Raw genomic sequence first — 55,103 nt, forward strand, 5'->3', positions numbered from 1 at the left:
GCGGGCTCCAGGGCAGTACGCCGACGCCCTGGTCCGCGCAGAGCGGCAGCATCTCGCGCTCCTCCTCGCGGTAGAGGAGGTTGTAGTGGTTCTGCATGGAGACGAAGCGGGTCCAGCCGTTCGCCCGCGCCGTGTACTGGGCCTTGGAGAACTGCCAGGCGTACATCGAACTCGCTCCGATGTAGCGGGCCTTGCCCGCCTTGACCACGTCGTGCAGCGCCTCCATGGTCTCCTCGACGGGCGTGTGCGGGTCCCAGCGGTGGATCTGGTAGAGGTCGACGTAGTCGGTGCCGAGACGGCGCAGACTGTCGTCGATCTCGGTCATGATCGCCTTGCGGGACAGGCCGGCGCCGTTGGGCCCCGGCCGCATCCGGCCGTGCACCTTGGTGGCGAGCACGATGTCCTCACGGCGGGCGAAGTCGCGCAGCGCGCGGCCGACGATCTCCTCGCTGGTGCCGTCGGAGTACACGTTGGCCGTGTCGAAGAAGGTGATCCCGGCCTCCAGTGCCTGCCGGATCAGAGGCCGCGACGCCTCCTCGTCGAGGGTCCACTCGTGCGCGCCGCGGTCGGGCTCGCCGTACGTCATGCAGCCCAGACAGATCCGCGACACGTCCAGGCCCGTCGAACCGAGCTTCACGTACTGCATCGTTGCTGCTCCTGTCTTCGGGTGGTTCCGTAGGAGAGCCTAGGCCGTGGCCGATCATGGTGACGGGCCGTGCCGCATGCCGGACCCGGGTCCCGGCCGCCTGCCGTCCGGGAGCGTCCCGAGCGGGCCCGGCGCCGCCCGCGGGCCGGAGCCCGGCCGCGCCCTCGGGACCGTCCCCGGTCCGCGGCCGGTCCGGTGTGGCGGGAGGCTCAGGCGGCGGGCCGGGCCAGCTCCGTCATCCTCTCCTCGGCCGCGGCCAGGGAGGCCGCCGCCAGGTGCTCCAGGCCGGCCAGCCGGGGCAGGACGTCGACGCGGGTCAGTTCGGCGGCGACCAGGTGGAGGTGGTCGGGGGCGACGCCGAGGTTGCCGAAGTAGGCCCTCAGGTACGGCGTCTGGAAGTCGAATGCCTCGCGCGGGGTGCCGGGGCCGTAACCGCCCCCGCGGGCCATGACCGCCACCACCCGGGTCCCGCGCAGCAGACTCTCCCCCGTGTCCGGGTCGGTGAACGCGCCGGGGAAGGTCACCCGGTCGATCCACGCCTTCAGGGACGCGGGCACGGAGAAGTTGTACATCGGAACGCCGAGCAGCACCGTGCGCGCGCAGCGCAGCTCGTCGACGAGGGGCAGGGTCAGGTCCCACTCCCGCTGTTCGGCCGGGCCGTCGATCAGCGCGGGCACCTTGGCCGGGGGCACGAAACCCTCGCGCTCCACCCGGCGGCCGAGGGCGGTGTAGGCCGGGGTCAGCGGTGGCACCGGGGCGGTGGCCAGGTCACGGTGGCGGTACCGGGCCGCGCCGTGCCGTTCGCGCCAGGCGCCGGCGAAGCGGGCGGTCAGCCGGCGGCTCACCGAGTCGGCGGTCGCGTCGGCGCTGGAGTCGATGTGCAGCAGCATCTCGATCATCGGAGAGGTCACCTCGGTCGTGTCGGACACGTCAGCGGGGTGACGAAGCACGACACGGAAAGGTGACCCATGGGCCTGATGACGGGCGACGAGGAACTGGCCCGGCGGTTCGAGCGGCGGCGCGGGCATCTGCGGGCGGTCGCGTACCGGATGCTGGGCTCGCTCAGCGAGGCGGAGGACGCCGTGCAGGAGACCTGGCTGCGGCTCGGCCGCACCGGCGCGGACGGCATCGACAACCTCTCGGGCTGGCTGACCACGGTGGTCTCCCGGGTCTGCCTGGACATGCTGCGCTCGCGAACGGCACGGCGGGAGGAGCCCTACGGACACCACGCGCCGGAAGCGGCGGGCGCGGGCGGGCCCGAGGAGGAGGCGCTGCTCGCCGACTCGGTGGGCGTGGCCCTGCTGGTCGTCCTCGGCACGCTCAGTCCGCCGGAGCGGGTCGCGTTCGTGCTGCACGACCTGTTCGCGGTTCCCTTCGACCGGATCGCCGCCGTCGTGGACCGTTCGCAGCCGGCCGCGAAGAAGCTCGCCAGCCGGGCCAGGGGCAAGGTGCGCGGCGCGCCCTCGGTGTCCGGAGCCGAGCTGGAACGGCACCGCTCGGTGGTCGAGGCGTTCCTGGCCGCCGCGCGGGGCGGCGACCTGACGGCACTGCTGGACGTGCTCGCCCCGGACGTCGTGCGCCGGGCCGACCCCGCCGCCCTGCCCGCGGGGGTGCCCGCGGAACTGCGGGGAGCGCGGGCGGTGGCCAGGGGCACGGTGGCCCTGCGGGACCGCGCCCGGTCCGCCGCCGTCGCCCTGGTCGGCGGCCGCGTCGGCGCGGTGGTCGCGCCACGCGGCCGACTCCTGTTCGTCCTGGACATCACCGTCCGGGACGGCCGGATCGCGGCCTACGACGTGATCACCGCCGCCGCGCTGCCGCGTGAACTGCCGCTGGCCGTGCTCGACGCCCCGGCAGCCGCGGGAACCAGCACGAGGGCCGGTGCGGGAGGCGCCCCGGACGAGTGACCGCGGGCCGGGGCACGGAGCCCCGGCGCCGGGCCCCGCGGCCGGGCCCCGCGGCCGTGCCGCGCGCTCACCCGGGCGGGTCGGTCACCGTGATCGCGCCGACGGGGCAGGCCCGGGCGGCCTCCCGGGCCATCGGGTCGTCGGCGCCGTCCTCCCGGCCGGGCAGCAGGGTGCTGAAGCCGTCGTCGTCCTGGGTGAACACGGCCGGTGCGGCCAGGGCGCACTGGCCGGCGCCGATGCATTTGTCCTTGTCGATGTCGATACGCATGGCGACAGCCTCTTACCAGCTCACGGGGAGTTCCAGCATCCCCTGGATCGTGTCGCCGGGCTTGAAGGGGATCTCCTCCGGCGGGGCGGCCAGCCGGAGGCCGGGCAGCCGCCGGATGAGGGCGCCCAGGGCGATCTCCAGCTCGGTGCGGGCGAGGTTCTGGCCCAGGCACTGGTGGGTGCCGAAGCCGAAGGCGACGTGGTGGCGCGTCGGACGGTGCAGGTCGAGGGAGTCCGGCGCCGCGTAGACGTCCTGGTCCCGGTTGATGACGGAGGTCGCGAAGAGCACCCCGTCGCCGGCCCGGATCGTCGTCCCCGCCACCTCGATGTCCTCGGTCGCCTGCCGCACCAGCCCGTCCGCGATGGACAGCAGCCGCATCAGTTCCTCGACCGCCTGGGGCAGCAGCGCGGGATCCCCGCGCAGCTCCGCCAGCCGGTCGGGGTGCTGGAGCAGCGTGAAGGTTCCCAGCGAGATCATGTTGGCGGTCGTCTCGTGGCCGGCGACGAGCAGGATGACCGCCAGCGCGACCAGCTCGGCGCGGTCCGGTTCGTCGCCGGCCGTGCGCTGCCGGACCAGTTCGTCCAGCAGCCCGTCCCCGGGTTCCTTCCGCTTGCGGTCGATCAGGTCGCCCAGGTACTCCTCCAGCAGGTCCCGCGCGGCCATCGTGTCGGCGACGGTCGGGCCGCGCAGCAGCCGCCGTGACTGCTCCTCGAAGAACTCGTGGTCGGCGTAGGGGACGCCGAGCAGCTCACAGATCACCATGGAGGGCACCGGCAGCGCGAAGGCGCTCACCAGCTCCGCGGGCGGCCCCTGGGCGACCATCGCGTCCAGCAGTTCGTCGACGATCTGCTGGATCCGCGGGCGCAGCGCGGTGGCGCGCTTGACGGTGAAGCTGGGGATCATCTTGCGCCGCTGGGTGCGGTGATCGGGGTCGTCGACGCCCAGGAGCGCGGTCTTGCGGTCGCGGAACGCCGCCACGCGCGGGGTGACGGCGGGGAAGCCGTCGCGGGTCCGGTCGCTGGACAGGCGCGGGTCGGCCAGCAGGTCGCGGGCGGCGGCGTGCCCGGTCACGAGCCAGGCCGCACGGCCGTCGTAGAGGGTGACACGCGCCAGCGGCCGTGCGGCGCGCAGGGGGTCGTAGCCGGCGGGCGGGTGATAGGGACAGGTGCGGCTCTGGGGGAACGCGACGGCTTCGGACGACTGGGGGGTGGTCGGGTCCGGCATGGAAGACCTCGCAGACGAAGGGTGCGTCTTGCCGATCATCATTAGATGCCCCAGGCATCTAAGTGGCGACGCGAAGTTCGGCCAGATGGACGATCCCGGGTATCTGGCCGACAAGCGCCTCTTCCGCTTCGTCGTCCGGTCGCCGTCACGGGTCCGGACCCGCCGGATCCGGCCAGGCCCTCGGCTTCTCATTCGGATCACGCCGGCTCGCGCTGTGCGGTGCGTGATCCGGCCCGATCCCGACGGAGGACCCTCCGGGCCGCCGCGGTCGAGCCGACCGGCCGTGCCGGACCGAGGGGCGCGGTGGTCCTGTCCCGATGCGGTCGTCCGGTGGGCGTGGCCACCCGCCGGATCGCGCCAAGCACCACGGTACCCCCGCGGGTGGGACGGAGCCCCTCGTGCCCGGTGGCCGCCCGCCCGGGGGCGCCGGGCGGCCGGGCGGCCGGGGCTGTGACGTGCCCGGCGACGTCGGCGCGGGTGTGCCGGCCGCCGTCGGGGTGTCGTCCATCGTCCGGCTCATCGTCGTGGCGGTCCCGGCCGGCCGTTCGTCAGCCGCTCGCCATGACCGCCTCGCCGGCGTTCGTCGCGGCGGTGCCGGACGCCCGGTCCTCAGCCGTTCGCCATGGCCACACCGCCGAGGTTCGTCGCGGAGCGCCGGCCGGCCGTGCACCAGGCGCTCGCCATGACCACGTCGCCGTAGCTCGTCGCTGCGGTGCCGGCCGACCGCCTTCGCGGGGTGCCGGCCGACTTCGCGACGAGGGCCGGTTGCCGGGAAAGGGGCCGGGCCGGGGGCATGAAGTGCCCCCGGCCCGGGCATCCGTCCGTCAGGCCCCGCCGCGCTCCCCCGTCGCGGCGGGGCTCTGCCGTGCCTCCTCCGCCGGACGGTCGGTGACGTCGAGGAAGATCTGGTCGGCCTCGGGAACGGTGTGGGCGATCGAGCGCTTGATGCGCACCGAGACCTCCTCGACCCGCTCGCTGTCCAGACCGGGGGCCAGGTCGATCCGGGCCGCCACCAGCATCGAGTCGAGGCCCATCTTCATGGTGAACAGCGCCTCGACGCTGTCGATCTCCGGCTGGGCCCGCAGCAGATTGCCGATCCGGGCGCTGAGTTCGGGGTCCGCCGCCTCACCGATCAACTGGTCGCGCGCGTCGCGGCCCAGCCGGTAGGCGACGTAGACGAGCAGCGCGCCGATCGCGAGCGAGGCGGACGCCTCCCACACCACCTGCCCGGTGATCATGTGCAGTGCCATGCCGAGCATGGCCAGGGTGACGCCGAGCACCGCCGTGCCGTCCTCGGCGACGACCGTGCGCAGCGCCGGGTCGCGCAGAGCGCTCAGGCCGCCGCCCTGCTTGCGCACCTGCTGGAGCGCCCGCAGCAGGGAGGCGCCTTCGGCCAGGAGGGCGACGCCGAGCACGATCAGGCCCACCACGTAGCCGAGGAAGTCCTCGTTCTCACCGCTGCGCAGGGCCTCGACGCCCTGGAAGACGGAGAAGCAGCCGCCCATGACGAAGATGCCGACGGCCGCCAGCAGCGACCAGAAGAACCGCTCCTTGCCGTAACCGAAGGGGTGCCGCCGGTCGGCGGGGCGGCGGCTGCGGTGCAGCGCGGCCAGCAGGAAGATCTCGTTGAAGCTGTCGGCGACGGAGTGCGCGGCCTCCGACAGCAGCGCCGGCGAGTGCGCGACGACCCCGCCGACGGCCTTGGCGACGGCGATGACCAGGTTCGCCGCGAGCGCCACCAGAACGGTGACCCGGGTCTTGCTGTCGGAGGACGGCCCGCTGTCCGGTTCCGCGCCCTGACCGCTCTCCCGTTCGGACCCGCCGTCGGAGTCCGCGCCTCGGCCGCTCTCCTGTCCCGGCCCGCCGTCGGAGCCCGTGCCCCGGCCGCTCCCCCGTCCGGGTTCGCGCGCCCTGCCCCGCTCCGGACCGCCCTCCCTCCCCCGCACCCGTCGCTGCTCCTTCGTCCTGTCCGCCGAGTGTTCCGTCGGCTCATGTCTGGGTGTCCCGCTCACGTTCGCCGACTGCCCCGGGTCCGTGGCGCTCACACCGTGCCGTCGGCTGATTTCGGGGAACGTGTCCACCAGGACACACACCCGTACGGCAGGAGGACGCGCCATGAGCGACGACGCCGGGGGCGACGGCAACAGCGCCTACGGACACAAGGCCTTCAAGCGGTCCAGGAGCCATTTCGCCGACCGGATCACCGCCGACGGCCGGGACGGCTGGCCGGTGGCGGCCGGGCGTTACCGGCTGGTGGCCAGCAGGGCCTGCCCGTGGGCGAGCCGCGCGCTGGTCTCCCGAAGGCTGCTCGGCCTGGAGGACGCCCTCTCGCTGGCCGTCGTCGACCCGATCCAGGACGACCGGAGCTGGCGCTTCACGCTCGACGCCGACGGTCGCGATCCGGTCCTCGGGATCCACTTGCTGAGCGAGGCCTACGACCGGCGGGAGACCGGCTATCCCGGCGGGGTCAGCGTGCCCGCGATCGTGGACGTGCCGAGTGGCGCGCTCGTCACCAACGACTACCAGCAGATCACCCTCGACCTCGCCACCGAGTGGAGCGCACTGCACCGGCCCGGGGCTCCGGATCTGTACCCGCGGGCGCTGCGCGACGAGATCGACACGGTGATGGCCCAGGTGTACGAGGACGTCAACAACGGTGTGTACCGGGCGGGCTTCGCGACGAACCAGGAGGAGTACGAGGCCGCGTGCACGGCCGTGTTCCGGCGGCTGGAACTGCTGACGGACCGCCTGGCCCGGCGGCGCTACCTCGTCGGCGACACGATCACCGAGGCGGACATCCGGCTGTTCACCACTCTGGTCCGTTTCGACCCGGTGTATCACGGACACTTCAAGTGCAACCGCTGGAAGCTGGCGGAGAACCCGGTGCTGTGGGCGTACGCCCGCGATCTGTACCAGACGCCCGGGTTCGGCGACACGGTCGACTTCGACCACATCAAGCGGCACTACTACCAGGTGCACACGGGCATCAACCCGACCGGCATCGTGCCCCTCGGGCCCGAGCTGTCCGGCTGGCTGACGCCGCATCACCGCGCGGAACTCGGCGGCCGGCCCTTCGGCGAGGGAACACCGCCGGGGCCGGTGCCGCACGGTGAGGAGATCCCGCCGCGGGGCAGGCCGGGGCGGCCCTGACTCTCGGTCCGCACCGCCGACCCACGTACCCGAAGCAAGGAGACACAAGTGGCCAAGAAGAAGAAGCTCCCGCTCGCCTACCAGCCCGTCGGATTCGTGCTGGGCTGGGCGGGCGGTGCGCTGGCCGGGAAGGCGTTCCGCGCCACCTGGAAGGCCATCCGGCATGAGGACGACGCACCCGACGCGCTCGACGCGGACCGTCGTTGGGGCGAGATACTGCTGGCCGCGGCGGTCCAGGGCGCCATCTTCGCCGTGGTGCGCAGCGCCGTGGACCGCGCGGGCGCCACGGCCATCCAGCGCACGACCGGGGTGTGGCCCGCGCAGGACAAGGGCGGCCGGGACTGAGCACGCCCCGGGACTGAGCACGCCCGGCCTGAGCCCCGCCCCGGGGCTCGGTCCGCCCCGGCCCGGGCCCGGTGACGGGTGCCGCTCCGGGGCGCCGCCGACTCCAGCCGCGCTCAGCCCTGCTTCGGGGCCTTCTGCCGGACCCGGCGGAGGGTGAACGTGTGGCCGGACGGGTCGGAGCAGCCCCGCTCCTCGTACGGGCCGGGGCCGTCCTTGGCCTCCAGCGGGCGGCCACCGAGTTCCACGACCCGGCGCTCCACCGCGTCCAGGTCCTCCACCAGGAAGTCCAGGTGGACCTGGAGGGAGTTCTCGGGGCGCGGCCAGCTCGGCGGGGTGGCGTTGGCGTCGCGCCGGAAGGCCAGCCGCAGTCCGTCAGCGGCCTTTACCTCCACCAGGTTGGCGCTCGCTTCCGTCTCCTCGGCCCCGAGCAACTCCTTGTAGAAAACGGCGAGTTTCTCGGGCTCGGCGCAGTCGAGCACCACGACGCCCGCGGTCACCTGTGACATGTCCCCTCCGAAGGTCCCGGCGGCGGTACCGGGTGTCCTGCCGCCCTTCCCTCACGGATATCCCCACCCCGCCGAATCAGTCGGCGGCCGGCTCCCGCCCCTGTCCTCGGCTCGTTTCCGCCCGCCCCGGGAGTCCCGTTCCGGCCCGGGCGTACCGGTCCGATGGACGGAACTCGGCCAAAGAGTCCGGCGGCCCGGCCCAACTCGGCCGCAATTCGATGACATATGTCAACCGAACATGCTGGAATTCACTCCATCGAGGGTAACTTGCAGAGCGGGGAGGGCGGTTGCGCCACCTGATCCGCGAACCCCGTCGCTACGTGAGGCCGGTTGGAGGCGATGTCGTCGTGGCGAACGAATCCGCGCTGCTCACCCGGCACCTGCACGTGCGCCGTGAACACGGCCACACCGTGCTGGAGTTCCACGGCGAGATCGACATCGCCGCGGCGGCGCAGATCACCCCGCACCTGGACCGGGTCACGGACCGGCCCGAGGCCCGGGTGGTGATCGACCTGAGCGGAGTGGACTTCTTCGACTGCTCCGGACTGCGGCTGCTCTACCGGGCCCGGAGCCGGGTCCTGGGGCGGGGCGGGGAACTGCGCCTGGTGTGCGCGCACCCGCTGACCCTGCGCGTGATGAGGGTCACCGGTCTGGCCCGCCTGCTGCCGCCGCGTCCGACCCTGGAGGCGGCCCTGGACCGGCCCGAGGCCACGTCCGGCCCGTTCTGACCACGCCCGCCCGGCGGCGGGTCAGCCGCGCGGCGCGTCGAACAGCGCGCTGACGGACTCCCCGTTGTGAATGCGGCGCACGGCCTCGGCGAGCGCCGGGGCGATGGACAGGACCCGCAGCTTGTCCCCGTACCGCCGGTGCTCCTCGCTGTCCTCCACCGGCACCGGCACGGTGTTGGTGCACACGATCTCCAGCACGTCCGGCTGGTCGGTGAGCCGCTTGAGCGCCCCCGCCGCGAACAGGCCGTGCGTGCAGGCGACGCGGATGGACCGCGCTCCCGACTCGCGCAGCCGCTCCAGCAGTTCCAGGACCGTGCTGCCCTTGGCGATCTCGTCGTCCAGCACGATCACGTCCCGCCCGGCCACGTCCCCGATGACCGAGCCGATGCTCACCCGGTCGTCCGCGTAGCGCTGCTTGGCGCCGGCCGCGACCTGAGCGCCGATCAGCCGGGCGAACGCGGCGGCCTCCTTGGCGTTGCCCAGGTCCGGCGAGACCACGGTGGTGCGGGACAGGTCGTACCGCGCGAAGTGCGCGGCCAGCTCGCGCAGCGCGTGCAGGTGGTCGACGGGCACCGAGAAGAAGCCGTGCACCTGCGGGGCGTGCAGCGTCATGGCGAGGACCCGGCCCGCGCCGGCCGCGACCAGCAGGTCGGCCACCAGCCGGCCGCCGAGCGAGATGCGCGGGGCGTCCTTCTTGTCCGAGCGGGCGTAGGAGTAGTGCGGCATGACGACCGTGATGCGCCCGGCGGAGGCGCCGCGGGCCGCGTCGCACATCAGCAGCAGCTCCACCAGGTGCTCCTGCACCGGTCTGACCAGTGGCTGGACCAGGAAGACGTCCCGCTCCCGGCAGTTGGCACGCAACTGCACCTCGAGACAGTCGTTGGCGAACCTGCTGACCCGGGTCGGGCTGAGCGGTACCCCCAGATGGGCGCAGACCTCCGCGGCCAGCTCGGGATGGGCACTGCCGCTGAACACCGCGATGTCTCGCACGATCCGCTCCTCGCATGATCATGGTTGGTGATCATTCGTGCACATTCGGACTGCCGGGCTCATGCTACTGACCGCGCCCGCCCGTCGCCGCTCATGCGCCACGCGGCCCCGCGCCCCGCCCCTCCGCCCGGCGCTCCCCCGCCGGACGGCGCCGGGCCCGCCCTGCCGCCGCTCCCCCAACTCGACTGCCTGACAGAGGATTCGGCGGGCATCCGCTGGAGGAGGAAGGAGGAGCGTCGCATGACGACTTCCATCGAACGACCGCCCCGGCGCGTGCCCGGGTGGGCGAAGGCGGTGGGCGCGCTGGTGCTGGTGCTCGCGGTGCTGTTCGCCGGGATCCGGCTGGCCGTGCTGCCGGGGATCAAGGACCTGTTCGGCACCGAGTCGCACGACCGCTCGGGCCCCGCGCTCCTGAGGGCCGTCCAGGACATGAGCCGGTACGACGCCGCCTCCGGCAGCTTCCAGGTCGTGGTGGACCTGGAGAAGGACGCCAAGTACCTGCCGGACGCGATCCGCGGCACCCGCACCCTGTACGTCGGGGCCGGCACCGTGGACGCCTACGTCGACCTCGGGCAGGTCGGCGACGAGGACGTGACGGTCGACGGCGACCGCACGTCGGCCACGCTGCGGCTGCCGCACGCGCGGCTGGGCGGCCCGGCCCTGGACACGGACCACTCCTACGCCGTCTCCAAGCAGCGCGGGCTGCTGGACCGGCTCGGGGACCTGTTCTCGGACAATCCCAACAGCGAGCAGGCCGTGCAGCGGCTCGCCGTGAAGCACATCGGCGAGGCGGCCCGGGGCAGCGGGCTGACCGCGCGGGCCGAGACCAACACCACGCGCATGCTCCAGGGGCTGCTCAAGTCCCTCGGCTTCACGCAGGTGCGCGTCACGTACGGGAGCTGATCAGCCCGTGACGCCCGGCAGGGCCAGCGCCCCGAGGAGCGTGGCGCCCACCAGCAGCCAGGCCACGTAGTCGCCGACGTGGCCCGACTGCAGCCGCCGGAGCGACAGCGCCCAGCCGGGCGCGGCCAAAAGCTGGGGGCGGGCGACGGCCACACCGGCCAACGCCACCGCCAGCACGCTCGACAACAGGTCCAGCAGCACCCCGGTCACGGTCCAGTGAACGGAGGTGAACACTCCCCAGGTCCCGGCCTCGTCCACCGCCCGCCCCACCGCCTGGGCGAAGCCGGGCACCGCGCCCACGGCGAGCGCCGCGGCGAGCAGTACCGCCGGGACCGTCCGCATGGTGCCCGGCACCTCGTCCAGCCGCTGCCGGGTCTCCGGTTCCTCCTCCTCGGAGCCGGAGGTCTTGTCCTCGTCGCGTTCCCCGCCGTCCCGTTCCCGGGGCCGCGGGCCGAGGCCGAGGAAGACGCGGGCGGCGACCCGGAGCACCGCCGCTCCGGTGAGCGCGGAGGCGGCGACGTACAGCACGGTGAGCGGGCCCCCCACGGCCTCCTCGCTGACGGCCTTGCCCAGGCCGGTCCCGAAGGGCGGCAGCCCGGCCAGGGCGAGCGCGCCGACGGCGAACATGACGCCGACACCGCGCAGTCGCCTAGCGCGGCCGTGCAGGAAGAACTCGTCGACGCTGCCGTAGCGGTCGAGCAGGATGCCGGCGCAGGCGAACAGGGCGGCCTTCACACCGGCGTGGCCGAGGACGTACAGCGCGGTCCCCTCGTCGGCCTCGGCCTTCAGCACGCCGATGCCGACGAGGAACAGTCCGGTGTGGGCGATGGTGGAGAAGGCGAGCAGGCGTTTGATGTGCCGCTGGTACCAGCACATGACCGAGCCGACCGCGCCGGTCAGCACGCCGAGCACCACCAGGGCCCGGGACGCGTCCGCCGCCGGGATGCCGCCCGGCCCGGAGAAGACCAGCCCGTACACCCGCCAGACGCCGAAGACGCCGAGCTCCACCATGACCCCGGACAGCAGCATGCACACCGGTGTGGGCGCGACCGCGTGCGCGTCGGGCAGCCAGAACTGGAAGGGCACGGCGGCGGCCTTCACCAGCAGGCCGGTCAGGAACAGCACGAAGCCGGCGAGGGCGAGCGCGTCGGGTCCGTGGTGCCCGGCGGCCGCGTCCAGGCCGTGGCCGATCTTCGCCATGGCCAGTTCGCCGGTGCGGGCGTACAGCAGGGCGATCCCCATCAGCATGAAGTAGGCGCCGAGCGAGTTGACGACTCCGAAGGACAGGCCGCCCTGGACGGCCCTGGCCTCGTCGATGCGGTACCCGGTCAGGGCGTAGGCGACCACGCTCATCAGTTCGAAGAACACGAAGGCGTTGAACAGGTCCCCGGCGATCGCGAAGCCGCACATGCCGCCCTGGAAGAGCAGTAGCAGCGCGGGGAAGGAACCGGCGTGGCCGCGCGGCGGCTCGTCGAAGTAGTGCCAGGAGTACGCCAGCGCGGCCAGCGTCAGCACCGAGACCAGCGCCGCCATGCCGAGGCTCGCCCCGTCCCCGATCAGCACGATGCCGACGCTCTCGCCGCTCCGCGGGAACCAGCCGCCGACCCATTCGACGAGTGCCGGCGAGGAGTCGGACAGCAGCCGGACCGCCAGCGCGGCCGTGGTCGCGGAGGCCAGACAGGCGACGGTCTCGGCGACGAAGCGGGGCAGGAAGCGGCCGCCGGCGACGAGCAGCGCGGCGCCCAGCAGCGGAACGGCGGGCAGCAGCGGCAGCAGACGGTGCATCAGCCGCGCAGCTCCCTCAGTTCGTCGGGGTCGACCGTGCCGTGCCGCTTGGAGATCTGCACGGTCAGCGCCAGCAGCAGCGCGGTCACCGTCGCTCCGACGACGATGTCGGTGAGGGTGAGCGCCTGGACGACCGGGTCCACCACGGGCCGCGAACCGGGCCGGATGTCGGAGAAGACGGGCGCGGTGCCGCCGTCCCGGTAGCCGACGGCCAGCAGCAGGACGTAGGTCGCGCACTGGCACACGGCCAGGCAGCCCACGGCGTGGATCAGGTTCCGGCTGGTGGCCAGGCCGTAGCAGCCGATCAGGAACACATACGCGGCGATCAGGTACGGAAGGACGTGCATGACGGCGCTCACGGTGCTCTCACTCCCCGTTCCCCTCCTCGATCTCGACGGCCTGGTCCAGGAAGCGGGCGAGCAGCACGACGACCGCGCAGGCGACCTCCATGCCGATGGCCGCGTTCAGCAGCGGGACGGTGCCGCCGGAGGAGAGCGTGTTGAACGTCCCGTACGGCAGCAGCGTGTTGGCGAGGAACGCGGTGCCGGCCAGGACGCCGGCGAAGCCCAGCACGAGGTAGGCGGAGGCCGACAGCGCGTCGCCGATCTCGTACGCCTCCACCGGGCGGACGCGTTCCAGGGCGGCGTAGTCGGCGCCCAGGTACATCAGGTGCAGGGCGGAGGCGGCGACCACGCCGCCCTGGAAGCCGCCGCCGGGGCTGAGCTGCCCGTGCGCGATCACGTACAGGCCGGTGACCAGGGCGACGGGCAGGACGGCCAGGGCGTAGCGGCGGACGGGCGCGGCCACCTCGCCGGGCCGCGGCCGGCCGCGGTGTTCGTCGCGGGCCTGCCGCAGCAGCACGACGCAGCCGAGGACGGCCGCGAAGAGGATCGACATCTCGCCCATCGTGTCGAAGGCGCGCTGGTCGAAGTTGACGGAGGCGATGGTGTTGGCGGTGTGCCGGGCGAGGGCCGCGCGCACGGCACGGTCGCCGTAGGGGTGCCGCGGGCCGCCGAAGCCGGGCAGCCGCAGACAGGCGGCGACGAGCAGCGCGGCGAGGCCCCCGCCGCCCAGGAGCACCAGCCACAGCCTGCCGCGCGGCGTCACTCCTCGCCGTCCTTGCCCTCGGCGGAGCGCCGCCGGACCTTGCGCACCGAGAGCATGATCAGCAGCGGGGTCAGCACCGAGCCCACGGCGAGCTGCGACAGTCCGACGTCGGGGGCCTGCAGGACGGTGAAGAGCACCGCGAGCGCGGTGCCGAGGACGGCCAGGACCAGGGCCTGGCGGGTGGGGTCACGGTTGACGACGGCGGCGGTCGCACAGCCGGCGACGAACAGCAGGGCCAGGACGATCACCGCGTCAGCCACGGTCGCGCACCCCCGCGAAGCCGCCGGCCAGTGCCCGGGAGGCGATGAGGTTCCCGCCGACCACCAGCGCCCCGACGATCAGGAGCTTCACCATGGCCCGGCCGGGTCCGGCGACCGCGCACAGCACCACGACGACCACCGCGCCGACGGCCGCGGTCGCCCAGGTCGGTCCCCAGGCCCGCGGCGGGTCCTCGGCGAGTTCGTCGGCGAGCAGCCGGGCGAAGACCAGGGTGCCGACCGGGCCCAGCAGGGCCAGGAGCAGCGCGAGGTCGACGTAGGCGGTGCGGCCGTAGCCCTGGGCGAGCAGCAGCAGACCGGGGCAGACCACGGCGGTGGACAGGTTCTGGGCGACGACGCGGCGGCCGAGCGGCCCGGTGGCGACGCCCCACAGGGTCGTGGCGAGACCCACGGCCAGCACGACCGTCGCCGCGAGGATCCAGCCGTTCACCGGCGTGCCACCGCCCGCCGGCCGGCCCGCGCGATCAGCGCGCCCACGCCCGCGGCGCCCGCGCCGACCACCCACTCCAGGGTGTAGACGGTGCTGATCAGCATCAGCCACAGCACGACGAGCGCGGCCCACCAGGCCAGCACCTCGCCCGTGGCGAGGAGGGCCGTACGCGCCTTCACACGCCACCTCCGCGGGCTCGGTCGTCTTCGTCGATGCGTGCCGTACGTGCCGTACGGCGCCTCCCGGCATCCAAACACCGTCCCGGTTGCGGGGCGGTCGGCGGCGCGCGGGTCCGGGACCCGGATGCCCCGTCAGCAGCAACGGAAACCGGCCGGCTCCGCCGTGCCGGGGCCGCCGGCGGACGGGCGGGCGGCGGCATCGCGGGACCGTTCGCGGGTAACCGGCTTGACAGCCAGGGTTGTTGACGACTGGAGGACCGAATGGCCCGCTTGGCGCTCCGTCCGCGTGATGCCGCGCGCCCCCGCCGCCGCTTCCGTCCCGGCGGCGGTTTCCGCCTCGGCGGTGTTCTCCGCCGGGGCGGCGCCCCCGGCGAGGGCGGAGTGTTCCGCCGGGGCGGTGTGTACGGGGGTCGCACGGGCAAGGTCCGCCGGGCCGGGGCGCCCGCCGGGGGCGGGCGGCCGGACGGCGGGGAGCGCCGGCCGGCGCCCTGGCCGCTGCGGCTGCTGGCGATGGTGTGCGCCTTCGTCTTCATGGTGGCGTTCGCGGTCGTGCTGGCCCGGCTGACGCTGGAGCCGTCGCCCGCGTCGGCGTCGCTGGCGCACACCAATCTGCGTCCGGGCCGCTCGCTGCGGGAATATCTGGACCAGCCGGAGCTGCGTGACGCGGTCAAGCAGATCGGCGGGAACCTGCTGCTCGGGGTGCCGTTCGGGGTGCTGGTGCCGGTGGTCGCGCCCCGGGCGCGGGGACTGCTGCGGGTGCTGCTGCTGACCGCGACCGTGATGCTGCTGGTGGAGTTCGCGCAGGGCGCGCTGATCACCGGGCGGGCCTTCGACGTCGATGACGTCATCCTCAACACGGCCGGGGCGCTGGTGGGTTACCTGCTCCTGGGCCGGCGCATGGGACGGGCCGTGCACGCGCGCCGGCAGCACTGAGCGCGGGTGGGAACCGGTCCGGCCCACTGTATTGACGCCGCCTTAATTCATGCCTTGAATCAAGAGGCGACACTCACCCGCCCCACCCCCCACGACAGTCCGGCGTGCCCGCGTTCCGGGCCGCCGTACGGAAGGGAGAGCCGTGGCCTCCCCACGCCTGCTCCGCAGATGCCTGCTCGCCGCCCTGTCCGCCGTGCTCGTCGGCTCGGCGGCGATCGGCCCCGCCCACGCGGACACCCCGGCGTCCGCCGCCGTCGCGACGTTCTCCGACACCTTCGACGGACCGGCCGGCGCGGCCGTCGACTCCGCCAAGTGGCAGACGGAGACCGGCGACAACGTCAACAACCACGAGCGGCAGTACTACACTCCGGGCACCCGCAACGCCGCCCTGGACGGCCAGGGGCACCTGGTCATCACCGCCCGGCGCGAGAACCCGGCCAACTACCAGTGCTGGTACGGAACCTGCCAGTACACCTCGGCCCGGCTGAACACCTCCGGGAAGTTCACCGCCCAGTACGGACACGTCGAGGCGCGGATGAAGATCCCGCGCGGGCAGGGCATGTGGCCGGCCTTCTGGATGCTCGGCGCACCGGTCAACTGGCCGGACTCGGGCGAGATCGACGTCATGGAGAACGTCGGCTTCGAGCCCTCCACCGTGCACGGCACCATCCACGGCCCCGGCTACTCCGGCTCGGGCGGCATCGGCGCCGCCTACACGCTCCCGAACGGGCAGGCGTTCGCGGACGCCTTCCACACCTTCGCCGTCGACTGGGCGCCCGGCTCGATCACCTGGTCGGTGGACGGCACCGTCTACGAGCGCCGCACGCCCGCCGACCTCGGCGGGAAGACATGGGTGTTCGACAACAAGCCGTTCTTCCTGATCCTGAACCTGGCGGTGGGCGGCTACTGGCCGGGCGACCCGGACGGCTCGACCGCCTTCCCGCAGCAACTGGTCGTCGACTCGGTCTCGGTCACCACCGGCTCCACCCCCGCCGCCACCGCGATCCGGGGGCTGGCCGGCAAGTGCGTGGACGTGGCCGGCGCCAACCCCGCCAACGGCACCCCGGTCCAGCTCTACGACTGCAACGGCACCGGCGCCCAGCAGTGGACGGTCGGCTCCGACGGCACGCTCCGCGCGCTCGGCAAGTGCCTCGACGTCACGGGCAACGGCACCGCGGACGGGGCCACCGTCCAACTGTGGGACTGCACCGGCGGCCCCAACCAGAAGTGGGCCGTCTCCGCGGCGCACGACATCGTCAACCCGCAGGCGAACAAGTGCCTGGACGTCACCGGCAACAACTCCGCCAACGGCACCCGTCTGCAGATATGGACCTGCACGGGCGGCGCCAACCAGAAGTGGACGGTGGGCTGAGCGGGACGAAAGCCTCAGGAGGCGGGGCCGGGCGACCCGGGCGTCCGGCGACGGGTCCGGGCCACCTGGGCCCTCAGTGGTGGGTCCAGGTGAACTTGTCGCCGCCCACCCAGCGGACCACGTCCGGATCGTCCAGGTCGTGGACCCGGATGCCGAACGCGGCGGCGGCCTGGAGGACGTCGGTGACGGTCCTGGCCTCGCCGACCACCTCGCCGTCGATCTCCACGATGCGGAACGGCGGCGTGCCCGGCTGCACCCCGAGCACCAGGATCCGCGGCCGGGAGATGTAGGGGCTCGCGCTCTCGGTCATGTCATCAAGCCTAGTGCCGCGACCGGCGACGCTCGCCCCGTCACGACGCCCGGCACGCCGCGCCGGGGCCCTTCGGGCGGGGCCCCACCCGCCGTGCCGGCCGGACGCCGCGTACGTCCGGTACGAGGCTTCCGGCCGGCGCTCCCCCGGTCCGCGGCCGGGACCTCCGGGGCACGCGCCGGACGGCCGCTCCGCGTCGGGCGGACGCCGCCTGCCGCGGCACCGGGTCCCCCGCGCGCCGGGCTCCTCAGGGCCGCCGCCAGTCGTCGCCGGTCAGGTGGGAGCCGGCCATGGGCCCCATCCGCAGCATCCCGCCGTCCACGGCCCACGACGCCCCGGTGACGTAGGAGGCGTCGGGGCCCGCCAGGAAGGCGATCACGGCGGCGACCTCCCGGGCGTCGCCGGGCCGGCCCAGCGGCACGCCGGGGCGGTGCTCGGTGTGCACGTCCGTGTCCTCCTGGCCGGTCATGGGCGTGGCGATCTCGCCGGGCGCCACCGCGTTCACGGTGATGCCGTGCTCGGCCAGCTCCAGGGCCATCACCTGGGTCAGCAGACCGAGGCCGCCCTTGGCCGCGCAGTACGGGGCGGCGCCCACCCGCGGCTGGTGCTCGTGCACCGAGGTGACGTTCACGATCCGGCCGCCGTCGCCCTGCGCGATCATCCGCCGGGCCGCCTTCTGCCCACAGAGGAACGGCCCGACCAGGTCCACGTCCAGGACCCGGCGCACGTCCTCCAGACCGAGGTCGAGGAAGGGTGTGGCGGTGCCGGTGCCGGCGTTGTTGACCAGTACGTCGATCCGGCCGCCCAGTTCGCCGGCCAACTCGTCCAGGGCGTCGGCCGCGGCGGGCAGCCGGGTGAGGTCCATCCGGGTGACCGCGGCCCGGCGCCCCTTGGCACGGACCTCCTCGGCGGTCTCGTCGGCGCCCTTCTCGTCGCTGTGCCAGGTGATCCCGATGTCCAGTCCCGCCTCGGCCAGACGGACGGCGGTGGCGCGTCCGATGCCGGAGTCGGCGCCGGTGATCACGGCCACCCTGGTGGCGGCCGGCGAAGGGACGGACATGACACGGTCCTCCTGCGGTGCGGGATCTCGGACGGCCGGCGGACGGCCGGCGGAGAGGCGCGGGTACCCGGGCGCGTACCTGGGCAAACCGGCAGGGGCGTCGAGCCGCCCCGTGGTGCGCTCCGGTGCCATCGGGGAACCCCGGGGGTGGAGGTGGCGATGGACCCCGTCGAGGCACTGGACCGGATCGCCTTCCTGCTGGAGCGGTCCCGGGCGCCCACGTACCGCGTGCGCGCCTTCCGCACGGCGTCCGGGGTGCTGAGCGCACTGCCCGCCGACGAGACGGCGGAGCGCGCCTCGGCCGGGACGCTGGAGTCGCTCAAGGGCGTCGGCCCGAAGACCGCCCAGGTGGTCCGGGAAGCGCTGGCCGGACAGGTGCCCGACTATCTGCGCGGGCTCGAGGGCGAGGCACGACAGCCTCTCGCCCACGGCGGCGAGGAGCTGCTGTCCCGGCTGCGCGGGGACTGCCACCTGCACTCCGACTGGTCCGACGGCGGCAGCCCGATCGCCGGGATGGGCCGGGCCGCGGCGGCCCTCGGACACGAGTGGGCGGTGCTCACCGACCACTCGCCCCGGCTGACGGTCGCCCGCGGACTGTCCCCCGAGCGGCTGCGCGAGCAACTGGAGGTGGTGGCGGAGCTGAACGAGACCTGGGCGCCGTTCCGGCTGCTGACCGGCATCGAGTGCGACATCCTCGACGACGGCTCCCTCGACCAGGAGCCGGAACTGCTCGAACGGCTGGACGTCGTCGTGGTGTCGGTCCACTCCAAACTGCGGATGGACGCCCGTGCGATGACCCGCCGCATGGTGGCCGCCGTCCGCGATCCGCACTCCGACGTGCTCGGGCACTGCACCGGACGGCTGGTGACGGGGCGGGGGCGGCCGGAGTCGGAGTTCGACGCGGACGCGGTGTTCGAGGCGTGCGCCGGGACCGGGACGGCCCTGGAGATCAACAGCCGCCCGGAGCGACTGGACCCGCCGCGCCGGCTGCTGCGCCGCGCGGTCGACGCGGGGGTGCTGTTCTCCGTCGACACCGACGCCCACGCGCCGGGCCAACTGGACTGGCAGGCGTACGGCTGCGCGCGGGCCGAGGAGTGCGGCGTACCGCCCGGGCGCGTGGTGACCACGTGGTCCCGCGAGGAGCTGCTGGACTGGGCGCGCGAGCGCCGGACGCCGTCCCGAGTGGCTGGCGTCTGACGTGGTACCCGGAGGTGCACCGACAAGAACTGGGAGGACCCCGAATGGACCGTGCCGCCGTGTTCGACGTCGACGGAACGCTGGTCGACACCAACCACCTGCACGTCACCACCTGGTGGGAGGCCTTCCGGCAGGCGGGCCACCGGGTGCCCATGCGCGCCATCCACCGGTCCGTGGGGCTGGGCTCCACCGACCTGATCGCCCATCTGCTCGGCGAGGACCGCGACCAGGACCAGGACGCCGACCTGAGCGCCGCCCACACCACGCTCTACGCCCAGTACTTCGACCGGCTGCCCGCGCTCGAGGACGCCGGGCGGCTGCTGCGGCGCCTGCACGAGAACGGCTGGAAGGTGGTGCTGGCCACCTCCGCCAGCGGCCCGGAGCTGGGCGCGCTGCGCCGCGCGATCGACGCGGACGACGCGATCACCGCCACCGCCAGCGCCGACGACGTGGCGGAGGGCAAGCCCGCGCCCGAGCCGGTCGAGCGTGCCCTGGAACTGGCCGGGGTGCCGGCCGAGCGGGCGGTGTTCGTGGGCGACACCGTCTGGGACATGCGGGCCGGCAGCCGGGCCGGGGTGCGCTGCCTGGCCGTGCTGAGCGGCGGCATCCCGCGCGCCGACCTGGAGCAGGCGGGTGCGGACGCGGTCTACGAGGGCCCGGCCGACCTGCTGGCGTCCCTGCCGGACAGCGCGCTGGCCTGAGGAATGTGATGTTCCCCCTGTATGAGACCCCGCGATCGGCGGATACCCGCACGCGATGACGCACGTACCGGACAGTTCAGGACCGACCTCCCCGGCCGACCCGCGAACGGCGGGCCACCCGCCTCCCCGGCGCCGGGCGCACGCCCTGGCCGCGCTGTCGGCCCGGCCGCTGCGCGCCGTGCGCGACGAGGCGCGCCGGGTGGGACGGGCCGCCCGGGCGGTGTGGCGCGGGCCCGGCCGGGAGCGCGATCTGCTGGTGCAGTCGATGAAGGCCGCCGCGGCGGCGCTGCTGGCCTGGCTGGTGGCGAAGGACTGGCTGGGCGATCCGATGGCCCTGATGGCCCCCTGGGTGGCCCTGGTCATGGTGCAGGCCACGGTGTACAGCTCGCTGCGACGGGCCGCCCAGCAGTCCACGGCGATCTGCGCCGGGACGCTGCTCGCCTCGGCCGCGCAGGCGGTGACCGGCGACACCCTGGGCGCGCTCGCCCTCTGTCTGCCGGTGCTCATGCTGCTGGCGAACTGGTCCCGCTTCGGCGACCAGGGCATCTACGGCGCCACCACGGCGGTGTTCACCCTCGCCGCGGGCAGCGTCTCGGCGGCCTCCGTCGGGCACCGGCTGGGCCAGACGGCGCTGGGCGCGGTGATCGGGCTCGCCGTGAACGCGTTCGTCTGTCCGCCGATCCACCTGCGGGACGTGCGGGAGAACCTGGCCGCGGTCGCGCGGGAGACCGGCGACGTGCTGTACGCCATCGCCGCCGAGCTGCGCAGCGGGGACTGGGACGCCCGTTCCACGGCCGACTGGTCCCGCCGCTCCGCCCGGCTGGAGCACCGCCTGGAGACGCTGCACTCGGCCCGCCGCTGGAGCCGGGAGAGCCTGCGGCTGACGAGCGGCCCGCTGCGGGCCCTGGGCCGGGCCCCGTCGCACCTGCCGCCCGACTCGGAGGACGAACGCTGGAGCCGGGTCACCGGGCACGTGCGGGCGCTCACCCGGACGCTCGCCATCGCCGCCGACGAGGACCGGGCGCCCGTGCCGCCGGACGCGGCGGTGCTCGAGACCTACGCCCACCTGCTGGAACTGATCGCGGAGGGGTGCCGCACGGAGAGCGGCCGGCTGCTCGGCGAGCGCCCGGACGAAGGGCCGGACGGGCAGCCGGACGAGCGGGGCGAGGCGACGCGACGGGAGCTGCACCACCGGCTGCAGGACGGACTGCGCGAGCACGCGGCCCGGGAGCCGGCGCCGACGACGGTCCTCGGATCACTGCTCCTGCAGGCCGAGAGCCTGTGGGCGGAGGCCGTGCCGCGCGCCGCACGCGGTCTCGAACCGCAGGGCGCGGCCCGGGGCGCCACCCCCGAGTGACACGGATCACCGCGGAACCCGCACGGCGGCCGGAACACCGGACGGCCGTTCCCCGTTGAACCAGCCGTGGGTGCGGATGGGACAGTGTCCCCGGGCCTCACCTATCGCCCACGGGGACGATCGTCCGGCTGAAGCCCTGTGGAGCGTCTCGCCGAGAGGCGACCGCCATGCGCGCCCACATCCGGACCGCCCCGACCGTGATTCCCCCGTCCGGTCGGGGCTTTCCTTCGTCCGCGTGTGCCGTGCGGGCGCCGCGCTTGACTTCGAGAGCGCTCCAATCCGTAGCGTGCCGGGCATGACCACTACGCCACAGCACAAGATCGGTTCGGGATTCGGCGCGCGGACCACCGCCGACGACGTCCTGCGCGGCGTCGACCTCGCCGGGAAGCTCGCGATCGTCACCGGCGGCTACTCGGGCCTGGGCCTGGAGACCACGCGCGCGCTGACCGGGGCGGGCGCCCACGTGGTCGTCCCGGCCCGCCGCCCCGACGCCGCGCGGGAGGCGCTGGCCGGCACGGACCGCGCGGAGGTCGACGAGCTGGACCTCGGCGACCTGGACAGCGTCCGCGCCTTCGCCGAGAGGTTCCTGGCCTCCGGCCGCACCGTCGACATCCTCATCGGCAACGCCGGGATCATGGCCTGCCCGCTGACCCGGGTCGGACCCGGCTGGGAAGCCCAGTTCGCGACGAACCACCTCGGGCACTTCGCCCTGGTCAACCGGCTGTGGCCGGCGATCGAGCCCGGCGGCGCCCGGGTCGTCTCGGTCTCCTCCCGCGGTCACCACGCCTCCGCCGTCCGCTGGGACGACCCGCACTGGCGGCGGGGCTACGACAAGTGGGAGGCCTACGGCCAGGCCAAGACCGCGAACGTCCTGTTCGCCGTGCAGCTCGACGCCCTCGCCCGCGACCGCGGCGTCCGGGCCTTCTCCCTCCATCCGGGCGGCATCCTCACCCCGCTCCAGCGCCATCTGACCAAGGAGGAGATGGTGGAGCGCGGCTGGATCGACGAGCAGGGCACCGTGCTGGCGCCGGAGCAGTTCAAGACCCCTCAGCAGGGCGCCGCCACCCAGGTCTGGGCGGCGACCTCCCCGCGGCTCGCGGGCATGGGCGGCGTCTACCTGGAGGACTGCGACGTCGCCGAGCCCGCCGGGGAGGGCGAGGTGGGCAGTGGCGTCAAGCCCTGGGCCACCGACCCCGGCCAGGCGGCCCGCCTGTGGGAACTCTCGGCGCGGCTGACGGGCGTGGACGCGTTCGCGGCCTAGCCAGGGCCTGCCGCCGGATACCCGTCTCGTCGCATTCCCGTCTCGTCGCATTCCCGTCTCGTCGCATTCCCGGCTCGTCGCATTCCCGTCGTCGCCGAAGGGCGGCGCCGCGGCGCGCGGCGCGTGCTCGGAGGCATTCCACCCGGCCGGGGCCGAGGGAATGCCGGGCGCAGGTCCCCGTACCGGACGTGCCCGGGCTTTCGCCCGGTACGGCGAGTACGGGCCCTCTTCCGAAAGGCCCGGGGAGCGTGCCGGGCGGCGCGGGACGGTCGGAAGGCCTCGGGGCTGACGAGAACCCGAGGACGGCCCCGCGTGTGCCGGCCGGGCCGTCGGCGTCCGCCGCGGTGCCGGGTTGACCGGCGGGACCCGGGTACTCGGGTCCGCGTCGTCAGCCCCGCCGAGAGGAGCCGAAGGTGAGCAGCGCGTCGGGCAGCAGGGTCGTCGTCACGGGCGCCACCGGCAATGTCGGTACCAGCGTCGTCCGTCTCCTCTCCGAGGATCCGGAGGTCGCCTCGATCCGGGGGCTGGCCCGCCGGATCCCGGGGTGGTCGCCGCCCAAGACGGAGTGGGCGGCGGTCGACGTGTCCTCCGAGCAGGCCGGTCTGGCCGGGGAGTTCGAGGGCGCGGACGCCGTGATCCATCTCGCCTGGGCGTTCCAGCCGACGCACGACCCGGCGACGACCTGGCGCACCAACGTCCTCGGCAGCATCCGGGTCTTCGAGGCGGTGGCCGCCGCCCGGGTGCCGGTACTCGTGCACGCGTCCTCGGTCGGCGCGTACTCTCCGGGACCCAAGGACCACGCCGTGGACGAGTCCTGGCCGACCCACGGCTGGCCGGACGCCGCGTACACCCGGGAGAAGGCGTACCTGGAACGGGCGCTGGACACCTTCGAACGCGACCACCCCGACATCAGGGTGGTGCGGATGCGCCCGGGGTTCCTGTTCAAGGCGGAGTCGGCGAGCGAGCAGCGGCGCATCTTCGGCGGCCGGTTCCTGCCGGGCCCGCTGGCGCGGCCGGAACTGCTGCCGTTCCTGCCGGACATCCCGGGCCTGCGGGTCCAGGCCCTGCACACCGACGACGGCGCCCGCGCCTACCGACTCGCGCTGCGGCACGAGGTGCGGGGCGCGTTCAACCTGGCCGCCGACCCGCCGCTGGACGCCAAGGTGCTGAGCGAGATGATGGGCGCCCGGCCGGTGCGCCTGCCGCGCACCGCCGCCCGCTCGGCGATCGCCGCCGCATGGGGACTGCGGCTGCTGCCCGCCTCGCCCCACCTCTTCGACGCGGTGCTCCGCCTCCCCCTGCTGGACTGCACCCGGGCCCACACCGAACTGGGCTGGCGACCGGAGTACACGGCGACCGAGGTCCTGAAGGAGTTCCTGCGCGGGCTTCAGCACGGTGAGGGCGCGGACACCGAGCCCCTGCGGGGCCGCAAGGTCGGCTGAGCCGTCTCCCGGGCCCGCGGCGGAGGGCCGCGGGCCCGGGAGACGGGTTCGGCCGGGCTCCGACCCGGGGGTCCCGGGTCGGAGCCCGGCCGAACCCGGGGCGGAGCCCGGTCCGCGAACCCTGGGTGGAGCCGGGCGCGGTCAGCCGGGCGGCTCTTCCGGTTCGGGCTGTTCCTCGGGTCGCGCCGCGTCCGGCTGCGGGGCGCCCCGCCGGTCCGTGCCCGCCTCGTCGGTGTCGGGCACCTTGTCCGCGGCGGGCCCGGACCGGGGGCTCCCGGTACCGGCGGACCGGTCGGCGGCCTCCCAGGGGTCCTCGCCCCCGTGGGCCTGCTGGTCCGGCATGTCCCGAGGGACGGGCCTGCCGTTCTCGCCGGGTGCTTCGCTGCGGTGGTCGGTCACGGGGTACTCCCTTCGCGTCGTGGGCCGACGCGCGAGTACCTCCGCGGTGACCTGCGAAACCCGCCCGGCGGCGCGCGGGCACCCCCCGGCGCGGGTGCCGTTCACCCGGGCGGGGCGGGCAGGCCGTCAGCCGGGCAGGCGCAGGGCGCGCATCTGCTCCGCCAGCGGGCCGAGGCCGACGTCCTGCCGGCGCTCGTCGAGGGTCCGCGGCCGGCGGACCGGGTACGGGCGCAGCGTCGCGGGGTCGATCCGCGTGCCGTAGAACTGCGGCTGGCCCAGTTCCACCGCGCAGTGGTCGGCGATGTAGGCGAGGTGCACAGCGGGACAGCGGCCGTCGGCCGTGGCCCGCGCGATCAGGTCCCGGCACCGCAGCCGGAAGGCCGGCTCCGGGGCGTGCAGCAGGATCATCAGCGCCGCCGTCGACGCCGCCGTGCCCACGAGAGCGGAATCCGGCCAGCCGTACCGGCGCACGATCGTCCGGAGCGCCTCCGCGTTCTCGCGCCGGCACCGGGCGACCCGGCGCCGGCGGTCCGGCGTGGGCGCGGTGCCCGTCTCGCTCGTCAACCGCCGGTCCTCGCCGGCCCGGCGCAGCAGTTCGTCCGCCAGCGCCGCGACGAGCGCCGCCGGCACGGCGGACTCCGCAGACCCCGGTGGCGGCTCGTCCGCCGCGTGCGCCCGCGGCGGCGGGGTGGCCGCCGGTGGTGCCTGCGGCCCGGTTCCCGTCCGCCCCGTCGTACTCCTCGCCGTCCGCGCGGCGCACTCCGGGCCCGGCCGGAACCCCTCGTACGCCCCGAGCGGGCCCCCGTCGTGCGACCCGGGCCGCGGTGCGTCGTCCGGACCCGGCCTGACCTCGTCGTCCGGACCCGATCCGACCGTACGATCGGGACCGGTCGCCGTACCGGGGCACTCGGCCCGGTCGCTCACGGCGACGCTCCCCGCAGCCGCAGCGTGAACCACACCTTCTTGCCCGGGGCGCCCGGTTCGGGCGGGGCCATTCCCCAGTCGTCCGCCAGTGCGGCCACGATGGCCAGACCGCGTCCCGACTCGGCGGCCGCGTCGGCCGCGCGCCGGTGCGGCAGCGCGGGTGAGCGGTCGGCGACCGTCACGCGCAGTACGCGGGCGCACCGTTCGATGGTGAGGGTGACGGAGTCGCACGGGCCCGTCGTACCGTGCTCGACCGCGTTGGAGAAGAGTTCGTCCGTCGCCAGCACCGCGCTGTCGCAGGTGTCGGCCGGCAGTCGCAGACCCACGAGGTGCCGGGTCACCAGGCGCCGTACGACCGACGCCCAGGCGGGATCGGCGGGCACCGTGGAGCGGAAGGGACGAGGCTGCTCGCCGGCGTCCGCCACCGCCTGCGACGGCTCGCGGCGCCGGGCCCGGGACGCCGTCACCGGGCCTCCCCGTCGGACCTCAGCGGTGAGCGGATACGTCTCAGGACACCAGCGGCGACCCTGTCTCTCGCCGGTCGTCCTGACGCTCCGTCGGTCACGGTGGCCATCCAGGTCTCGCCTCGCAGTCCCGTGCGGTGGGGGGCCGCACCGTGCCTGCCGGAACATCAGTTCCGATGTCCTCGCGCGTGATTGGCCCTGACAGCGGGGGATCCGCGCGGCGAATCCCCCGATCACTATGATGTGGGACACACTCGGCTCGCAACCTGCGTTCTGATAATTTCAGACAGATCCGCATCACCCTGTCCGCGTCCTCGGGTGCGTGGGACACTGCACGCTGTGACGGCCGTCGCGGGAGGTCAGGAGTGAGCGGGAACCGCTCTGGGGGCAGCGCGCCCACCGTCCTGCGGATGGTTCTCGGCAGGCGCCTGCGGCAGCTTCGGGAGCGGGCCGGAGTGTCCTTCGGGGAGGCGGCGAGGGCCATCGAGGTCACGGCACTCACGATCCGCCGCATGGAGAAGGCCGAGGTCGGCCTGCGCGTACCGTATGTGCGGGAGCTGCTGCGCGCCTACGGCGTCCCGGCCGCGGAGATCGACGACTTCGTCGCCCTCGCCAGGGAGGCCAACAAGCCCGGCTGGTGGTACAAGTACCGCGACGTACTGCCCGACTGGTTCCGGGCATACGTCAGCCTGGAGAGCGAAGCGAGCGTCATCCGGCTCTACGAACCGCACTACGTGCCCGGCCTGTTGCAGACGTACGACTACGCCCGCGCGCTCCTGCGCGTCGGCTTCCCCAACGCGTCGGAGGAGGACCTCGCCCGTCGCGTGGACCTGCGCGTCCGGCGCCAGGACCTGCTCGCCAAGCCGGACGCCCCGGCCGTCTGGGCCATCCTGGACGAAACGGTGCTGCGCCGTCCGGTCGGCGGCACCGAGGTGATGCGGGCCCAACTGGACCGGCTCATCGAGGTCCTGGACACACCGAAGGTGCGGATCCAGGTGATGCGTTTCGCCGCGGGGGCCCATCCGGGCGCCTACGGCCCCTTCCACCACTTCCGCTTCGGGTTCTCCGAACTGCCCGACGTCGTCTACACGGAGAACCTGACGGGCTCGGTGTACTACGACCGGCCCGAGGACGTCGTCGCCCACCTCGAAGTGCTGGACCGGATGTCCGTGCAGGCGGAACCGGTCGACCGGACCAGGGACATCCTGGTCGAACTGCGTAAGGAGTCGTGACCCATGACATCGGAGGAACCCGACGGGCCCGTCCGCAACGGCATGTCCGCCGGCGGACTGGGGACCGAGGGCTGGCACAAGCCCTGGAGCGGCACCAACGGCGGCTCCTGTGTCGAGGCCAAGCGCCTGCCCGACGGCAGGGTCGCCGTCCGCCAGTCCACGGACCCCGACGGCCCGGCCCTGATCTACACCCGGGACGAGATGATCGCCTTCCTCAACGGCGCCAAGGCGGGCCTGGCCGACTTCCTGGTCGACTGAGCTCCGCCGCCCCGATCCGGTGCTCCGCCGCCACGGTCCGGAACTCCCCCACCGCGCCGGCGGCCGAAACCCGGGCCGGGCACCGGGCGACCGGGCCCGGCCGGAACCTCATGCCGGCCCCGGACCGCGGCGCTCCCCGGGAACAGCCGGACCGCACCCCCGGATCCGGCACCGGACCGCACTCCGGTAGCCGGACCGGAGCCCGGGCCCCGGCCGAACCGGGCCCGGGCCGCCGGCCGGCCCTGCCACACGGGTCCACCCGCACGTCACCTCCCGCCGTGCGGGTGGTCCCGCCCTGCGGACAGCCGATCCCGGATCCCGGGTCGCGCGTCACCGATCCCGCGTCGCTGATCCCGCATCGCGGCCCCGCATAGCGCATCCCGCATCGCGGATCCCGCAACCGACCTCCTCCGCACGGGCGTTGTCGATAGCTTGGACGCAGACCGCGTGACGCACCGCAGGAGACCCCCCATGGCAGACAGCCGCTCCACCCCCGATCAGGACGCGTTGTCCAGGATCGACACGACAGTGCCGCACTCGGCCCGGATCTGGAACTACTGGATGGGCGGCAAGGACAACTACGAGGTGGACCGGATCGCGGGCGACGCCTACCGCGAGCACGCGCCCGCCATCGAGACGATGGCCCGCGCATCCCGCCGGTACCTGATCCGCGCCGTGACATACGTGGCGGGCGAGCTCGGCATCCGCCAGTTCCTCGACATCGGCACCGGGCTGCCGACCTACGACAACACCCACCAGGTCGCCCAGCGCATCGCCCCCGAGTCGCGCGTCGTCTACGTCGACAACGACCCGCTGGTGCTCCGCCACGCCCAGGCCCTGCTCACCAGCACCCGCGAGGGCGTCACCGAGTACCTCGACGCGGACCTGCGCGATCCCGAACGGATCATCGAGCGGGCCGGCCGGATCCTGGACTTCGACCGGCCGGTCGCCCTGATGCTGATGGGCATCCTCGGCCACGTCCAGGACTACGAGGAGGCGAAGTCGATCGCCCGCCGCCTCCAGGCCGCCCTGCCCGCCGGCAGTTGCTTCGTCCACTACGACAGCACCGACACCGACCAGGCGCTCAAGGAGGCCCAGCAGGGCTACGACGACACCGGCGCCGTCCCGTACGTGCTGCGCGGCCCGGAACAGCTGGCCGCCTTCTACGAGGGCCTGGAACCGGTGGAACCGGGGATCGTCTCCTGTCCGCTGTGGCGCCCCGAGCCCGGCACCGTACCCGAGCCCACGGACATCCACGGGGGCGTGGCCCGCAAGCCGTGACGGCGTCGCGGCCCGCGGGCCCGGCCGCGCGGCGCACCGGCCCGGCGAGGCCACGGCCGGCACGCCGCCGGGCCGCGTGAGCTCAGGCGCGGCGTTCCTCCAGAGCGGTCTGCCAGGCGGGGAGCCGGTCCTGCCGGTCCGACTCGGCGCGCCGGCCGCCCCGGGTGAAGAAGTCGGCGAGCGGCAGGATCGCGGCGCCGACGGTGACCGCGTCCGGGCCGAGCCGGCCGAGGTCGATGGTCACCCGCTGGGCCGGGTGGCGCAGCGCGTACGCCGTGGCGTGCCGGCGTACGGAGGGCAGGAACCGGGAGCCGAGCTGGAGCCCGGCCCAGCCGCCGATCAGGATGCGTTCGGGCTGGAAGAGGTTGATCAGGTCGGACAGGCCGGCGCCCAGGTACTCGGCGGTCTCCTCCAGGACGGCGAGGGCGACGGGGTCGGCGTCGGTGCCCTCCGGCGGGTAGGCGGCGGCCAGCATGGCGGTCAGCGCCGTCTCCTCGTCGGTGTCGCGCGGCGGGCGTCCGCCCTCCTCGCGCCAGCGGGCCAGCAGCGACTCCGCACCGGCGTACGCCTCCAGGCAGCCGAGCGCGCCGCACCGGCAGCGGCGGCCCCGCACCCGTACCGTCAGGTGGCCCCACTCCACCGCCCGGCCGCGCTCGACCTCGGGGGTGACCAGGCAGGCGCCGACGCCGGAGCCGAAGAGCACCACGACCGCGTTGCCCGCGCCACGTCCGGCGCCGAACCACATCTCGGCCTGGCCCAGCGTCTTGGCGCCGTTCTCGATGAAGTACGGGACGCTGTCGGGCAGTTGGGAGCCGGTGCGGAGCAGGGCCTCCAGCGGCACCGCGTCCCAGCCGATGGTCTGGCCGTGCACGACGGCGCCGCGGTCCGGGGTGTGCTCGATGATGCCGGGCACACCGATGCCGACACCCAGGAGCCGCTCGGGCGCCGGCCCGGCGGCGGCCAGGACCTCGGCGATCCCGTCCCGGATGTGCCCGGTGATCACGTCCACGTCGTAGCGCTGGGGCGTCAGCGGGCGCTCGGCGCGCGCCAGCTCGGTCAGGGCGAGGTCGAACAGCTCGACGCGCACCCGGGTCTCGCCGACGTCCACGCCGATCATGTGGCCGCTGCCCGGCGCCACCCGCAGCAGGGTGCGCGGCCGGCCGCCGTCGGAGTCGACGCTCCCGGCCTCCTCGACCAGTCCGTCGGCGACCAGGTCCGCGACGACGTTGCTGATCGAACCGGAGCTCAGCCCGGTCGCCGGGCCCAGCTCGAAACGGCTGAGGGGCCCGTCGAAGTACAGCCTCTGCAGTACGGCCGTGCGGTTGGCCCGCCTGAGATCGCGCACCGTGCGCCCGTTCCGCCCCGCCATCTGGCACCCCTTGTCCGAACCCTGCCCGACCTGCAACATACCGCCGTGGGCCACTGCGGGGCGACTTTCCCGCACCCCTTAGTCCACGCAATAAATTAAGCCGTGTCCGAGTTCCGTCGCGTCCCGGCAAAGGATACGGAACGCCGATCCGCCCGGGGTGACCGGTACACCCCGAAAATGACTGGCCTCCCCGCTTCGAACCTGCCTACCCTAGCCTCGTAACTAAAACTATTAGGCACCGGCTCACCACCCGTGCCGCGATCGGCGGGAACCCCCATGCGACCACTCACCGAGCAGGACGTCCGCGACTCGTTCGTCAACTGTTCCAAGGGCGAGGCCAAGCGCCTGGCCGTGCCCCGCGATCTCGACGAGCGGCCCTGGGACGACCTCGACTTCCTGGGCTGGCGGGATCCGGGCGCGCCGGACCGCAGTTATCTCGTCACGGAGCGGGAGGGCAGGCCGGCGGGGGTCGCCCTGCGCTTCCCCTCCTCCCGGCGCAGCTTCCTGCACCGCAGCCTGTGCTCGCTGTGCCTGACCACGCATCCTGGCGGCGGGGTCTCCCTGATGACCGCCCGCAAGGCGGGGGCGGCCGGACGCGAGGGCAACTCGGTCGGCCTGTACATGTGCACGGACCTCGCCTGCTCCCTGTACGTACGCGGCAAGAAGATCCCCGAGTCCGGGGCCCGCTTCGAGGAGAGCCTGACCCTGGAGGAGCAGATCGCCCGGACGACGCGCAACCTCGCCGCCTTCCTCGACAAGCTGTACGTCTGACACCCGCGCGGCGCCGCCGCCCGCCCGGCGCCGGCCGGACCCCCGGGGCGCCGGCCACGGACGGCCGCACTCCCCACCTACCACGTTCGACCTGCGTACGAACGGGGAACAGCGCAAGGGATGCAAGTTGTACGTGAGTGGATGTCGTCCCTCGTCAGGTTGGTGCGGCGGCACCGGGACCCCGTGGTCGTCCAGGCACTGCGGTCGACCGTCGCGGCGACGGTCGCCTATGTGTTCGCCAAGTGGCTGAGCCCGGAACCGGCGCCCCTGACCGCCCCCCTGACCGCCCTGCTGGTCGTCCAGGTCACCCTCTTCGCGACCCTGACCACCAGCATCCGCCGGGTGAACGCGGTGGTGGCCGGTGTCATCGTGGCCATCGCCTTCTCGCTCCTGGTGGGTCTGACCTGGTGGAGCCTGGCCCTGGTGATCCTGGCCGGGCTGGCCGTCGGGCACCTGGTGCGGGTTGACGAGTTCGTGGCCGAGGTGGCGATCAGCGCGATGCTGGTGCTGGGCGTCACCACCGTCGGCAGTACGGCCTGGGCCCGGATCGTGGAGACGCTGATCGGCGCGGCGGTCGGCATGGCCTGCAACCTGCTGCTCGCTCCCCCGGTGTGGACCGAGCAGGCGGGCGAGTCGATCGAGGGGCTGGCACGCCGGATGCGGCAGCTGATGCTGCACATGGGCGACCAGGTGACCGGGGAGACGCCCGTGGAGCGGGCGGCCGCGCGGCTGCACGAGGCGCGCCGCCTGGACCACGACATCGCCGACGTGGACGCGGCCCTGCGGCAGGCCGAGGACAGCCTCCGGCTGAACCCGCGGGTGCGGGAGGGGCTGCTGCACCGGGTGGTGCTGCGCACCGGGCTGGACACGCTGGAGATCTGCACGGTCGTCCTGCGGGTGCTCGCGCGCAGCTTCACCGATCTGACCAAGGCGCGCGAGCCCGATCCGCTGTTCCCGCCGCAGACCGGACCCCTGGTGCGGCAGCTGCTGTGCGAGATCGCCGACGCGGTGGTCAGCTACGCGGTGCTGGTGACCACCGATGTGAGCGTGAGCGCCGAGTCCGCCGAGTCCCGGCTCACCGCCGAGCTGCGGCAGGCCGCCGCCACCCGCGACAAGCTGGCCCAGGCGCTGCTGGAGGAGGTGCAGCGGGACGCGAGCCATTGGCAGTTGCACGGCGCGGTGCTGACCGAGGTGAACCGCATCATCGACGAGATGGACACCGAGCACCGTTCGAAGAGGCTCCTGGAGGAGCTGGACCGGTACACGCGCGCGCGGCGCGAGCGCAGGTCGCGGCTGACCCGGTTCGCGGACCGGCTGGGCGCGCCGGTGAAACTGCGCCGCAACCGGGAGGACACCGCGCCGCGTTCTCTGTGACGGACGACGGAGGAGATCGGCTCATGGCCGGTGCACCCGGTGGGCGACCGGCCGGGCGAGAGCCACGGACTCCGGCAGGGGCGGTCGCCGCGGCAGCCGGGTCGCCCGGCCCCCGGGCGGAGTCCGGTGGCCGCCCGGCCCGGCCCGCGCGTTGCGGTCGGCGCAACGCGTGTTGCCGGTCTTGCACCTGAGCGGTGGTCCAGGCCAAGGTGTCAGTCACGACCGAGTCAGCCGACGAGCCGGGGTGCGGACATGGACAGTGGGGCACGAACGCCGCGACGGGGAGATCTCCTGCCGGAAGGGAGCCGGGCGTCCGGGGAAGGCTGGAGCAGGCGCCGGTTCGTCGGGGCGGTGACGGGAGCCGTCGCGGTGGCGGGCGTCCCGGCGCCGGCCGCGCCGCGCTCCGCGCCGGGGGCCGGCGTCCCGGCCGCCCCCGAGGCGGCCGGGAGCGGCCGGCAGCCGGCCCGCGGGCCGTCCGGCCCGCGTCCGCTGTACCTGGGGACCTACACCTCCGTGGCGGGCGGCGGCTCGGGCATCGGCCTGGCGGTCTACGACCCCGCCTCCGGCGCCGTCACCGGCCGGGGCACCCTGACCGGCGTCGCCGACCCCTCCTACCTCGCCCTGCACCCCGACGGCCGCACGCTGTACGCGGTCGACGAGGGCCGGGAGGGGGCGGTGACCGCCGTGCGACTGGCCGACCGCAGGGTGCTGGGCACCCGGAGCACCGGCGGCGCGGGACCCTGCCACCTGTCGGTGCATCCCGGCGGGCGCTGGCTGCTGACGGCCAACTACCAGTCCGGCAGCGTCGCCGTGCATCCGATCGACCGGTCGGGCGGGCTCGGCGAGCGCACCGCCCTGGTGACGCACTCCAGCCCGCCGCCCGGCCCGGGACAACAGGGCCCGCACGCGCACCAGTTCGTCACCGGACCGGACGGCGGCCACGTCCTGGCCGTCGACCTGGGCACCGACACGGTCTACACCTACCGTCTGGACACGCGCGCCGGCGGGCTCACCGAGGTCTCCCGGGCGCGGGCGCGGCCCGGCGCCGGCCCCCGCCACCTGACCTTCCACCCCGGCGGCCGGCACGCCTACCTGGCCAACGAGGTCGACGACACGGTCACGGTCTGCGCCTACGACCCGCGGACCGGCCGGCTGAGCATCGGCGAGCCGCAGGGGACGGGTTCGGGCCCGGGCACCAACTATCCGGCGCAGATCCTGGTGACGGCCGACGGCCGGTTCGCCTACCTCGCCAACCGGGGCCACAACTCCCTGGCGCGCTACGCCGTGGAGGCGGACGGGGCACGACTGAGGCTCCTCGACACGGTGCCGGTCGCCGGCGACTTCCCGCGCCAGATCGCCTTCTCCCCGGACGGCGCGCTGCTGTTCGCGGCCAACCAGCGGTCGGGCACGGTCAGCGTCTTCCGCGTGGACCGCGCGACCGGCGCGCTGCGCCTGACGGGTGAGCCGTTCGCCTCACCCGTCGCCGTCTGTGCGCTGCCGCTGTAGGGCCCGGCGGCAGGAGACGGTGCCCGCCCGGGCCAGCAGGACGCGCATGCGTTCGACGAGCTCGGCGACGTCGTCGGCGGGCGCGTGGAACGGCAGTCGCACGTCGCCGTCGGTGCGGGCGCGCTCGAAGCTCAGCGTCAGTCCGTGCCGGTCCGGGGCGAGCGGCCGGACGCGCACCGCGCCGTGCGGGCTGTCCGGCCCGACGAGCCGGGTGAGCCGTTCCACCGCGTCCGGGTGGGCGTCGGCGAGGTGGGTGAGCAGCCTGGCCTCGGCCAGGGCCAGTGGGTCGGGGGACGCGGCGGCGAGGTCGCCGGGGTCGATCGCGACCGCGACGGGCGGCTGCCGCAGCAGCACGCGCGAGGGCCGGAACTCCAGGTGGTCCCCGGCGCGGGTGAACCGCCCGGCGAGCCGGAGCCGGGCACGGATCCGGCCACGCACGGGGACGGGCGCGACATCGGCGAACTCCAGCACGGCGGGAGCGCACGCCGGGCGGGCCGGGTGTACGCGTGGGCCCGTCGCCGCTCAGGACCCAAGGACGCCCAGCAGCGCCCGTACGCACAGCTCGCGCACCTGATCGCGGGTCAGGTCCGAGTCGCGCAGCCACTCCAGGCAGACGGCGGTGGTGAAGGCCAGCCAGCCGCGGACGGCCAGCTCCAGGTCGGGGCGGCGGGCGGCGAGCGGGCCGAACTCGGGGTCCTCGGCGAGCGCGGCCAGGATCTGCCGCTCCTGCGCCGCCAGGGCCCGCCGGTAGACGCGGCGCACGGCCTGGTCGCCCGCCGCGTCGGCGCGATGGAAGGCGCGGTAGCCGTGCGCGTGGGCCCGGACGTACTCCAGATAGGCGTCCAGGCCCGCCGCGAGCTGCGCGCGCACCGGCACCCCGGGCACGGCCGCGGTCGTCCGCAGCATGCGCTCGCTCTCGCGTTCGACGACCGCCGCGAAGAAGTCCCGCTTGGTCGGGAAGTAGTGGTAGAGGAGCCCGCGGGAGACACCGGCGATCTCGGCGACCTGCTCGATCCACACGTCGTCGTACGGACTCTCCGAGAACAGCCGCGCCCCGACCGAGAGCAACTGCTCCCTGCGCTGCTCGGTGCTGAGCCGGCGGCGCGTGCGCTGCTCCCCCTGGTTGGCGGCCATGTCCGCACTCTACTTGACGCCGGTTCAACAACGGGACCAGACTGAAACGCGCTATTGAATCCACGTACAACACGTGTGCGACGGGCGGGACACGCACGGCGCGGACCGCCGGTTCGAGGAAGATCGGGGAGATCGCGGCATGGCGCGGACGAGGACCGGAACCGGAGACGGACCGCCGAAGGGATTCCGCAGCGCGGAACTGGGCTGGCCCGAACTGCACCGCATTCCGCACCCGCCGCGCCGGCTGCCCTTCCTCGGCGACGTGCTGGGCGCCGACCGCCGCACCCCGTTGCAGGATTCGATGCGTCACGCCCGCGCGCTCGGCCCCGTCTTCCGGCTCAGGGCGTTCGGCAACGAGTTCGTGTTCGTCTCGGGCGCCCGGCCGGCCGCCGACCTCGCGGACGAGTCACGCTTCGCCAAGCACGTCGGCCTCGGTGTCGCCAACCTGCGGCCGGTCGCCGGGGACGGCCTGTTCACGGCCTACAACCACGAGCCCAACTGGCAGCTGGCGCACGACGTCCTGGCTCCCGGCTTCAGCCGCGAGGCGATGGCGGGCTACCACCTGATGATGCTGGACGTGGCCGGGCGGCTGACCGGCCACTGGGACCGCGAGCTGGCCGCGGGCCGCACGGTGGACGTGCCCGGCGACATGACCAGGCTGACCCTGGAGACCATCGCGCGGACCGGTTTCGGACACGACTTCGGCTCCTTCGAACGCTCCCGCCCGCACCCCTTCGTCACCGCGATGGTCGGCACGCTCTCCTACGCTCAGCGGCTGAACGGCGTCCCAGCCCCGCTGGCCCCCTTCCTGCTGCGCGCCGCGAGCCGCCGCAACGCGGCCGACATCGCCCACCTCAACCGCACCGTCGACGACCTCGTGCGGGCCCGCCGCGCCGGAGCCGGCGGCGACGGGGACCTGCTCGACCGGATGCTCGAGACCTCCCACCCGGAGACCGGCGAGCGGCTGTCCCCGCAGAACGTCCGGCGCCAGGTGATCACCTTCCTGGTCGCGGGCCACGAGACCACCTCCGGAGCGCTGTCCTTCGCCCTGCACTACCTCGCCCGGCACCCCGAGATCGCGGCCCGCGCCCGTGCCGAGGTGGACCGGGTCTGGGGCGACGCGGCCACGCCCGGCTACGAACAGGTGGCCAGACTCCGCTACGTGCGCCGGGTGCTGGACGAGTCGCTGCGACTGTGGCCGACCGCGCCCGCCTTCGCCCGCGAGGCCCGCCGGGACACCGTGCTGGCGGGGGAACATCCGATGCTCCGGGGCGCCTGGGCCCTGGTGCTCACGCCGATGCTGCACCGCGACCCGGAGGTGTGGGGGGCGGACGCCGAGCGGTTCGACCCGGACCGGTTCGACGCCCGGGCGGTACGGGCCCGGCCCCCACACGTCTTCAAGCCGTTCGGCACCGGGGCCCGGGCCTGCATCGGCCGACAGTTCGCGCTGCACGAGGCGACGCTCGTCCTCGGCCTGCTGCTGCGCCGCTACGAGCTCCACGCCGATCCGGGCTACCGGCTGAGGATCACCGAGCGGCTGACCCTCATGCCGGAGGGCCTGCGGCTGCGGCTGGAGCGGCGGACCCCCACCGCTCCCGCCGCGTCCGTGAGCGTCCCGGAGGACGCCGGCTCAGCCGCGCGCTGTCCAGTGCGCCGGGCGGGCGACTGACTTGGGCAGCCGGGTGCCGGCGCTGCCCCGGGCCGCGTTGAGCTGTGGCTGGGTCAGGAAGAACGCCCCGGTCAGATCGGCGTCCGTGAGGTTCGCGTCCCTCAGGTCGGCGCCGATCAGGTCCGCGCCGCGCAGATCGGCGCCGGTGAGGTCGGCGGCGATCAGGTAGGCGCCGCGCAGACTGGCACCGCGCAGGTCGGCGCCCTTCAGCCGGGCGCCGATCAGGTCCGCGCCCCGCCGGTCCTTCCTCCTGCCCCTGCCGCCCGGAGTACCTGCCCGGGCCAGCTCGCTGGTGCGCAGCAGCAGCACGTTCACCTCCTGCCGGTGCGCGCCGACGTCCAGCGCGGCCAGCTCCTCCGGCGGCAGCAGGGTCAGTTGCTCGGTCCGGTCCAACGCCCGGCGCAGCTCGGCGTGGACGGGGCGGGCCGCCGGCAGGGTGAGCGCCTCGCTCAGGTACCAGAGCAGTTCGTGCAACTGCCGCACCAGCGGGAAGACCTCGAACATCCGGCGGGCCCGCTCGCCGGGCGCGCCCCGCCAGTCCTGGCCGCCGAAGGTGACCTGCGAGACCTTCTGCCCCGCGCCGAAGCAGTCGTAGACCGTGCAGCCGGTGAAGCCCTTCTGCCTGAGCCTCGCGTGGATGCCGCACCGGTGGTCGTCCCGGAGGTTCGGGCAGGGCTTTCCGGCGGGCTTGTCGAGCGCGAAGTCCGCGGAGGCGGCGAACGGCAGGGCGACGCAGCACAGCCCGAAGCAGCTGCCGCAGTCACCGCGCAGTTCGGACCCGGCCGGCCGGCCGGCTGACTGATCTGACATGACGTCCACCTTACTGACCTGCGCCGCCCTTCCCCGCGCCGCCGGGTCGGCGCGGGGAAGGGCGGTGCCGGCCGCGCACCGGTCCCCGGCCGTTCACTCCGCCGTGACGGCTGCCAGGTCCAGGCGCTCCAGCCGGTCGGGGTCGGACAGGATGTACATGTGGGTGATCCGGCCGTCGGCGACGGTGACGGCCATGACCGAGGCCGGTCCGCCCGCGGGCACGTTGGCCAGGCCGATCGCGCCGTTGACCAGGACCAGGCGCGCGGTCCCCGCGAACCGGGAGAAGGTGAGCGCCTGCGCGGCCACCGTCCTCGCGCCGTGCACCACCTTGGAGGCCGCGGCGCCCCGAGCGAGCGCGCCGGCGTCGACGCGCAGCACCACGTCCGGGTGGAGGACGGCGACCAGTGCCTCGAAGTCACCGCCGCGCGAGGCGGCGAGGAAGGCCTCCAGCACCTCCTTCTGCCGTCCGAGGTCCGCCTCGGACGACGGGGTGGCGCCCTGGACCCGGCGCCGGGCGCGGCTGGCGAGCTGCCGGGTCGCGGCCGAGGTGCGCCGCACGACCGGTGCGATCTCGTCGAACGGAATGGCGAACAGGTCGTGCAGCACGAACGCCAGCCGCTCGTCCGGGGCCAGCGTCTCCAGGACCACCAGCAGGGCGACCCCCACCGAGTCCGCCTGGAGGACCTCCTCCTCGGGGTCGACCCGCGTCAGCGGCCGCACGACGGGGTCCGGGACGAAGGTCTCCTCCATCGGCTGCTCGCGGCGCGTGGCGCGCGTGCGCAGCAGGTCGAGGCAGACCCGGCCGGTCACGGTGGTCAGCCAGCCGCCCAGGTTCTCGATGGCGTCGGCGTCCGTCCTGGTCAGTTTCAGCCAGGTCTCCTGGACGGCGTCCTCGGCCTCAGCCGGCGAGCCGAGCATGCGGTAGGCCACCGCCCGCAGTCGCCCGCGGTGCTCCTCGAAGCGCCGTGCCAGTGCTTCCTGTCCGTTGGCGCCGGTCATCCGGTCCCCCGCCCCCTCATGCGTGGCCCCCCGTCGATCGTGATCACCCTAGTGCCACGGCAGCGGTCGGGCGGTTCGAGGGCCGCGGCCGGTTCTCCGCGGGGCCGGCTCCCCGGCGCCCGCGGGCTGGGGCCGGGCGCGTGGTCCGCCGGCTTCTCGTCGGTCGACGGCCCGACCCGGGTGCGTGCCGAAGCGGGGAGCGCACCGCCCGCCGCGGCCCGGGGTACGGGCCGGCGGCCGTCAGACCTCGTCGCGGACGAGGGCGAGGAGCCGGTCCAGCACCCGGGGGCCGCCGGCCCGGACGCCGTCGTGCTCGAACTCGTCGGTGACCCAGGTACGCAGACCGCGGATCGCACGGGCCGTGGCGAGGGCGTGCCCGGTGTCGACGTACATGTCGTCGTGGTAGACGGCCGCGGCGACCGGGACGTCGTTGGCGGCGAGCCGGGCGGGGTCGTACAGCGGCCGCCAGTCGGTGCGTGCGGCGAGGAGTTCGGCGGTCTCGCGCAGCGGGCGCAGCGTGGGGTCGCACTCGAACATCCAGGGGTGCACGGACTCGCCGGTGAACAGCAGCGGGGTGTCGCGCGTGATCGCGTCGGCCGCGTCGAAGCGCGGGAACTCGGCACGGACCCGTTCCGCCGACCAGGCGGTGGGACGGGTGTCCTGGCCGTAGATCGCCTCGTGGACGAGGGCGTACAGCGGGTGCCCGGCGTACGACAGCAGGGCCTGGGCCTCCTCCTGGAACGCGTCGGACAGCTCCGGGCCCCGCGGGGTGGGGACGAAGGCGTGTTCGAGGAGGAAGTGGAGGCGGTGGCTGCCGTCACCGCTGCCGAGCATGCGGCCGAGCGACTGGAACGCCTCGGCGGTCAGGCGGTAGCCGTTGGGGAGCACCACCTCGTGGGTGAGGAGGTGCTCGGCGATCCGGCGGGCGCGCTCGACGTCCTGCGGGTAGCGGGCGTAGTGGGCGGCGACCTTGCGTTCGACGCGCGGGTAGGCGGCCCGGTAGACGTCGTCGGCGTGGGCGTCCAGCGCGGGCAGGCCACCGGTGATCAGGGCGGCGGCCAGGCCCTCGGGGTGCGTGGAGAGGTAGGTGACGGTGCAGAAGCCGCCGAAGCTCTGGCCCAGGACGGTCCAGGGGGCGCCGCCGGTCAGCCGGGGCCGGATCGCCTCGCAGTCGCGGACGATCGAGTCCGCGCGGAAGCGGGCGAGGTAGTCGGCCTGGTCGGCCGGGCCGCCGCGCAGCGGGAGGGTCTGGCGGTTGGCGGGCGTGGAGTGGCCGGTGCCGCGCTGGTCCAGGAGCAGGACGCGGTACTCCTCCAGGGCCCTGCCGAGCCATGCCTGCCTGCCGATGAAGCGGTTGGCCCCGAAACCGGGTCCGCCCTGGAGGTAGAGCAGCCAGGGCAGGTCCTGGTCCGCCTTGTCGCCGGCCACCGCCTCACGCGCGTAGAGCTCGATCGTCCCGGCCGCCGGGTCGTCGTGGTCGAGCGGCACGGTGAAGGTGCGGTCGGTGAGGACGACGCCGGGCTGGCGGTAACTGACGGACAACGGATCTCCCGGGGCGGAAGGGGACGGCGGCGCTCCAGTTGAGCACATCCGCGCGCGCCGTCCGGGCCCGGGGCCGCCGGGCCGGCCGTACGGTCAGCGGGCGGGCCGCGTACGCCGCCCCGTCCCGGCGGCGGGGTCGGTTCGGGCCGCTCGGAGCCCGGGCTCTCCTTCCGGCACGCCACGAGCCGGATCCCCCTTCGCTCCCGGGGCCTGACTAGGCTTCATCCGTCCGACGACCGATCACGAGGAGCCGCGATGCGTGTCGCCCTGTTCCTGACCTGCGTCAACGACACGCTCTACCCCGACACCGGGCGCGCCGTGGTGAAGCTGCTGACCAGGCTGGGCGTGGAGGTGGACTTCCCGATGGCCCAGACGTGCTGCGGGCAGGCCCACTACAACACCGGGTACCGGCACGAGACCGAGCCGCTGGCCCGGCACTTCTCCGAGGTGTTCCGGGACTACGAGGCGGTCGTGACGCCCTCCGGGTCGTGCGGGGCCATGGTGCGCGAGCTGTACCCGCGCATCGGCGAGCGGGCGCGGGACGAGGGGCGCGGGGACACCCTCGCCCGTGTGCTGGCACCGGTGGTGCCGAAGACGTACGAGCTGACGGAGTTCCTGGTCGATGTGCTGGGCGTGACGGACGTGGGGGCGTACTACCCGCACACGGTCACCTACCACCCGACCTGTCACGGGCTGCGCGTCCTCGGCCTCGGGGACCGGCCGCGACGGCTGCTGCGGGCGGTGGAGGGCCTGGAGCTGGTCGAGCTGCCCGGCGCGGACGAGTGCTGCGGCTTCGGCGGCACCTTCGCGGTGAAGAACCCCGACGTCTCCGCGGCGATGGGCGCCGACAAGGTGCGCAACGCGGAGTCGACCGGCGCCGAGGTGCTGTGCACGGCCGACAACTCCTGTCTGATGCACATCGGCGGGACCATGAGCCGGCTGCGTACCCGCATGCGGCCGGTGCACATCGCGGAGATCCTGGCGAGCACCGAGGAGGACCCGACGGCATGAGCGCCACCTACCTGGGAATGCCCGGGCCCGCCCCGTCCGCCGGCACGGCGTTCCCGGCCTTCCCGCAGGCCGCGCGCGCGGCCGTGCGCGACGCGACCCTGCGCGGCAATCTGCGGCACGCCACGCACACCATCCGCGCCAAGCGGGCCCGGGCGGTGGCGGAGCTGTCCGACTGGGCGGCGCTGCGCGAGGCGGGCCGGCGGATCAAGGACCACACGCTCCGTCACCTCGACCACTACCTGATGCGGGTGGAGGAGGCGGTCACGGCGGCAGGCGGCACCGTCCACTGGGCGGTCGACGCCGACGAGGCCAACCGGATCGTGGCGGACCTGGTGAAGCGGACCGGGGAGCGCGAGGTCGTCAAGGTCAAGTCGATGGCCACCCAGGAGATCGGGCTCAACGAGGCTCTGGAGGCGGAGGGCATCCGCGCCTACGAGACCGATCTGGCCGAGCTGATCGTGCAGCTCGGCGAGGACCGGCCCTCGCACATCCTGGTGCCCGCCATCCACCGCAACCGCGGGGAGATCCGGGACATCTTCCGTTCCGAGATGGGCGCGTGGGGCCGCCCGGCCCCCGAGCAACTGACCGACTCGCCGGCCGAACTCGCCGAGGCCGCCCGGCTGCACCTGCGGGAGAAGTTCCTGCGCGCCAAGGTCGGCGTCTCCGGCGCCAACTTCGTCGTGGCCGAGACCGGCACCCTGGTGGTCGTGGAGTCCGAGGGCAACGGGCGGATGTGCCTGACCCTGCCGGAGACGCTGATCTCGGTCGTGGGCATCGAGAAGATCGTCCCGACCTGGCAGGACCTGGAGGTGTTCCTCCAGACCCTCCCCCGCTCCTCGACGGCCGAGCGGATGAACCCGTACACCTCCATGTGGACCGGCACGACCGACCAGGACGGACCGCGCGACTTCCACCTGGTGCTCCTGGACAACGGCCGTACCGACACGCTCGCCGACCGGGTCGGCCGCCAGGCGCTGCGCTGCATCCGCTGCTCGGCCTGTCTCAACGTCTGCCCGGTCTACGAGCGGGCGGGCGGGCACGCGTACGGCTCGGTCTACCCGGGACCGATCGGAGCGATCCTCAGCCCCCAGCTGCGCGGCACCGGCAGCGCGATCGACGCCTCGCTGCCCTACGCGTCCTCGCTGTGCGGCGCCTGCTACGAGGTGTGCCCGGTCGCCATCGACATCCCCGAGGTGCTGGTGCACCTGCGCGAGCGGGTCGCACAGGGCGGCGAGGTGACGCGGGACGGCAACAAGGTGGTGCTGAGGCCGGCGAAGGGCCACGCCGCCGAGCGTGCGGCGATGCGCGCGGCCCGCTGGGCGTTCGGCCGGCCGGGCGCCCTGCGCGGCGGGCAGCGTCTGGCCTCCCGCACCCGGCGCCTCCACCCGCGCACGCTGCCCGGACCGGGCAGGGCGTGGACGGGGGCGCGGGACCTGCCCGCGGTGCCCGCGGAGCCGTTCCGGGACTGGTGGCAGCGTACGCACGGGGCCGAGGAGGACGTGAAGTGAGCAGCAGGGACCGGATCCTGGGCCGGGTGCGGCGCGCGCTGGCCGACGTACCCGCCGACGACCCGCCGTACGAGCGGGCGGTCCCCCGTGACTACCTGCGGCAGCACGGTGGGCGGAGCGCCGAGGAGACGGTGGAGCTGCTGGCCGAGAACCTGGTGGACTACCGGGCGGTGGTGCACCGCGGCGACCTCCGGGCTCTGCCCGCGCTCATCGCCCACCTGCTCGGCGAACGGGGCTCGACGAGCGTCCTGGTGCCACCGGGCCTGGACGCCGGCTGGCTGGCGGCGACGTCGGTCGAGCGGATCGAGGACCGGCCGCGGAGCACACCGCTCGAACTGGACCGGGTGGACAGCGTGGTCACCGGCTGCGCGGTCGCGATCGCCGAGACGGGCACGATCGTCCTCGACGGCTCCCCCGACCAGGGCAGCCGCCGGATCACCCTGATCCCCGACCACCACATCTGCGTCGTGCGCGTCCCCGGCCAGGTGGTGTCCTCCGTACCGCAGGCACTCGCCCGGCTCACCCCGCAGCGCCCGCTGACCTGGATCTCCGGCCCCTCCGCGACCAGCGACATCGAACTGGACCGGGTGGAGGGGGTGCACGGGCCGCGCACCCTGGAGGTGGTGCTGGTGAGCGGCGGCTGAGCGGCGCCGTTAGCGTGAGGGGATGATCCGGTTCGAGCAGGTCACCAAGTGCTACCCGGACGGGACCACGGCCGTGGACGGCCTCAGCTTCGAGGTGTCCGAGGGCGAGCTCGTCACCCTGGTGGGGCCGTCCGGCTGCGGCAAGACGACCACCGTGATGATGGTCAACCGGCTCGTCGAACCGACCTCGGGCCGGATCCTCGTGGGCGGCGAGGACGTGGCGGCGGTCGATCCGGTGCGGCTGCGCCGCCGCATCGGTTACGTCATCCAGCAGGTCGGCCTCTTCCCGCACCGCACGGTCCTCGACAACACCGCCGCGGTACCGGCGCTGCTCGGCTGGGGACGGTCGAGGGCGCGGGCGCGCGCGGCCGAACTGCTGGACCTGGTGGGGCTGGACCCGAAGACGTACGGCTCGCGCTATCCGCGGCAGTTGTCGGGCGGCCAGCGGCAGCGGGTCGGGGTGGCGCGGGCGCTGGCGGCGGACCCACCGGTGCTGCTGATGGACGAGCCGTTCGGGGCCGTGGACCCGGTGGTGCGCGAGCAGTTGCAGGAGGAGTTCCTGCGCATGCAGGCCGCCGTGCGCAAGACGGTGCTGCTGGTCACCCACGACATCGAGGAGGCGGTGCGGCTCGGTGACCGCATCGCGGTGTACGGGCAGGGGCGGATCGAGCAACTGGACACGCCCCGGGCGGTGCTGGGCAGCCCGGCGACCCCCTATGTCGCCGGTTTCGTGGGCGCCGACCGGGGCCTGAAGCGGCTGTCGGTGACCACCATCGAACCGGAGGACCTGGAGGAGCCGCCCGTCGTCCGTCTCGACGAGCCGGCCGGGCGGGCCGCCGGCCGGCTGCGCGCGGCGGGGGCCCGCTGGGCGGTGGTCCTGGACGCCTCCGGCGATCCGCACGGCTGGGTGGGACTGGAGGCGCTCGCGGCGGGCGGCGCCGTCGGCGACCTGGCACACCGGATGCAGGCGTGGGTGCCGGTCGGCGCGCCGCTGAAGCAGGCGTTCGGGGTGATGCTCCAGCACGACGCCGGCTGGGTCGCCGTGCTGGACGGGACCCGGTTCCTCGGTGTGCTGACCCCGGCGAAGCTGCACGAGGCGCTGCGCCGCTCGGTGGACGCGGAGGCGCTCGGGGTGCCGCGCGGGCAGGTCGGCTTCGACTCGGTGGCCGACGCCTGACGGGCGGCGGCGGGCGCGGCGGCTCTCACGGCAGCAGCCCCTTCTCCTCCAGGTAGCGTCGCGCCACGTCGGACGGCAGCCTGCGCCAGCTGTCGACCTGTCGGTTCATCGACATCAGGTCCGCCGTCGTCAGGACGCCGTTGAGCCGGTCCAGCGCCCGGGTGACCCCGGGGCCGCCCGCGCGGGCGCGGTTGACGACGGGGACGACGTGGTCGGCGTTCTGCAGGTGCTTGTCGTCGGCGAGGAGGACGAGGCCGAAGGCGTCGAGGGTGGCGTCCGTGGTGGTGGTCAGCACCATCTGGTCCCGGCCGCTGCGCACGGCCTGTTTCGCCTGGGTGGTGCCGACGCCCTTGGGGTCGATCCCGGTGATGTCGATGCCGTAGGTCTTCCGCAGCCCCGGTCCGCAGTACGGCCGTCGTACGCACTCGTCGCCGGCGGCGAGACGCACCTTCAGCCCGGAGGCGCCGAGGTCGCCGAGGGTCTTCAGGCGGTGCCGGCGTGCGTAGGCCCCGCTGACCGCGAAGGCGTTCTGGTCGACGGCCCGGCCGGGGGCCAGGACGGCCAGGCCGCGGGGCTCGGCGAGGCGGCGCAGGGCGGTCATGGTGGCGGCGAGGTCGGGCGAGCCCACCGGGGGCGCGCCCGCGCCGTGTGCCTTGGCGTTCAGCCAGTCGGCGAAGGTGGCGGCGTACTCGGCGACGACGTCGATCCGGCCGGACTCCAGGGCGGGTTCGTACAGTTCGCGGTTGGCGACGGTGATGACGGACGTCCTGTGTCCGGCCCGGTTCAGCAGGAGCGCGTACATCTGGGCGAGCAGGTCGCTCTCGGTGAAGCCGGCCGATCCCACGGTCAGGCGCCGGCTGTCGCCGGGCGGGGCGGTGACCTGGCCCCGGTGCTCCAGGGACGGGCCGGTGACACAGGCGGTGAGGGCGAGCAGCGGGACGACGAGGAGCGCTCTCACCGGGTGCCTCCTCTCGTCCGCCTCACCGTGTGCCGCCTCTCGTCCCCCGCGCCGGCGCCAGTCGTTCGACGGCCTCGAAGGCGGCCTCGACCAGCAGGGCGAACGCGGCGACGAGGACGGCGCCGGCCACCACCTGCGGTGTGCTCGCCAGGTTGAAGCCGGCCGTGATGATCCGCCCCAGCCCTCCCCCGCCGGCCAGCGCCGCGATGGTGGCGGTGGCGACGAGCTGGACGGCGGCGGTCCGCACCCCGTTCAGCACCATCGGAAGCGCGAGGGGCAGTTCCACCCGGCACAGCAGCTGCCGCCCGGTCATGCCCATCCCGCGCGCCGCCCGGACGACGTCCCGGTCGACTTCCCGCATGCCGACGTAGGCGTTGGCGAGCAGGGGCGGCACGGCGAACAGCACCAGGGCCACGACCGTGGGTCCCTCGCCCCACCGGCCTACCGGGGTGAGGAGCAGCAGCACCAGGACGGCGAAGGTGGGGACGGCCCGGCCGGCGTTGGAGAGGTTGACGGCGAGGGCCCCGCCCCTGCCGAGGTGGCCGAGCGCGAGCGCGACCGGCAGGGCGATCAGACAGCTGACGGCGAGGCAGACGACGGTGAGGACGAGGTGCTCCAGCAGCCGGTGTGCGATGCCGTCGTCGCCCGCCCAGTGGGAGGGGTCGGTGAGCCAGGCCCAGGCGCCGGCCGGCGTCGTCATGCGCGGCCGCCCTGGCCGGTCGTCCGGGTGGCGGGACACGGCCCGGTCCGGGAGATCGGGCGCTGCCTGGTCGGGACGGCCGGGCACGACCTCCACCGGCCGATCGGGCGCTGCCTGGTCGGGACGGCCGGGCACGACCTCCTCCGGGCGATCGGGCGCTGCCTGGTCCGAGCAGCCGGGTGCTGGATCCTCAGGAAGGCCGGGCAGGGCCTCGCCCGGGCGGCGGGGTACGGTCTCGCCCCGGCGGCGGGATACGGTCTCGCCCCGGCGGTCATGTGCGGCCCTCTCGGGTCCAGGGCGTGAGCAGGCGCTGCACGCCCAGCAGGAGCAGGTCGGCGGCGACGGCGATCACCACGCACAGCACGGACGCGGTGAGCACCTGGGCCTTGAAGTAGGTGTTCATACCGGCGTAGATGAGGTTGCCGAGGCCGCCGTAGCCGACGATCGCGCCGACCGTCACCAGGGAGATCGCGGAGACGGCGGCGATGCGCAGCCCGGCCATCGCGGCGGGCACCGCGAGCGGCAGTTCGACGGTGAGCAGCGTGCGGACCGGGCCGTAGCCCAGGCCGCGAGCCGCCTGGCGGGTCTCCTCGGGGACGGCGCGCAGCCCGGCGAGGATGTTGCGGACCAGCAGGGTCAGCGAGTACAGCGCGAGTCCGGCCACCACGAGGGTCGCCGAGAGCCCGTACAGGGGAAGGAGCAGGGAGAACATCGCCAGGGACGGGATCGTGTAGAGCACGGTCGTGAGGGCCAGCACGGGGCCGGCCGTCCAGCGCAGGCGGCGGGCGAGCAGGGCCAGCGGGACGGCGAGCAGGAGACCGATCAGCACGGACAGGCCGGACAGCCGTAGGTGCTGGAGCACCGCGTCCAGCAGGATGTGGCGGCGGGTGCTCAGATAGGCCCCGCAGATCCACTCGTTGCGGGCGAGGCAGTCGTCGGGGGGCGCCGTCACGCCCTCCATTCCACCGGCGGGTCGCCGGGCCGGCGCGTTGTGGTGACCCGTCCGGGCGGTGTGCGCGGCCGTCCGGCCGGCCGTGTGGGCGGTGTGGCGCCGCCGAGGACGGAGTCGGGAGCGTCGTGGGCGAGCCCGCCGCCGGCCGGCCCTCCTCGGCGTCCGCGTGCGCCGGCCCTCCCCCGTGACAGAGTGCTGAACAAGCGCTTAGATAGGTCATCGGACAGATACGGAGAACCGGACCGGACGCAGAGAACCGGATACGGATCAGCCCGACCCGCGCTGGAGGCCCTGTTGTTCACGTCCGTCGACGATGTCTCCGCCCGCCTCGCCGAGGCCGGATACCTCGCCTCGCCCGCGATCGCCACGACCGTCTTCCTCGCCGCGCGGCTCGGCAAGCCGCTGCTGGTCGAGGGACCGGCCGGGGTCGGCAAGACGGAACTGGCCAAGGCGGTGGCCGAGGTCTGTGGGGCCCGGCTGGTGCGGTTGCAGTGCTACGAGGGAGTGGACGAGGCCCGGGCACTGTACGAGTGGAACCACGCCAAGCAGTTGCTGCGCATCAGCGCCGGCCGCGGCGAGACATGGGACGAGACCCGCACCGACATCTTCGGCGAGGAGTTCCTGCTGGCCCGCCCGCTGCTGACCGCGATCCGCGGCGACGAGCCGAAGGTGCTGCTGATCGACGAGACCGACAAGGCCGACGTCGAGGTGGAGGGGCTGCTCCTGGAAGTGCTCGGCGACTTCCAGGTGACGGTCCCCGAGCTGGGCACGATCACCGCGACCCGCCGCCCGTTCGTCGTGCTCACCTCCAACGCCACCCGCGAGCTGTCGGAGGCCCTGCGCCGACGGTGCCTCTTCCTGCACATCGGCTTCCCCGAGGAGGAGCTGGAGCGCCGCATCGTGCGCCTGAAGGTGCCGGGGCTGGACGAGGCGCTGGCCGCCTCCGTGGTGCGGGTCGTCGGCGCGCTGCGCGCCATGGACCTGCGCAAGGCGCCCTCGGTCGCCGAGACCGTCGACTGGGCGCGCACGCTGCTCGCGCTGGGCGCCGACACCCTCGACGAGGGGCTCGTCCACGACACCCTGGGCGTCCTGCTCAAGCACCAGGAGGACGTGCTCAAGGCGGCCGCCAAACTCGAACTGGACGCCGGGTGAGCGCCCCCGCGCCGACCGGCGCCGGGGTGCCGGAGCGGCTGACGGGACTCGTCGGCGCCCTGCGCGCGCACGGCGTCCGGATCGGCACCGGCGAGACCGTGGACGCCGCCCGGGCCGTCGAGGCGCTCGGGCTGGCCGACCGGGAGCTGCTGCGCGAGGGGCTGGCCGCCACGCTGCTGCACGGCAGCGCGCAACGTCCGGTGTTCGACCCGGTCTTCGACCTGTACTTCCCGCGCGGCGTCGGCGGCCCCGAGGGGGAGGCGGCCGGGCGGGAGGAGCTGCGCGACCGGCTCGCCCAGGCGCTCGCCACGGACGACACCGCGCTGCTCGGGCGGTTGGCGGCCGAGGCGGTCGACAGTCTCGGCGGGTACGGGAGTTCGCCGGGGTCGGGCGGCTGGTCGGCGCACCAGACACTGGACCGGCTGCGGCCGCAGACGCTGCTCGCCCCGGTGCGGGCGAGCGTCCGGGCGCGCGGCGGGACGGACTCCTTCGCCGATCGTCTGCTGGACGAGGAGATCCGGCGCCGTATCGAGGCGTTCCGCCGGCAGGTCGGCGCCGAGGCACGGCGCAGGGTCGCCGAGCGGCGCGGGCGGGAGGAGATCGCGCGCCGGGCGGTGCGGCCGAGCGCGGACCGGGTCGACTTCCTGTACGCGGGGCGGGACCGGCTCGCCGAGCTGCGCCGGACCGTGGGGCCGCTGGCCCGGAAGCTGGCGACCCGGCTGGCCGCGCGCCGCCGCCGGGCCGCCCGGGGCACGATCGATCTGCGCCGCACGCTGCGCGGCTCGCTGTCGACCGGCGGCGTGCCGGTCGAGCCGGTGCTGCGCCGGCGCCGCCCGGTCCGTCCCGAGATCGTGCTGCTGTGCGACGTGTCGGGCTCGGTCTCGGGCTTCTCCGACTTCACCATGCTGCTGGTGCAGGCGCTGCACGACCAGTTCAGCAAGGTGCGGGTGTTCGCCTTCGTCAACCGGATCGACGAGGTGACCGGGCTGCTGCGGCACGGCACGGCGGACCCGGAGGGCCTGGGCGCGCGGATCCGGGCCGAGGCGCGGCTGACCGGCTGGCACGGCAGCAGTGACTACGGCGTCGCGCTGGGCGAGTTCGCCCAGCGGTACGGCGACGCGGCCGGCCCGCGCGCGACCGTGTTCGTCCTCGGTGACGCGCGCACCAACATGAGCGACCCGAACCTGCCGGCCCTGCGGGAGATCGCCGGGCGGGCGCGCCGCCTGTACTGGCTGAACCCCGAGCCCCGCGCCCAGTGGGGCACGGGCGACTCGGCCGCCCCCGACTACGCCGCCCTGGTGGAGATGCACGAGTGCCGCAACGCCCGTCAGCTCGGGGAGATCGTCTCCCGGCTGCTGCCGGTGTGAGGCCCGGCCCCGGGCCGGGGCGGCCCGGCCGGGCGTGAGGGGCGCCGGGCGGCCCCCGGCCGCGGTGACCGGCCGCGGGCGCACGGGCCTGGCGCACGGACCTCGGACGGGGGGCGCGCGGCGGCCGGCTCGGCCCGGGCCCGTGCTACGCGTCGGGCGGCGCGGCCGGGTCGAGGGGGTCGTCGACGATGCCCCGGTCCGCCCGGACGTCGTCGTAGGCGCCCACCGCCATCTCGCCCGCCGCCTCCGTCAGGGCGCGCAGGGCGGGGACGAGCGCCTCCCGTTCCTCCGCGGGCAGCCGCTGCACCAGTGTGCGGATCTCCGACCGGCGGTGCTTCAGCACGCGGCTGACCAGCTCGTGGCCGGCCGCGGTCAGACTGAGCACGACCTCGCGCCGGTTGGCGGGATTGGTCCTGCGGTCGACCAGGTCCAGCGCCTCGAGCCGGCCCACCATGCGCAGCGCGGTGGACGGGTTGACGCCGAGGGTGGCGGCCAGGGCGACGAGCTTGACCGGTCCGCAGGTGTCCAGGACGACCAGCGCCCGTAGCTGGGGCAGGGTCAGCGAGTCGTCGGTGTCGGCGAGGGCTCGGGCGGAGATCGCCACGAACAGCCGGGAGGCGGTCATCACGGCGATGCTGAGCTCCTCGGCCTCTCGGTCGAGCGCCCGCTGCGCGGACCGGGCGCCGGAAGGGGCGCGGCCTCGATCGGTGTGGCGGCGTGCCATGGTGTCCCCCTTCCGCGACTCCGCCGGACGGGCGGAGGCGATCACGCGCGGAGCATCATCGCAGAGGACGACGGCGCCCGGCAGGGCGTGGGCGGGGGCCGCCGTCCGGCCGGTCGCGCGCTCCGGCCTCCGCGACGCCCCCGGTCGCCGGCCGCGGTCGTCCGGGGCTCCTCACCCGGCGTTCGCGCGGGCGCGCCGGCCGAGCACGGTCCTGGCCGTGACGGCCGCGCCGGCGCCGAGGGCGAGCGCGGAGGCGACGGCGGCGGGGTGGCGGGCGAGGGCCGCCTCGAAGGAGCGGCCGTGCGCCGAGCCGTCGAAGATGCCGTGGGCGCCGTGGTCGGCGCCGCCCGGCCCGTCCACGGGCTCGAAGAGGTTGCTCTCGCCGGTGGGCGGCCGCAGGTCGGTCTGCTGGGAGCCGAAGCCGGTGCGGGCCAGGTAGCGGTCGAGCAGTGCCGGGAACAGCCGGTTGGCCCAGAGCGTCGCCACGGTGGTGGCGCCGATGTAGTACTGCTTGCGGCCCGGGTGGTCGGCGGCGTGCACGACGCCGCGCGCCGCGACCTCCGGCTGGTAGATCGGCGGGACGGGCTGCGGGTGCCTGTCCAGCCGGCTGGTCACCCAGGAGAACTGCGGGGTGTTGACGGCGGGCATCTGGGCGACGGTCACCCGTACGCCGCTGCCGCGGTGCAGCAGTTCGGTGCGCAGGGACGAGGTGAAGCCGTTGATGGCGTGCTTGGCACCGCAGTAGACGGACTGCAGGGGCACCGACCGCTCCCCCAGCGCCGAGCCCACCTGCACGATCGTGCCGCGGTCGCGCGGCAGCATCCGTTTCAGCGCGGCCCTGGTGCCGTTGACGAAGCCGAGGTACGTCACCTCGGTCGCCCGCCGGTACTCCTCGGGGGTGATCTCGTCGAACGGTGCGAACACGGTGCTGAACGCGCAGTTGATCCATACGTCCACGGGCCCGAACTCCCGCTCGGCGGCCGAGGCGGCGGCCTCCACCTGGTCCGGGTCGGCGACGTCGGCCATGTGCACGAGGGGCCGGCCGCCGAGCGACTCGACCTCCTTGGCGGCCTCGTCCAGGCCGGTCCGGCCGCGGGCGACCAGGACGACGTTGGCGCCGCGCCTGCCGTACAGGCGTGCGGTGGCGCGGCCGATGCCGGCGCTGGCGCCGGTGATGACGACGGTCTGGGGCATGGGTGACTCCTCACTCGGCGGTGGCCGCCGGCGGCCGCGGGCCCTGGGCGAGGCGGGCCGCGGTCTCCAGCAGCAGGGCGTGGACGAAGGCCTGCGGGAGGTTGCCGCGCAGCTGGCGCTGGGCGATGTCGAACTCCTCCGCGTACAGTCCCGAAGCCCCGCAGGCCCCGCGGTTGCGTTCGAACCAGCGGAGCGCCTCGGCCTCGTTGCCCTGCTGGTGCTCGGCCAGCGCCATGACGAACCCGCACAGCAGGAAGGCGCCCTCGGCCTCTTCCAGGGGACGGTCGTCGTGGCGGAACCGGTAGATGAAGTGGTCCTCGGTCAGCTGCTCGCGGCAGGCGGCGAGGGTGGCCCGGGTGCGCGGGTCGCCGGCGGGCAGCGCGCCGCGCAGGGACGGCAGCAGCAGCGCGGCGTCGACCTTGGGGTCGTCGGGGGCGCGCTGCCAGTGGCCGTCCGCGTGCACGGCGGCGGCGGAGGTGTCGGCGAGCAGTGTGTCGGCGAGGCGGACGCAGGTGTCGGCGAGCGGCCGGCGCGGCGCCGCGCCGGCCAGGGCGCGCAGTCCGGCGGCGCAGGTGAGCCGGCTGTGCGTCCACTGCCTGGGTTCCAGTTCCCAGATGCCGGCGTCCGGTTCCCGCCATCGCTCGGCGACGGCCCGCACGGCGAGGTCGGCGGCCTTCTGGCCCTCGGCGTCCAGCCGGCCCTGGCGCTCGGCCGCGGCGAACAGCAGCAGCGCCTCGCCGAAGCAGTCGAGCTGGAACTGCTTCTCCACGTGGTTGCCGATCCGGCTGGACCCGCCCGGGTAGCCGGGCAGGTCGAGCTCCCGCTGCTCGGGCACGGGCTTGCCGTGCACGGTGTAGGCGGGGGCGAGGTGCGGGCCGTCGGACAGCAGCCGCTCGCCGACGAAGCGGACGGCGGCGTCGAGGAGCTCGGGGGCGTCCACGGCGGCCGCGGCCTGCCCCGCGTAGCTCTGGTCCCGGATCCACACGTACCGGTAGTCGTAGTTGCGGCCGGCCTCGGCCCGTTCGGGCAGGCTGGTGGTGGCGGCGGCCACCATGCCGCCGCCGTGGGTGGTCAGGCCGCGCAGCAGGACGTAGGCGCGCCGGGCGTCGCCCGGGGCGATGGTGCGCTCCATCGAGGGCACGCCCTGCCGCCAGGCCCGCTCGGTGGCGGCCCAGAGCTGTCCGGCCCGGGGCAGGGTGTGCGGCAGCGGCGCGTCGGAGCACTCCAGGACCAGGTCGTGGCACTCTCCGGGACTCAGCACCAGGTCGGCGGTCAGGCCCTCCGCGCGGGCGGTCGCCGACGGCGCACCCTGCCAGCGCAGGCGGTGGTGGCCGGTGTTGATGTGCCAGACGCCCTCGTCGTCGCGGTGCGGGGAGCCCGGCGGGGTGCGGCCGTAGTCGGCGTGCGGGTCGAGTACGACCCGCACGTGGGCGGTGCCGTCGACGGCCTTCAGCCGCCGCAGCAGGACCAGGCGGTCCGCCCGGCCGGGGAAGGCGAGCGTCTCGCGGCACTCGACGACCCCGTCGGTGGTGATCCAGCGGCTGCGCCAGATCAGGGTGCCCTCCTCGTAGTAGCCGCCGGGTACGTAGCGGCCGCGCGGGGTCACGGCGTAGACGCCCCGGCCGCCGATGAGGGAGGCGAGGACGGCGTCGTCGTGCCAGGTGGGCGCGCACAGCCAGTTGATGGCGCCGTCCGGCCCGATCAGCGCGCCGCGTTCCCCGTCGGCCAGCAGCGCGTAGTCGTGCAGCGCGTGCGGCGGGAAGGACGTGCTGCCGCTCATGTCCGTACCGCCCCGCCGTCCGTCCCGGGGCGGTCCGCGGCGGGGGCGGGCACGTCGGTGTCCGCCCGCCGCCGGATCGGGCCGTGGTTCACTTGCGCTCCTCCGCGCCCGGCCGGTCCTCGCGGTGCCGGCCGCCGGGCAGGAACTCCTGGACCTTGGCCTTGAAGCCCTGCCGGACCATGCCGGCGCGGTCGCTGTCGCCCTTGAGGATCGAGGTCGCGGCGGCCTCGATCTGGTCGAGGGTGGCGTGCGGCGGGATCGGCGGCACGGCGGGGTCGGTGACGAAGTCGAGCACACAGGGCCGGTCGGCGGCCAGCGCGGCCTCCCAGGCGCCCCGCACGTCGCCCGGCTTCTCGATCCGCATGCCGTTCAGGCCGAGGGAGCGGGCGAAGTCGGCGTAGGCGACGTCGGGGATCGACTGGGAGGGCAGGAACTGCGGGGCGCCGGCCATGGCGCGCATCTCCCAGGTGACCTGGTTGAGGTCCTGGTTGTTGAGGACGGCCACGATCAGCCGCGGGTCCTCCCACTCCTGCCAGTACTTGTGGATGGTGATCAGCTCGGCCAGACCGTTCATCTGCATGGCCCCGTCGCCGACCAGCGCGATGGCGGGCCGGTCGCCGTGCGCGAACTTGGCGCCGATGACGTACGGGACGCCGGGGCCCATGGTGGCGAGGGTGCCCGAGAGCGAGCCGCGCATCGCGCCGCGCAGCTTGAGGTGGCGGGCGTACCAGTTGGCGGCGGAGCCCGAGTCGGAGGCGAGGATGACGTCGTCGGGCAGCAGGTCGTTCAGGGCGTGCGCGACGTACTCGGGGTTGATCGGCTCCGCGTCGACGGCGGCGCGCCGCTGCATGACCTCCCACCAGCGGGAGACGTCCTTCTCGATCTTCTTGCGCCAGCTCTTGTTCTTGTTCGCCTTGAGCAGCGGCAGCAGCCGGGTCAGGGTCTCGCGGGCGTCGCCGACGAGGTTCACCTCGAACGGGTAGCGCATGCCGACCATGTGCGGGTCGATGTCGATCTGCACGGCCCGGGCCTGCCCGAACTCGGGCATGAACTGGGTGTAGGGGAAGGACGACCCGATGACCAGGAGGGTGTCGCACTCCTCCATCAGCTCGTACGAGGGCCGGGTGCCGAGCAGGCCGATGGAGCCGGTGACGTACGGCAGGTCGTCGTCGAGGGCGTCCTTGCCGAGCAGCGCCTTGGCGACGCCGGCGTTCAGCCGGTCGGCGACCGCCATGACCTCCTGCCGGGCTCCGCGGGCGCCCTGCCCGACGAGGATCGCTACCTTCTCGCCCGCGTTGATCACCTCGGCGGCGCGGGTCAGGTCCTCGTCGCCCGGCACCGGCGCGTAGTGCGGCATGCCCAGGCTGGAGGGGACCATCTTGAAGGCGTGCTCGGGCGGCGAGTAGTCCAGTTCCTGCACGTCGGCGGGGATGATGACGGCGCACACCGAGCGGCGGGCCATGGCGGTGCGCATCGCCCGGTCCAGCACGTTGGGGAGCTGTTCGGGGACGGTGACCATCTCGCAGAAGTCGGAGGCGACGTCCTTGTAGAGGCTCAGCAGGTCCACCTCCTGCTGGTAGGAGCCGCCCATGGCGCTGCGGTTGGTCTGCCCGACGATCGCGACCACCGGAACGTGGTCGAGCTTGGCGTCGTACAGGCCGTTGAGGAGGTGGATGGCGCCCGGTCCGGAGGTGGCGGCGCAGACGCCGACCTTGCCGGAGAACTTGGCGTAGCCGACGGCCTCGAAGGCGGCCATCTCCTCGTGCCGGGCCTGGATGAACCGCGGGTTGTCGTCGGCCCGGCCCCAGGCGGCGAGCAGCCCGTTGATGCCGTCGCCGGGGTAGGCGAAGACGTGCTCCACCCCCCAGTCGCGCAGACGCTCGAGGACGTGGTCGGAGACCTTCATCGACATGTTCGAGGACCTTTCGGGTGGTTGCTTTCGAAGGCGCGGTCAGGGGCGGCGCAGGCGCCCGAGGGCGCCCCGGCCGACGGTGGCCGCGACCGCCGCCGTGAGGCCCGCGGCGCCCGCGGTGGCCGCCCACCGGGCCGTGCGGGAGGGATGGGCCGGCCGCTCGGCCAGCCGTTCGGGCTGCTGACTGGGCAGGTTCCCGTCGAGACCCAGGGCAAG

Annotated in this window: 56 protein-coding genes and 1 pseudogene (2 of these 57 only partly in view); 25 read left to right on the forward strand and 32 right to left on the reverse strand. The window is 74.3% G+C overall.

The window, feature by feature from the left end; genetic code table 11:
• Both ACF061_RS25410 and ACF061_RS25415 read right to left on the reverse strand, forming a co-directional pair.
• Positions 1-646, reverse strand: the 5' portion of a protein-coding gene (locus ACF061_RS25410) for an aldo/keto reductase (protein WP_392269269.1). Its footprint begins 323 nt before the window's first position; only the first 646 of its 969 coding nucleotides appear in the window; the start codon lies at positions 644-646; its stop codon lies beyond the left edge, outside the window.
• Positions 647-855: 209 nt separating this feature from the next.
• Positions 856-1,536, reverse strand: coding sequence for an FMN-dependent NADH-azoreductase (locus ACF061_RS25415; RefSeq protein ID WP_392269357.1), 681 nt, complete (start codon positions 1,534-1,536; stop codon positions 856-858).
• Between the two features lie 87 nt (positions 1,537-1,623).
• On the opposite strand from ACF061_RS25415, the gene ACF061_RS25420 reads away from it, so the two are divergent.
• Positions 1,624-2,550: a sigma-70 family RNA polymerase sigma factor gene (locus ACF061_RS25420; protein ID WP_392269358.1), complete on the forward strand. Its 927-nt coding sequence runs from the start codon at positions 1,624-1,626 to the stop codon at positions 2,548-2,550.
• A 67-nt stretch (positions 2,551-2,617) separates the two neighbouring features.
• Here ACF061_RS25420 and ACF061_RS25425 read toward each other — a convergent pair whose 3' ends face one another.
• From ACF061_RS25425 to ACF061_RS25435, 3 genes are all read right to left on the reverse strand, one after another.
• Entirely contained in the window at positions 2,618-2,818 is a 201-nt protein-coding gene (locus ACF061_RS25425) for a ferredoxin (RefSeq protein WP_392269270.1), read from the reverse strand.
• A gap of 12 nt (positions 2,819-2,830) precedes the next feature.
• Positions 2,831-4,042 (reverse strand): cytochrome P450, encoded by a 1,212-nt coding sequence (locus tag ACF061_RS25430; protein ID WP_392269271.1) that lies wholly within the window; start codon positions 4,040-4,042, stop codon positions 2,831-2,833.
• Between the two features lie 824 nt (positions 4,043-4,866).
• Complete coding sequence (locus tag ACF061_RS25435) at positions 4,867-5,784, reverse strand: cation diffusion facilitator family transporter (RefSeq protein WP_392269359.1); 918 nt, start codon at positions 5,782-5,784, stop codon at positions 4,867-4,869.
• Between the two features lie 373 nt (positions 5,785-6,157).
• Here ACF061_RS25435 and ACF061_RS25440 point away from each other — a divergent pair, with 373 nt between their 5' ends.
• The gene (locus tag ACF061_RS25440; RefSeq protein WP_392269272.1) at positions 6,158-7,192 is read left to right on the forward strand and encodes a glutathione S-transferase family protein; all 1,035 of its coding nucleotides are present in this window, start codon (positions 6,158-6,160) and stop codon (positions 7,190-7,192) included.
• A 48-nt stretch (positions 7,193-7,240) separates the two neighbouring features.
• On the forward strand, positions 7,241-7,537 hold the full coding sequence (locus tag ACF061_RS25445) for a DUF4235 domain-containing protein (protein ID WP_392269273.1): 297 nt from the start codon (positions 7,241-7,243) through the stop codon (positions 7,535-7,537).
• 113 nt (positions 7,538-7,650) lie between these two features.
• On the opposite strand, the gene ACF061_RS25450 is transcribed toward ACF061_RS25445, so the two are convergent.
• Positions 7,651-8,043: a VOC family protein gene (locus ACF061_RS25450; protein WP_392269274.1), complete on the reverse strand. Its 393-nt coding sequence runs from the start codon at positions 8,041-8,043 to the stop codon at positions 7,651-7,653.
• Positions 8,044-8,390: 347 nt separating this feature from the next.
• Here ACF061_RS25450 and ACF061_RS25455 point away from each other — a divergent pair, with 347 nt between their 5' ends.
• Positions 8,391-8,771 carry an anti-sigma factor antagonist gene (locus ACF061_RS25455; protein WP_392269275.1) on the forward strand — a complete coding sequence of 127 codons (381 nt, stop codon included), beginning with the start codon at positions 8,391-8,393 and terminating at the stop codon, positions 8,769-8,771.
• A gap of 21 nt (positions 8,772-8,792) precedes the next feature.
• On the opposite strand, the gene ACF061_RS25460 is transcribed toward ACF061_RS25455, so the two are convergent.
• Positions 8,793-9,761: a ribose-phosphate diphosphokinase gene (locus ACF061_RS25460; RefSeq protein ID WP_392269276.1), complete on the reverse strand. Its 969-nt coding sequence runs from the start codon at positions 9,759-9,761 to the stop codon at positions 8,793-8,795.
• A gap of 240 nt (positions 9,762-10,001) precedes the next feature.
• On the opposite strand from ACF061_RS25460, the gene ACF061_RS25465 reads away from it, so the two are divergent.
• Positions 10,002-10,664, forward strand: coding sequence for a DUF4230 domain-containing protein (locus ACF061_RS25465; protein ID WP_392269277.1), 663 nt, complete (start codon positions 10,002-10,004; stop codon positions 10,662-10,664).
• On the opposite strand, the gene ACF061_RS25470 is transcribed toward ACF061_RS25465, so the two are convergent.
• From ACF061_RS25470 to ACF061_RS25495, 6 genes are read right to left on the reverse strand one after another with little or no spacing between them, the layout of a single operon-like run.
• Positions 10,665-12,449, reverse strand: coding sequence for a complex I subunit 5 family protein (locus ACF061_RS25470; protein ID WP_392269278.1), 1,785 nt, complete (start codon positions 12,447-12,449; stop codon positions 10,665-10,667). It abuts the gene before it with no gap.
• Complete coding sequence (locus ACF061_RS25475) at positions 12,449-12,796, reverse strand: sodium:proton antiporter (protein ID WP_392269360.1); 348 nt, start codon at positions 12,794-12,796, stop codon at positions 12,449-12,451. Before ACF061_RS25475 ends, ACF061_RS25470 begins: the two co-directional genes overlap by 1 nt.
• Positions 12,797-12,815: 19 nt before the next feature.
• Positions 12,816-13,556, reverse strand: coding sequence for an MnhB domain-containing protein (locus ACF061_RS25480; protein ID WP_392269279.1), 741 nt, complete (start codon positions 13,554-13,556; stop codon positions 12,816-12,818).
• The gene (locus tag ACF061_RS25485) at positions 13,553-13,816 is read right to left on the reverse strand and encodes a Na(+)/H(+) antiporter subunit B (RefSeq protein WP_392269280.1); all 264 of its coding nucleotides are present in this window, start codon (positions 13,814-13,816) and stop codon (positions 13,553-13,555) included. The genes ACF061_RS25480 and ACF061_RS25485 overlap by 4 nt, the downstream gene beginning before the upstream one ends.
• Complete coding sequence (locus tag ACF061_RS25490; RefSeq protein WP_392269281.1) at positions 13,809-14,264, reverse strand: monovalent cation/H+ antiporter complex subunit F; 456 nt, start codon at positions 14,262-14,264, stop codon at positions 13,809-13,811. The genes ACF061_RS25485 and ACF061_RS25490 overlap by 8 nt, the downstream gene beginning before the upstream one ends.
• Entirely contained in the window at positions 14,261-14,443 is a 183-nt protein-coding gene (locus ACF061_RS25495; RefSeq protein ID WP_392269282.1) for a hypothetical protein, read from the reverse strand. The genes ACF061_RS25490 and ACF061_RS25495 overlap by 4 nt, the downstream gene beginning before the upstream one ends.
• Positions 14,444-14,704: 261 nt before the next feature.
• On the opposite strand from ACF061_RS25495, the gene ACF061_RS25500 reads away from it, so the two are divergent.
• Together ACF061_RS25500 and ACF061_RS25505 are read left to right on the forward strand one after the other, a co-directional pair.
• A complete protein-coding gene (locus ACF061_RS25500; protein WP_392269283.1) occupies positions 14,705-15,376 on the forward strand; it encodes a VanZ family protein in 672 nt (223 codons plus the stop codon).
• Between the two features lie 142 nt (positions 15,377-15,518).
• The gene (locus tag ACF061_RS25505) at positions 15,519-16,748 is read left to right on the forward strand and encodes a lectin (RefSeq protein ID WP_392269284.1); all 1,230 of its coding nucleotides are present in this window, start codon (positions 15,519-15,521) and stop codon (positions 16,746-16,748) included.
• 73 nt (positions 16,749-16,821) lie between these two features.
• Here ACF061_RS25505 and ACF061_RS25510 read toward each other — a convergent pair whose 3' ends face one another.
• Positions 16,822-17,058, reverse strand: a complete 237-nt coding sequence (locus ACF061_RS25510; protein WP_392269285.1) for a hypothetical protein — start codon at positions 17,056-17,058, stop codon at positions 16,822-16,824.
• A 247-nt stretch (positions 17,059-17,305) separates the two neighbouring features.
• Positions 17,306-18,118 carry an SDR family oxidoreductase gene (locus ACF061_RS25515; RefSeq protein WP_392269286.1) on the reverse strand — a complete coding sequence of 271 codons (813 nt, stop codon included), beginning with the start codon at positions 18,116-18,118 and terminating at the stop codon, positions 17,306-17,308.
• Between the two features lie 159 nt (positions 18,119-18,277).
• On the opposite strand from ACF061_RS25515, the gene ACF061_RS25520 reads away from it, so the two are divergent.
• From ACF061_RS25520 to ACF061_RS25540, 5 genes are all read left to right on the forward strand, one after another.
• A complete protein-coding gene (locus tag ACF061_RS25520) occupies positions 18,278-19,315 on the forward strand; it encodes a PHP domain-containing protein (protein ID WP_392269287.1) in 1,038 nt (345 codons plus the stop codon).
• A gap of 44 nt (positions 19,316-19,359) precedes the next feature.
• Positions 19,360-20,016, forward strand: a complete 657-nt coding sequence (locus tag ACF061_RS25525; protein ID WP_392269288.1) for an HAD family hydrolase — start codon at positions 19,360-19,362, stop codon at positions 20,014-20,016.
• A gap of 55 nt (positions 20,017-20,071) precedes the next feature.
• Positions 20,072-21,373 (forward strand): aromatic acid exporter family protein, encoded by a 1,302-nt coding sequence (locus tag ACF061_RS25530; RefSeq protein WP_392269289.1) that lies wholly within the window; start codon positions 20,072-20,074, stop codon positions 21,371-21,373.
• 295 nt (positions 21,374-21,668) lie between these two features.
• Entirely contained in the window at positions 21,669-22,634 is a 966-nt protein-coding gene (locus ACF061_RS25535; RefSeq protein ID WP_392269290.1) for an SDR family NAD(P)-dependent oxidoreductase, read from the forward strand.
• Positions 22,635-23,047: 413 nt separating this feature from the next.
• Positions 23,048-24,076 carry an SDR family oxidoreductase gene (locus tag ACF061_RS25540; protein WP_392269291.1) on the forward strand — a complete coding sequence of 343 codons (1,029 nt, stop codon included), beginning with the start codon at positions 23,048-23,050 and terminating at the stop codon, positions 24,074-24,076.
• Between the two features lie 141 nt (positions 24,077-24,217).
• On the opposite strand, the gene ACF061_RS25545 is transcribed toward ACF061_RS25540, so the two are convergent.
• The 3 genes from ACF061_RS25545 to ACF061_RS25555 all read right to left on the reverse strand — a co-directional run bounded on the left by ACF061_RS25545 (position 24,218) and on the right by ACF061_RS25555 (position 25,866).
• Entirely contained in the window at positions 24,218-24,475 is a 258-nt protein-coding gene (locus tag ACF061_RS25545) for a hypothetical protein (RefSeq protein ID WP_392269292.1), read from the reverse strand.
• Between the two features lie 126 nt (positions 24,476-24,601).
• Positions 24,602-25,105, reverse strand: a complete 504-nt coding sequence (locus ACF061_RS25550) for a DUF6624 domain-containing protein (protein ID WP_392269293.1) — start codon at positions 25,103-25,105, stop codon at positions 24,602-24,604.
• A 290-nt stretch (positions 25,106-25,395) separates the two neighbouring features.
• Positions 25,396-25,866: an ATP-binding protein gene (locus ACF061_RS25555; RefSeq protein ID WP_392269294.1), complete on the reverse strand. Its 471-nt coding sequence runs from the start codon at positions 25,864-25,866 to the stop codon at positions 25,396-25,398.
• Between the two features lie 407 nt (positions 25,867-26,273).
• On the opposite strand from ACF061_RS25555, the gene ACF061_RS25560 reads away from it, so the two are divergent.
• The 3 genes from ACF061_RS25560 to ACF061_RS25570 all read left to right on the forward strand — a co-directional run bounded on the left by ACF061_RS25560 (position 26,274) and on the right by ACF061_RS25570 (position 28,634).
• Positions 26,274-27,095, forward strand: a complete 822-nt coding sequence (locus ACF061_RS25560; protein ID WP_392269295.1) for a helix-turn-helix domain-containing protein — start codon at positions 26,274-26,276, stop codon at positions 27,093-27,095.
• 3 nt (positions 27,096-27,098) lie between these two features.
• Positions 27,099-27,353 (forward strand): DUF397 domain-containing protein, encoded by a 255-nt coding sequence (locus ACF061_RS25565; protein WP_392269296.1) that lies wholly within the window; start codon positions 27,099-27,101, stop codon positions 27,351-27,353.
• A gap of 471 nt (positions 27,354-27,824) precedes the next feature.
• On the forward strand, positions 27,825-28,634 hold the full coding sequence (locus ACF061_RS25570; protein WP_392269297.1) for an SAM-dependent methyltransferase: 810 nt from the start codon (positions 27,825-27,827) through the stop codon (positions 28,632-28,634).
• An 82-nt stretch (positions 28,635-28,716) separates the two neighbouring features.
• Here the strand turns inward: ACF061_RS25570 and ACF061_RS25575 are convergent, their stop codons facing one another.
• Entirely contained in the window at positions 28,717-30,003 is a 1,287-nt protein-coding gene (locus ACF061_RS25575) for an ROK family protein (RefSeq protein WP_392269298.1), read from the reverse strand.
• Positions 30,004-30,279: 276 nt separating this feature from the next.
• Between ACF061_RS25575 and ACF061_RS25580 the strand changes: the two genes are divergently transcribed.
• The 3 genes from ACF061_RS25580 (at position 30,280) to ACF061_RS25590 (ending at position 33,654) form a co-directional block, all read left to right on the forward strand.
• Entirely contained in the window at positions 30,280-30,774 is a 495-nt protein-coding gene (locus tag ACF061_RS25580) for an FBP domain-containing protein (RefSeq protein ID WP_392269299.1), read from the forward strand.
• A 120-nt stretch (positions 30,775-30,894) separates the two neighbouring features.
• Positions 30,895-32,148 (forward strand): aromatic acid exporter family protein, encoded by a 1,254-nt coding sequence (locus ACF061_RS25585; protein WP_392269300.1) that lies wholly within the window; start codon positions 30,895-30,897, stop codon positions 32,146-32,148.
• A gap of 351 nt (positions 32,149-32,499) precedes the next feature.
• Positions 32,500-33,654, forward strand: a complete 1,155-nt coding sequence (locus ACF061_RS25590) for a lactonase family protein (protein ID WP_392269301.1) — start codon at positions 32,500-32,502, stop codon at positions 33,652-33,654.
• Here the strand turns inward: ACF061_RS25590 and ACF061_RS25595 are convergent.
• Together ACF061_RS25595 and ACF061_RS25600 are read right to left on the reverse strand one after the other, a co-directional pair.
• Positions 33,622-34,149 (reverse strand): annotated as a pseudogene (locus tag ACF061_RS25595) (DUF2470 domain-containing protein); the annotation flags it as partial. The gene ACF061_RS25590 and the pseudogene ACF061_RS25595 overlap by 33 nt on opposite strands.
• Positions 34,150-34,176: 27 nt before the next feature.
• Positions 34,177-34,788 carry a TetR/AcrR family transcriptional regulator gene (locus tag ACF061_RS25600; protein WP_392269302.1) on the reverse strand — a complete coding sequence of 204 codons (612 nt, stop codon included), beginning with the start codon at positions 34,786-34,788 and terminating at the stop codon, positions 34,177-34,179.
• 139 nt (positions 34,789-34,927) lie between these two features.
• Between ACF061_RS25600 and ACF061_RS25605 the strand changes: the two genes are divergently transcribed.
• Complete coding sequence (locus tag ACF061_RS25605; RefSeq protein WP_392269303.1) at positions 34,928-36,457, forward strand: cytochrome P450; 1,530 nt, start codon at positions 34,928-34,930, stop codon at positions 36,455-36,457.
• Here ACF061_RS25605 and ACF061_RS25610 read toward each other — a convergent pair.
• From ACF061_RS25610 to ACF061_RS25620, 3 genes are all read right to left on the reverse strand, one after another.
• Complete coding sequence (locus ACF061_RS25610) at positions 36,419-37,267, reverse strand: pentapeptide repeat-containing protein (protein WP_392269304.1); 849 nt, start codon at positions 37,265-37,267, stop codon at positions 36,419-36,421. The genes ACF061_RS25605 and ACF061_RS25610 overlap by 39 nt on opposite strands.
• Positions 37,268-37,360: 93 nt before the next feature.
• Positions 37,361-38,266, reverse strand: coding sequence for an RNA polymerase sigma factor SigJ (gene sigJ, locus ACF061_RS25615; protein ID WP_392269305.1), 906 nt, complete (start codon positions 38,264-38,266; stop codon positions 37,361-37,363).
• A gap of 240 nt (positions 38,267-38,506) precedes the next feature.
• Entirely contained in the window at positions 38,507-39,808 is a 1,302-nt protein-coding gene (locus tag ACF061_RS25620; protein ID WP_392269306.1) for an alpha/beta fold hydrolase, read from the reverse strand.
• A gap of 255 nt (positions 39,809-40,063) precedes the next feature.
• Here ACF061_RS25620 and ACF061_RS25625 point away from each other — a divergent pair, with 255 nt between their 5' ends.
• Genes ACF061_RS25625 through ACF061_RS25640 form a run of 4 tightly spaced genes read left to right on the forward strand, consistent with a single transcriptional unit; the run spans position 40,064 to position 44,148 of the window.
• Complete coding sequence (locus ACF061_RS25625; protein WP_392269307.1) at positions 40,064-40,819, forward strand: (Fe-S)-binding protein; 756 nt, start codon at positions 40,064-40,066, stop codon at positions 40,817-40,819.
• Positions 40,816-42,327 carry a LutB/LldF family L-lactate oxidation iron-sulfur protein gene (locus ACF061_RS25630; RefSeq protein WP_392269308.1) on the forward strand — a complete coding sequence of 504 codons (1,512 nt, stop codon included), beginning with the start codon at positions 40,816-40,818 and terminating at the stop codon, positions 42,325-42,327. Before ACF061_RS25625 ends, ACF061_RS25630 begins: the two co-directional genes overlap by 4 nt.
• Entirely contained in the window at positions 42,324-42,971 is a 648-nt protein-coding gene (locus tag ACF061_RS25635; RefSeq protein ID WP_392269309.1) for a lactate utilization protein C, read from the forward strand. The genes ACF061_RS25630 and ACF061_RS25635 overlap by 4 nt, the downstream gene beginning before the upstream one ends.
• 22 nt (positions 42,972-42,993) lie before the next feature.
• The gene (locus ACF061_RS25640; protein WP_392269310.1) at positions 42,994-44,148 is read left to right on the forward strand and encodes an ABC transporter ATP-binding protein; all 1,155 of its coding nucleotides are present in this window, start codon (positions 42,994-42,996) and stop codon (positions 44,146-44,148) included.
• 25 nt (positions 44,149-44,173) lie between these two features.
• Here ACF061_RS25640 and ACF061_RS25645 read toward each other — a convergent pair whose 3' ends face one another.
• From ACF061_RS25645 to ACF061_RS25655, 3 genes are all read right to left on the reverse strand, one after another.
• Positions 44,174-45,106, reverse strand: coding sequence for an ABC transporter substrate-binding protein (locus ACF061_RS25645; protein ID WP_392269311.1), 933 nt, complete (start codon positions 45,104-45,106; stop codon positions 44,174-44,176).
• A gap of 22 nt (positions 45,107-45,128) precedes the next feature.
• Complete coding sequence (locus tag ACF061_RS25650) at positions 45,129-45,806, reverse strand: ABC transporter permease (protein ID WP_392269312.1); 678 nt, start codon at positions 45,804-45,806, stop codon at positions 45,129-45,131.
• Positions 45,807-46,077: 271 nt separating this feature from the next.
• Entirely contained in the window at positions 46,078-46,758 is a 681-nt protein-coding gene (locus tag ACF061_RS25655) for an ABC transporter permease (RefSeq protein WP_392269313.1), read from the reverse strand.
• A 294-nt stretch (positions 46,759-47,052) separates the two neighbouring features.
• Here ACF061_RS25655 and ACF061_RS25660 point away from each other — a divergent pair, with 294 nt between their 5' ends.
• Together ACF061_RS25660 and ACF061_RS25665 are read left to right on the forward strand one after the other, a co-directional pair.
• Complete coding sequence (locus tag ACF061_RS25660; RefSeq protein ID WP_392269314.1) at positions 47,053-47,910, forward strand: AAA family ATPase; 858 nt, start codon at positions 47,053-47,055, stop codon at positions 47,908-47,910.
• Entirely contained in the window at positions 47,907-49,277 is a 1,371-nt protein-coding gene (locus tag ACF061_RS25665; protein ID WP_392269315.1) for a VWA domain-containing protein, read from the forward strand. The genes ACF061_RS25660 and ACF061_RS25665 overlap by 4 nt, the downstream gene beginning before the upstream one ends.
• Positions 49,278-49,422: 145 nt before the next feature.
• Here ACF061_RS25665 and ACF061_RS25670 read toward each other — a convergent pair whose 3' ends face one another.
• The 5 genes from ACF061_RS25670 to ACF061_RS25690 form a co-directional block, all read right to left on the reverse strand.
• The gene (locus tag ACF061_RS25670) at positions 49,423-50,001 is read right to left on the reverse strand and encodes a MarR family winged helix-turn-helix transcriptional regulator (protein ID WP_392269316.1); all 579 of its coding nucleotides are present in this window, start codon (positions 49,999-50,001) and stop codon (positions 49,423-49,425) included.
• A gap of 171 nt (positions 50,002-50,172) precedes the next feature.
• Positions 50,173-51,195 carry an SDR family oxidoreductase gene (locus ACF061_RS25675; RefSeq protein WP_392269317.1) on the reverse strand — a complete coding sequence of 341 codons (1,023 nt, stop codon included), beginning with the start codon at positions 51,193-51,195 and terminating at the stop codon, positions 50,173-50,175.
• A 10-nt stretch (positions 51,196-51,205) separates the two neighbouring features.
• Positions 51,206-52,975: a glycoside hydrolase family 15 protein gene (locus ACF061_RS25680; RefSeq protein ID WP_392269318.1), complete on the reverse strand. Its 1,770-nt coding sequence runs from the start codon at positions 52,973-52,975 to the stop codon at positions 51,206-51,208.
• A gap of 88 nt (positions 52,976-53,063) precedes the next feature.
• Positions 53,064-54,887 carry a thiamine pyrophosphate-requiring protein gene (locus ACF061_RS25685; RefSeq protein ID WP_392269319.1) on the reverse strand — a complete coding sequence of 608 codons (1,824 nt, stop codon included), beginning with the start codon at positions 54,885-54,887 and terminating at the stop codon, positions 53,064-53,066.
• A 39-nt stretch (positions 54,888-54,926) separates the two neighbouring features.
• Positions 54,927-55,103 carry the 3' portion of an FAD-binding and (Fe-S)-binding domain-containing protein gene (locus ACF061_RS25690; RefSeq protein WP_392269320.1) on the reverse strand. Its footprint extends 2,901 nt past the window's final position, so the window shows 177 of its 3,078 coding nt (coding positions 2,902-3,078); the start codon falls outside the window, past its right edge; it ends in the stop codon at positions 54,927-54,929.

This window comes from Streptomyces sp. NPDC015220 (assembly GCF_043079345.1).
Lineage (GTDB): Bacteria > Actinomycetota > Actinomycetes > Streptomycetales > Streptomycetaceae > Streptomyces.

Bases quoted from the DNA above. Each gene is read 5' to 3' on its own strand.
- ACF061_RS25600 (WP_392269302.1), bottom strand. From the start codon at position 34,788: ATGGCCGCCAACCAGGGGGAGCAGCGCACGCGCCGCCGGCTCAGCACC.
- ACF061_RS25520 (WP_392269287.1), top strand. From the start codon at position 18,278: ATGGACCCCGTCGAGGCACTGGACCGGATCGCCTTCCTGCTGGAGCGG.
- ACF061_RS25415 (WP_392269357.1), bottom strand. From the start codon at position 1,536: ATGCTGCTGCACATCGACTCCAGCGCCGACGCGACCGCCGACTCGGTG.
- ACF061_RS25675 (WP_392269317.1), bottom strand. From the start codon at position 51,195: ATGCCCCAGACCGTCGTCATCACCGGCGCCAGCGCCGGCATCGGCCGC.
- ACF061_RS25430 (WP_392269271.1), bottom strand. From the start codon at position 4,042: ATGCCGGACCCGACCACCCCCCAGTCGTCCGAAGCCGTCGCGTTCCCC.
- ACF061_RS25680 (WP_392269318.1), bottom strand. From the start codon at position 52,975: ATGAGCGGCAGCACGTCCTTCCCGCCGCACGCGCTGCACGACTACGCG.
- ACF061_RS25465 (WP_392269277.1), top strand. From the start codon at position 10,002: ATGACGACTTCCATCGAACGACCGCCCCGGCGCGTGCCCGGGTGGGCG.
- ACF061_RS25530 (WP_392269289.1), top strand. From the start codon at position 20,072: ATGACGCACGTACCGGACAGTTCAGGACCGACCTCCCCGGCCGACCCG.
- ACF061_RS25575 (WP_392269298.1), bottom strand. From the start codon at position 30,003: ATGGCGGGGCGGAACGGGCGCACGGTGCGCGATCTCAGGCGGGCCAAC.
- ACF061_RS25475 (WP_392269360.1), bottom strand. From the start codon at position 12,796: ATGCACGTCCTTCCGTACCTGATCGCCGCGTATGTGTTCCTGATCGGC.
- ACF061_RS25560 (WP_392269295.1), top strand. From the start codon at position 26,274: ATGGTTCTCGGCAGGCGCCTGCGGCAGCTTCGGGAGCGGGCCGGAGTG.
- ACF061_RS25625 (WP_392269307.1), top strand. From the start codon at position 40,064: ATGCGTGTCGCCCTGTTCCTGACCTGCGTCAACGACACGCTCTACCCC.
- ACF061_RS25420 (WP_392269358.1), top strand. From the start codon at position 1,624: ATGACGGGCGACGAGGAACTGGCCCGGCGGTTCGAGCGGCGGCGCGGG.
- ACF061_RS25580 (WP_392269299.1), top strand. From the start codon at position 30,280: ATGCGACCACTCACCGAGCAGGACGTCCGCGACTCGTTCGTCAACTGT.
- sigJ (WP_392269305.1), bottom strand. From the start codon at position 38,266: ATGACCGGCGCCAACGGACAGGAAGCACTGGCACGGCGCTTCGAGGAG.
- ACF061_RS25450 (WP_392269274.1), bottom strand. From the start codon at position 8,043: ATGTCACAGGTGACCGCGGGCGTCGTGGTGCTCGACTGCGCCGAGCCC.
- ACF061_RS25425 (WP_392269270.1), bottom strand. From the start codon at position 2,818: ATGCGTATCGACATCGACAAGGACAAATGCATCGGCGCCGGCCAGTGC.
- ACF061_RS25585 (WP_392269300.1), top strand. From the start codon at position 30,895: ATGCAAGTTGTACGTGAGTGGATGTCGTCCCTCGTCAGGTTGGTGCGG.
- ACF061_RS25535 (WP_392269290.1), top strand. From the start codon at position 21,669: ATGACCACTACGCCACAGCACAAGATCGGTTCGGGATTCGGCGCGCGG.
- ACF061_RS25610 (WP_392269304.1), bottom strand. From the start codon at position 37,267: ATGTCAGATCAGTCAGCCGGCCGGCCGGCCGGGTCCGAACTGCGCGGT.
- ACF061_RS25515 (WP_392269286.1), bottom strand. From the start codon at position 18,118: ATGTCCGTCCCTTCGCCGGCCGCCACCAGGGTGGCCGTGATCACCGGC.
- ACF061_RS25605 (WP_392269303.1), top strand. From the start codon at position 34,928: ATGGCGCGGACGAGGACCGGAACCGGAGACGGACCGCCGAAGGGATTC.
- ACF061_RS25630 (WP_392269308.1), top strand. From the start codon at position 40,816: ATGAGCGCCACCTACCTGGGAATGCCCGGGCCCGCCCCGTCCGCCGGC.
- ACF061_RS25440 (WP_392269272.1), top strand. From the start codon at position 6,158: ATGAGCGACGACGCCGGGGGCGACGGCAACAGCGCCTACGGACACAAG.
- ACF061_RS25565 (WP_392269296.1), top strand. From the start codon at position 27,099: ATGACATCGGAGGAACCCGACGGGCCCGTCCGCAACGGCATGTCCGCC.
- ACF061_RS25650 (WP_392269312.1), bottom strand. From the start codon at position 45,806: ATGACGACGCCGGCCGGCGCCTGGGCCTGGCTCACCGACCCCTCCCAC.
- ACF061_RS25470 (WP_392269278.1), bottom strand. From the start codon at position 12,449: ATGCACCGTCTGCTGCCGCTGCTGCCCGCCGTTCCGCTGCTGGGCGCC.
- ACF061_RS25525 (WP_392269288.1), top strand. From the start codon at position 19,360: ATGGACCGTGCCGCCGTGTTCGACGTCGACGGAACGCTGGTCGACACC.
- ACF061_RS25640 (WP_392269310.1), top strand. From the start codon at position 42,994: ATGATCCGGTTCGAGCAGGTCACCAAGTGCTACCCGGACGGGACCACG.
- ACF061_RS25510 (WP_392269285.1), bottom strand. From the start codon at position 17,058: ATGACCGAGAGCGCGAGCCCCTACATCTCCCGGCCGCGGATCCTGGTG.
- ACF061_RS25570 (WP_392269297.1), top strand. From the start codon at position 27,825: ATGGCAGACAGCCGCTCCACCCCCGATCAGGACGCGTTGTCCAGGATC.
- ACF061_RS25670 (WP_392269316.1), bottom strand. From the start codon at position 50,001: ATGGCACGCCGCCACACCGATCGAGGCCGCGCCCCTTCCGGCGCCCGG.
- ACF061_RS25685 (WP_392269319.1), bottom strand. From the start codon at position 54,887: ATGTCGATGAAGGTCTCCGACCACGTCCTCGAGCGTCTGCGCGACTGG.
- ACF061_RS25500 (WP_392269283.1), top strand. From the start codon at position 14,705: ATGGCCCGCTTGGCGCTCCGTCCGCGTGATGCCGCGCGCCCCCGCCGC.